Source organism: Lactobacillus panisapium (assembly GCF_019469265.1).
GTDB lineage: Bacteria > Bacillota > Bacilli > Lactobacillales > Lactobacillaceae > Lactobacillus > Lactobacillus panisapium.
Map to the genome: position 1 here is coordinate 1,219,171 of NZ_CP048268.1, position 57,671 is coordinate 1,276,841.

The following is a 57,671-nucleotide window of genomic DNA, read 5'->3' on the forward strand; positions in this document are numbered from 1 at the left end:
GATAGCTTCAACAATCACATCTTGTTTGATACCCTTTGTTTTTTCTAAAGTAGCAAACGCCTCTAGCATTTCTTTAGACATAAGTTTTAATCAGCCTTTCTAAAATTCAATTGCAAAACGTATATTTGCAATTAACTTACGGGGAATAGTTAATTGTTTCCGCCTTGTTTTTATCTTTACTTCTAATTCGATTTCATCAGTATTAAATGACTTTAACGTACCTTCGTATTCTTTTTCACCGAGAACTTTTTGGTAAAGGCCAACGTGAACGTAATTATTCAATGCTTTTTGCCAATCCTTCTCAGATTTTAAAGGTCGTTCGATACCAGGAGAAGATAATTCTAAAACGTAAGGATCAGGGAATGGATCAGGCTCGATTTCATCTAACTTGGCGGAAATTAATTCGCTAAGTCCAGCTATTTCGTCCATATCAATTCCATTTTCGCGGTCAACATATATTCTTAAATAATTTTGACCTTTTTCTTTTACGTATTCAATATCTACAAATTCATCATTGCGTTGTTCAATGATTGGTTTGATCTCTGCAAGTACAGAATCTTTAACTTTCGTCAAGTACTTTCCTCCGTAATAAAAAGAGTGAGCAAAACTTGCTCACTCCGAATCATTTATTCGAACTTCTTTAAGAAGTATACCATAATTATATTAATACTGCAAAATTTAAAAGAGTGAAAGTTGATTTTGGTCAGGCATCCCTTCCAAAACTTCATTTTCTTCTAAATAATCCATAATTGTTTGCGAAACTTTTCCTCTCTTAGATAAGTCTTCTTTGGAGAGAAATTCTTGCTCGGTCCGAGCAGCCACGATTTGCTTTGCGGCATTATTTCCTAGACCGGGAACAGCGTTAAACGGAGCCAAAATAGTGTGCTTATCAATAATCTTAAAATTAGTTGCTTCCGAATTATTGATATCAACCATTTTAATCTTAATTCCCCGCTCAAGACACTCATTTGCAATTTCTAAAACAGTTAATAAGCTTTTATCCTTTGCTGAGGCATCATTACCCTTTTCTTGAATATCCGCCATTGCTTTCTTGACAGTATTTTTACCATGACTCATTGCAACTAAGTCAAAGAGGTCAGCCCGCACAGAAAAGTAAGCAGTGTAGTAAATTTCAGGGTAATATACTTTAAACCAAGCAATCCGCAAAGCCATTAGAATATAAGCAGTCGCGTGGGCCTTCGGGAACATATATTTAATCTTCAAACAAGACTCAATATACCAGTCGGGGATTTTATCATTTTTCTTCAAAACTGCCATGTCATCATCACTAATACCACGACCGTGACGAACAGATTCCATCGTGGAAAATGCAACCTCTGGTTTTACCCCCCAGTGAATCAAGTCCATCATGATGTTATCCCGACACCCAATTACATCTTTCAACTTGCAAGTTCCATCATTGATAAGTTCTTCGGCATTGCCTAGCCAAACATCAGTACCATGAGAAAGTCCAGAAATCTGTAACAATTCAGAAAATGTGGTTGGCTTGGTTTCTTCCAGCATTCCACGAACAAATCTAGTTCCAAATTCTGGCACCCCTAGCGTTCCAGTTTTTGACTGAATTTGTTCAGGAGTTACTCCTAATATTTTTGGACTTGAGAAGAGTGACATGACACCTGGATCATCTGGTGGAATAGTCAGTGGATCAACTCCAGATAAATCTTGCAGCATTCTGATCATCGTCGGGTCATCGTGTCCTAAAATATCAAATTTTAAGATATTATCATGAATTGAATGGAAGTCAAAGTGCGTGGTTTTCCAAGCAGCGTCAACATCATCGGCTGGATATTGAACAGGCGTGAAATCGTAAATGTCCATGTCGTCAGGAACAACGACGATTCCCGCTGGGTGCTGGCCCGTCGTTCTTTTTACTCCACTGACGCCAGCGGCCAACCGATCTAGTTCGGCTTTTCTTAAATTAAGTTCTTTTTCTTCATCGTAATGCTTAGCATAGCCATAGGCCGTTTTATCAGCCACAGTAGCAATAGTACCAGCACGATATGAATTGCCTGGGCCAAACATAACCCGAATAAAATTATGGGCAACAGGCTGATAGTCACCGGAAAAATTCAAATCGATATCTGGGACCTTATCGCCGTGAAAGCCTAGGAAAGTTGCAAACGGAATATCTTGACCATCTTTAACGAGTTCGGCACCACATTTAGGACATTTTTTGTCGGGCAAGTCATAACCAGAACCATATTCACCATTTTCAAAAAACTCTGAATACTGGCACTCGGGACATCGATAATGCGGCGCCAAAGGATTAACTTCAGTAATACCAGACATTGTTGCAACTAGACTAGATCCAACCGATCCCCGTGAACCAACTAAATAGCCATCTTTATTTGACTTAGCTACTAGTCGTTGAGAAATCAAGTAAATAACGGCATAGCCGTTAGATATAATCGAATTTAATTCCATATCCAAACGATCTTGAACAATTTTTGGAAGTGGCTTGCCATAGAGTTCATACGCTTTATCGTAAGTTAGCCGTTTCATTTCCTCGTCGGAATTTTCAATATGAGGTGGATACAGTCCATCCTTAATCGGCGCAATTTCTTCAACGGATTCAGCAATCTTGTTTGGATTAGTAATTACAATCTCTTTTGCTGCTTCTTCACCTAAAAAGCTAAACGCATCAAGCATTTCTTGCGTTGTATAAAAATGCAAATCGGCTTGTTTCTTGTTTCGTTCAGGATTACTACGCTGAGCAGAAATTAAAATTGTCCGGTAAATAGCATCATGTTCTTCCAAATAATGAGCATCGCCAGTTGCAACAACTGGTTTATCTAGTTCATGCCCCAACTTATAGATATTGGTTAGGATTTCTTCCAATTCTGCTTGGTCGGCAATTAAATGATCCTCAATTAACTGCGAATAATTTGCTGGTGGCTGCACTTCAAGGTAATCATAAAATTTAGCTTTTTTCCGTGCTTCGTCATACCCTTTCTGCATCATTGCAACAAAGACTTCGCCTTCAGAGCAACCGGAACCATATAGTAACCCCTCATGATTTTTAACTAAATCTGATTTAGGTGTACGTGGAATGCGGTAAAAGTATTTGGTACTGGCTATTGATACCAAACGATACATATTTTTTAAACCTGCTTGGGTTTTAGCTAAAATGGTCATATGCTGCGGTCGCGCCCTCTGAAAGACTTGTCCGTGGGCAGCATAATCATTCATTTTACCAAGATCATCCTCACCATACTTTTTAGTAAAAGCTTCTAAAAGCTTAAACATTAAGTAACCCGTTGCCTCGGCATCTTGATTAGCACGGTGGTGATGTTCAAGAACAACATTATATTTCTTTGCAAGAGAATCTAACGTATGACGCGTTTGTTCTGGGTGAAGCAGCCTCGAAACTTCAAGTGTATCAACAACTGGTTGCGTAATTTCTGCTAAGTCCGCACGCCGTAAAGCGGCATTAACAAAGCCGACATCAAACTGAACATTATGACCACACAACGGACGATCGCCATAAAAATCTTGAAATTGCTTAATAACAACAGCTTCATCATCGGCAGCCGTGACCATTTCATCAGTAATCGAAGTTAAATTAATAGTTTGTTCACTTAATGGATGATGCGGATTAATAAATTTATCAAAACGCTCAAGGACTTCACCGTCCTTCATTTTGACAGCACCAATTTCAATAATAGTGTCATAAACAGAAGACAAACCAGTTGTTTCAACGTCAAAAATCACAAATTCCCGGTTTTCGTAAGTCATAGGAGCTGGATTTAGTACTAACAAAGCATGATCATCAATCATGTTGGCTTCCAGACCATAAACAATTTTGACACCATTTTTCTTACCAGCATTATATGCTTCAGGGAAGGCTTGGACATCTGCGTGATCAGTAATTGCAATTGCCTTTTGACCAAATTTCTTAGCTGCGGCAACAAAATCCGAAGCAGTATTAGTTGCATCAAGCTGACTCATATTAGTATGAAGATGCAATTCTACCCGCTTTTCTTCACCATCGTATTTTTCTTGCCGGCCGACATGTTCTACTGCTTCAAAGCTGGCAACATTGAAAACCACATCATGACTCCATTGATCTTCTGAAGCTGATCCCTGCATTTTTGCCCAAGTGCCAGGTTTTAACTCTGAGATGCTATTCATTTGTTCTTTGTCAGAAATAAATTTTTTGAAAGAAATTGAATCTGAATAGTCAGTAATTTCACCGGTAAAAATCACGGTACCCGTCTTTAATTCGCGACTTTCAATATTAAAAATGTTACCTTCAATTACAACATTACGCGTTCCGTCAATTACCTCTTTTATTTGAGTGATTGGTAAACTCTCGTCAAGTTGTCGGCTGCCATAGCGTGTTTTCCTAGTCGGATAATTATTTTGCTGCTTCGGTTTTTCTTTAGGCGGAGCGGCATTGTATGCCTCCTGCATAATTTGCTCATGTTGTTCTTGTAACTGCTGTAAGCTGGCCAAGTTACTCTGTGAATTTGCTTCATCTATTTCAGTCACAAATTTAAGATTAAAAAAGCCATAGTCGCGCATTTCTTCAGCAAGCTGGTCCAGCATTTTTTGCTCAATTAGACCATCAACAACTAAATTATCGACTGGAATAATCCAACGACCATCCTCTTTTTTGGGTTTATGGCTAGAAATAAATTCGCGTGCAACCGGTTGTAAAACTTGCGAATTTTGCACAACAAAATGCCAATAGTCCGTGAGATAGTCGTCTAATCCATCTTTCGTACGCACAAATAGACGGGTTTTAACAAAAGATGAAAAAGTAGCATTTATCGCCTTATTTAATGCGTCATATGTTTCAAATTTAAGGGGTGTAGTAAAAAGAACGTGAATATCCCACCTATGTTCTTTAGCGTAAACATCCACGTTCTCAATTTCGCCTTTTTGCAACAAATCATTATCTGAAAATTGATTTGGAAAATTAATTTGTTGTAAAAGTCGTAAGAAAAGTTCGTTTTTATTAGTCACGAAAATTATCCTAACTCTTTATTTACAAAATCGGCAAGTTCAGCAACCGAAATTTCGCTAGCCTTATCATCTGTTGGTCGCTTAACTTCCACAATACCTTCACTAGCCTTTTTACCGATAGTAATTCTAATTGGGGCTCCAACTAAATCTGCATCAGCAAATTTAACACCAGCCCGTTCGTTACGATCATCATATAATACATCATAATTAGAACTAAACATTTTCTCAAGTTTTTCAGCTAACTCGGTTTGTTCTTCATCCTTCATTTTCATTTGAACAATGTGCAAATCAAACGGAGCAATTTCCTTTGGCCAAGCAATGCCAAATTTAGTAAGATGTTGTTCAATAACAGCAGACAAAACTCTGGTTACACCAATGCCATAGGAACCCATGATTACGGGTTGTGTCTTACCATTTTGATCTAAGAAATCTGCACCCATTTTTTCGGTGTAGTACGTTCCCAACTTAAAGATGTGTCCTACTTCAATTGAAGTCGTAAATTTTAATGGTAAGTGATCAACTGGATCAGGTTCGCCCTCGTTCGCAACCCGAAGGTCAGCAAATTCATTTACTTTAAAGTCGCGGTCAAGGTTAGCATTCTTATACTGATAGCCCTCTTTGCCTGCACCAACAATGACGTTAATCAGACCTTCAACTGTCTTATCGGCAATCACTTTATCTGCCCAATCAGAAGCAACTGGGCCTACACTTCCCTTGCCAACTCCCGTGATTTCCTTTAATTCATCGTCAGAAGCAACACGGACAGAATCTGCATCAAGAGCATGAGTTAACTTGACTTCATTAATTTGTTTATCACCGCGAATAAGAACCAATACTTTTTCTTGTTCATTTACAATGTATAAAACGCTCTTAACAATTTTAGTCTTAGGAACAGCTAAAAACTCAGCTAAATCAGCAATTGTTTCTTGTCCAGGTGTAGCAACTTCTGTTAATTCAGCTTCATCTTCAGGCTCTGGTTTAAAAGTATCTTCGCTAACTGCCATTTCCAAATTAGCAGAATATGTTCCTGTTTCATTGGTCGCAATAGTATCTTCACCAATTGCAGCAGGTGCTTGAAATTCAGTTGAGTTTTTGCCACCCATTGTTCCTGAGTCTGCAATTACTGGAGTTACTTTTACACCGCAGCGCCGAAAAATTGCTTCAAACGCCTTTTTTTCATCATCAAATTGTTGATCAAGTTGTTCTCTAGTTGCTGCAAAGCTATATGCATCAAGCATAATAAATTCTCTGGTCCGTAGTAAACCAAATCTTGGGCGATTTTCATCCCGAAATTTAGTTTGAATTTGGTAAAGAGCAATTGGCATTTGCTTGTAGCTCTTAAGATTTTTGGCAACAATTTCTGTAAATGTTTCTTCATGAGTTGGGCCTAGCAGGCTCTGACGACCGTGACGGTCTTTTAACCTGAACATTTCTGGACCATATTTTTGCCATCTACCAGAATCCTCCCACAAAGTTGCAGGTAAAAGTTCAGGCATTGCCATTTCTGGCACATTAATTTTAGCCATTTCTTCTTCCATTATTCTTTCGGCCTTTTTTAAGACACGATAGCCTAATGGTAAATAAGCATAAACACCAGCTGTTACTTGACGGACATATCCGCCACGAAGCATCAGCTTATGACTTTCAGCAACAGCATCTGCTGGTGCTTCTTTTGACGTAGGCATAAATAATTTAGATTGACGCATTAACAATTCTCTCCCAAGAAATAAATTTCTAGATTTTATTTTATAAAGTAGCGGTAAATATCATTACCGGTAACTGCGATTATTAATAGTAATAAAAGGCCAAAACCAATTAATTCAACTATTGCTTCATGATCTTCCGATATCGGTTTGCCACGGAAAATCTCAATGAGATTAAGCAAAAGCTTTCCCCCATCAAGGCCAGGAATTGGCACTAAGTTCACAATTCCTAGATTTATTGAAATCATTGCCAAGAATGCTAATAAGTAGGTAAAGCCCATTTGTGATACCTGTGAAGTTTGTGAATAAATACCTACAGGTCCAGACAGCTTATTTAAGCTAAAGTGCCTAATCAAGCCGCCAAGTGCATTAAAAATCATTCCGGTTGTTGATACAGCTGTATCCCAACCACGCTTAGCCTTTGCAAGGACACGGTCATCACTTTTGGCTTTGATACCAATTTGATAAACTTTTTGGCCTTGTATTTTCACCGTTTTGGGTTTAACAGAGACCGTCTTAGTTTTACCATGACTTGTTAAAACAATACTTAAAGCTTTGCCTTTACTGGCATTTATTTGATTAGAAATTTCATTAAAAGTAGTTGTTTTATGACCATTAATTGAAACAAATTTTGATCCAGGTTCAACCGCTGCTTGTTCAGCTGGTGAATTGGCTTCAACAGCTCCAATCGTAGTTGTTGCCGGACCGGGAATAGTAAAGGTCCAAATTAGAAAGACAACGAATCCCAAGATAATATTCATTAGGGGACCCGCAACATTAGTTGCAAGCTTTTGCCAAACATTAGCTTCTTGAAATTGGGTGTCACGAGGAGCAATGATTAATTCCGTATTGGATTGATCAATAACAGTTGCATCGTGATTAACCTGATAAGAAACTAATTTATCCTCTTCCCCATTTTCATAGCCTTTAATAACGAGTTGATCCACTAAATCAACTTCTGTTATTTGAAGCGGCAAGCCCTCAATTGGAATGTCTGATCCAGAAGCATCAATCCGAACGACTTCATTTTGCTCATTAGTCTGCAAAATTACGGTCATTCCAGGTTTAAGCTCAGCTTCATCGTCTTTACTAGCTAAACGAACATAACCACCAAGTGGTAACCAACGAATAGTATAAGTTGTAGGATTACGACGAACTTGGAATAATTTTGGTCCCATACCAATAGAAAATTCGCGCACTAAAATACCGCATTTTTTTGCGACGATAAAGTGCCCGAATTCATGGACAAAAACCAAAAGACCAAATACAACTAAAAAGATTAGTATTCCCTTCATGGAATTCTCCTAATGCACGATTCCTAATAAAGCAGCAAAGACGGGTAAAACAAATAGCATACTATCAAACCGGTCTAAAATACCACCATGTCCCGGCAGAATTTTACCTGAATCTTTAACGCCATAATACCGCTTATAAGCAGATTCAACTAGGTCGCCCATTTGACCTACAATGGATAATACAAAGGCAAAGATAACCATTTGCCAGAATGGATAATTAACATTAACAAAGTAAACGTAAATTGCGGCACATATTACAGCACAAATAGTTCCGCCAATTGAACCCTCCCAGGTTTTATTAGGACTAATTACAGGCCACAACTTATGTTTACCAATTTGCCTTCCTATCATATAGGCACCAGTATCTGTTAGCCATACTACAACAAAGACATAGCATAAAAGTGCTAACCCATTGCTGCTATTTCTAATACTTGCCATATAGTGAAAACCGGTACCAATATATAGTGAACCTAACGTGTAAACTGAAACATCGTCAAAAGTTGTCTTGTTTTTTGACAAAACTGTCCAAGTTAGCATCATCATGATTAAGGCAAAATAAATTCCATATTTAGTCCAATGGAATGGCATTGACTTAATAAAGCTATCTGGAACCGCCCAAGTAATTGTTGCAAGCAGTGCCAACAAAAAGTTAACAGAAACCAGTATCTGTTTTTTCATTAAAAAGATTTCACTGATGCCGACTGCAGCAAAGGCCACGGTCAGCCAGTCCATCCACAATCCACCCGCAATAACGATTGGAATAAATAAAATTAAAGCAATAACTGCTGTGATTATCCGTTGTTTCATATCAAAATTACCTAACTATCCGATTCATCTAGTTTGCCAAAACGGCGATGACGGTTCTGAAAATCAATGACAATTTTTTCTAAATCTTCTTTAGTAAAATCAGGCCAATTCTTCTGACTAAATGCAAGTTCAGAATAAGCCAGCTGCCATAACATAAAGTTGGAAATACGCTGTTCACCAGAAGTTCGTATTAATAAGTCTGGATCACTAAATTCTCCAAAACTAGCAGTCATCAAACGTTGAGAAATCATTTCTTCATCAATTTGATCACTATTAATCGCTCCTGTTTCAATTAGCGTTCCAATCTCTTTGACAGCTGAAGTAATTTCACTTCTTGAACCGTAATTAAAAGCAAAGTTCAAAATTAGTCCAGTATTATCTGCCGTTTCAGCCATTGCACGCTGAACAACATCATAAGTTTTACGTGGCAATTTGTCCAAAAAGCCCATGATATTGACCTTAACGTTATGCTCCATCAAGGTAGGCATAAACTTGTCAAAAAAACGGACAGGCAGATTCATTAAGTATGCGACTTCTTCTTTGGGACGAGCCCAGTTTTCTGTCGAAAAAGCATAAAGTGATAAAACTTTAATTCCCAATTCATCTGCTGCTAAAGTAATCCGTTCAACGTTATTCATACCTTCATAATGACCTGCTACACGAGGCTTACCCTGCTTAGTAGCCCAGCGGCCATTGCCATCCATGATAATGGCAAGATGATTTAATTGATTCTTTTTTACTGCCATATGTTAGCCTTGAGTAATTTCTTTACGTTTTTGCTCAGCCAGTTCATCAATTTTCTTGGTTGCTTGATCAGTTACCTTTTGAACTTCTTTTTCTAAATTGCGTTGTTCATCTTCGGTAATTTCATCGTCTTTTTGTTGCTTTTTAAGGGTATTCATAGCATCACGGCGGACATTTCTAATCGCAATTTTACCCTCTTCAGCCATTTTATTGACTTCTTTAGCAATCTCTTGTCTTCTTTCACCAGTCAATTGAGGAATTACCAATCTGATAACTTTACCATCGTTTGCTGGAGTTAATCCTAAATTGGATGCTAGTAAAGCATGTTCAATATCATCCACACTGTTTTGATCATATGGCGTAATTAATAAAACACGTGGTTCAGGAATAGTGACACTAGACATCTGGGTTAAAGGTGTTGGTGCACCATAATAATCAACTTTAACTCCATCTAGCAATGCGGCATTAGCAACACCAGCACGGATAGTACCCAAGTTTTTCTCAAAAACAGTGATTGACTTGTCCATGTTTTGTTTTGCTTTTTTAATTGTTTCGTTATTCATTTATTTGCCTCCTTCAATTACTGTTCCAATATGCTCGCCCATAACAACTTTCTTAATGTTACCTTCAGTATTTACGTTAAATACAATTAGCGGAATATTGGTATCCATTGAAAGCGAGCTAGCGGTCCGATCCATAACTTTTAAATCTTTTGAAATAACGTCGAGTTGAGTCAGTTCGCTAAACTTCTTTGCCGTTGGGTCTAATTTTGGATCGGCAGAGTAAACCCCGTCAACACCATTTTTGGCCATCAAAATAACATCGGCATTAATTTCCGCTGCGCGTAAAGCTGCAGTAGTATCAGTAGAGAAGTAAGGATTACCAGTACCTCCGCCCATGATAACAACGCGTCCTTTTTCTAAATGACGAATTGCTTTTCTTCTTATATAAGGTTCAGCAATTTGTCTCATTTCGATTGAAGTTTGCAATCTAGTTGGGACACCGACATGTTCCAGACCATCCTGAAGAGCTAAACCATTCATGATAGTGGCTAACATGCCCATATAATCTGCTTGTGAGCGTTCCATGCCAAGTTTTTCACCAGTCTCACCACGCCACATATTACCGCCACCGCAGACTATTCCAATTTGAACTCCTAAATCGTGCACTGATTTGATTTCTTCAGCTAAATGACTAATAACTGTCGGATCTATCCCTGTTCCGTTGTTACCGGCCAATGCTTCTCCAGAAATTTTCAAAACGACACGTTGATATTTAACTTGAGTCATGACAACCTCCTCTATTAACTTAAATTATTCTAACATATTAAATACGCAAATGTGGGGCAACAAAACAAAAGAGAATAATTTTATTTTAAAAAAGTAAATTTCGCTAAATTTTTCTACATTACCACCTATATTTCTTTTTTACTTTTACTGTAGATAAAAAGTAACAGCACATTTCTGGTTCAATTCTAAATTTTTATGTAAAAAAATGCTTCGTTAAGATTATTAATTTATCCTAATAAAGCATTTTTCTATTTCTTTTTATTGTAAATATCTTTGTGCATGTTGAGCAGCATTTCTGCCGGAATAAAAGGCATAACCAGCACAAGTACCCGGCATGTTAGGGCCATAGGTGTCACCTGTTAATCCTGCTGCATCATTACCGGTTGCATAGATACCAGAAATTGGTTTACCGTATTTATCTTCAAGCTCATTATCAGGGGTCACCTTTAAACCGCCCATTGTACAAAAAGCACCAACACTCAATTTGAAACCATAAAACGGTCCTTTTTCTACCGACCTTAGATATTGGGGATCCTTACCAAAGAATTGATCCTCACCATTTTCAACAAACTGGTTGTATTGTCCAATCGTCTTTGTTAACTTTTCTTGAGGAAGATTCATTTCTTTTGCTAAATTTTCAATAGTGTCGGCTTTAAAAATAAATGGTTTGTTATCAATAAGAGCTTGATCAATTTCATCTTGTAAATGAGTCATTTTTTGCCCACGTTTAACATAGACGCCTAGGCCCATAAAATTCCCTTTTTCAATCATCTCGGTAATATTTTTTTGATCTAAAATACTATATACACTATTTTGACTATACAAAGCATTTCCAGCATAAGAGAAATTATAAATTACTGATTCATCAACAAAACGCTCGCCGTTTTCATTAACCCAAAGTAGTGGCTGCTGCCCAGCAGCAACGTTCATCTGACTGTTCATCATTTTAAAAGATGGTTCTTCAGGGTCTTTTAAATAGCCACCAAATAGCATTGCCATGCCCATTCCTGCTTTTTGTCCGCCTACTTGCCAACCTAAGCGTAAACCATCACCAGTACCTTTACCAGAAGAAACGGTAACTAATCTCGTCAAATCATAGTCAGTATCATGAGCCATCATTTCTGAATTGTTCAGATAACCACCAGCAGCTAGAATAACCACCTTAGCAGTAACTGTCTCAGTTTGACCATCAGCCTCGCTTTTAAGAGTTATTTTTTTCTTACCCCCGCGACAAATTTCCAAATCAATTGCAGAAACCGAAGTCAACAATTCGCCACCTAATTTTTTAAATTTAGGCTGTAACGCTTTATGCATCACTGCGTCCCCAAAGCCTTCATAAATATGCCAAGTAGCCTCTCCTGCTCCCATTGCTTGAACGTTTTCATACTTAACACCTTCATCATGGAGCCATTGGACATTTTCTGCACTAGCATCTAAATATTTGCGCCAAATTCTTGAATCAGCTTTATACTTTGAATATTCGACTTCTTCTTGCAAAACATCAATTGTTGAAACGTCAATTCCTTGCTTTTTCTGTAAATATGAATCAACTGCAAATAAACCCTCGCTATAATTAGCCGACCCACCTGTATGACGTCCTTTTTCGAGCATTAAAACTTGATTGCCATGTTCAACGGCGGTTAAGGCAGCAGCCTGACCTGCAGCACCCGAACCAACAACGACTACATCATAAGTTGATAACTTTGTTAAACTCATTAGACTTTTCCTCCAAAATAAATAATTTATGCTTTAATCCTAGCTTCTATCTGCGTAGAATGACAGGTAGAATATTTTGCGTCAGGCGAAGATGGAGGTTCGGGTAAAAATGAATTTTGATCAACTAAATACTTTTATATCAGTAGTTGAAACGGGCAGTTTCCAAAAGACTGCAAAGACTAAATATGTTAGCCAGAGATCTGTTTCTCAATCAATGCAAAAATTGGAAGAAGAATTAGGCTTTGAACTTTTTAAGCGTGGCAAAAACAAAATTATTGTTACTGATCAGGGACAAGCATTCTTCTTAAAAACTAAGGAAATGCTTCATAGCTACTTTGTTGAAATTAATTCTTTACGTCATCAAACTACATCAGTTCACCAAGAATTTAAAATTGGTTATTTTTCACCATTTGAAGGAGCATTAATGCGAAAGCAAGTTTATGCTTTCAGTAAGAAGTATCCGAACATAAAATTTAAAATTACTGAAGAAAGTATTGAGCACCTTATTTCTGATGTATCTCTAGGTATTCTAGATATGGCTTATATATTGGACTACGGTTCACAAGAATTTTTGACAAAAAATCTAACTAGCAAAACCGTATTTCAAAGCACCATGGTTATTGGCGTCAGCAAACTCAATCCCTTAAGTCAGAACAATACCTTTCCTATTAAAGCATTGAAAGATAAGCCGATGCTCTACTATAGTCCAGAAAAAACTAATTATCTAAAACATGCTTTCCTGGCAACTTTGCCAGAAGCATATCAAAACATTCCAGTTGCACGTGTTTCAACAATTGAGCAAATGCAAACTTTAGTTACAGCTAATCAAGCTAATGCATATTATCCCGATGGTCTAATTCAATTAGGTTCTAATACCGAATCAGAAATTAGCTACCTACCTTTGCAAGGAAATGAAAACAGTCAAAAATTTAAAATTCAGTCTATTTATCCTAAGCAAAGCAAAAAGTGTAACTTAATTAAACAATTTTTAGGTTAAAATCCTGTCATTGCATCTTGGGTTCAATTAAGCTCGATCTAATTAAACGTAATCTTGGCATGATTCTCTCAGAGCATAAACTATATTCAATAGTTACAAGACTTACATATTATCCATTATTGATCGTAGTGATTACCTACAGCATTCCTTATCTTCCAATTTAAACAGACTAAAGATATGCTTTGCACTAGTATCCAGATGAAAGCTGCTGTTTAAATGACTATCAAAAATTTAGGTTTAAACTAAAGCAAAACATGGTAAAAAGCAACAAATAGTTGACACCGTTTTATGCATAGCGGTTGAATTAATCATTATCTAGACTAAGAAAAGGACCAACTCCAATTAAATTTTGGGAGTTGGTCCTTTTCTAAAATCTAATAAATTGTTTTCATTTGCAACAGATAGCGATTTTTACGGATCGCATTTATCTTAAACAGTTTCGTGATCTGTTTGTAGCAGTAAATTATATAGCGAACCGTACAAATTAGAATCATTTCTAAACTTAGCAGCAACAATTTCCGGTTTAGTTAAAGTTTGACCGATAATCGAATTATCATCATTAACTAGTTGATCATAAGCCTGCTTAATTCCATCAATCAAGCATGATTGGGCACTAATTCCACCACCAATGGCAATTTTATTAACGTCAACCACAGTTTGCATGTTAAGAATTAAAGTAGCAATCTGCAAACAATACTGTTCAAAAATAGCAACTGCCTCGGGAACATGGTTTTTAATTGCTTCAAAAGCGTGAACACCATCGCTTACATCCTCATAACCTAATTGTTCATTTACCTGGCCAACAAAGCGAACGGCCGAACATAACTTGCCGATACTACCCTGCATATCCTTAGGATTAGAAATATCAGCAATCATGAAGCTCATTTCTCCGGCTTGATTATGCGTACCTTGAAGAAGGTGACCGTTGACTATAATACCGCTACCCACTCCGGTACCCAAGGTAATAGCAGCACAGTTTTTTTCGTCTTTTAAGTTTCCTAACCAATTTTCTGCTAAAATGCTTGCTTTACCATCATTAATTACGGCAACAGGAAAATCTTCTGCTTCATAAATTTGACCAAAATCTATTCCATCTAAAAAAGGAATAGCACCACCAAACCTAATTTTCGTTTTGTCAATTTTACCTGGTGCACAAAAAGCTAAGCCTTTAATTGAACCGGAATATTTTTGAACAATTTGATCAATTTGTGCCAGAAACTTGTCTTTGCCATCTGGCGTGCTCACTTTACCTTTTTCAATTATATGACCAGATACATCAATTTGTGCGTACTTGATTTCAGTACCGCCAATATCAATACTTAAATAATTTTTCATACTAACCCTTCAAGAAAAAATTTAGTCAAAAACCAAATAACTATCAAAACTTAAATTTAACATGGAATCATCTTGAAACAATGTCTGATGAAATTTCCTTTTAAAATTATAACTTAAAAAAATTTCTTTTTTGATAAAATTAGATTTTATTTGTTTCTTTGCAAGATTTTAAAAAATTTTTTGTCTTTGAGAATATCTGACTAAGCAAAAAAACTGACTTCAATAAGTTTGAAATCAGTTTTAAGAAAAGTTTTTAAACAATTTGATAATGTTTAGTACCAGCAGTCATCCTAATTAATCTTGCGAAACACTATCAATTATAATTAGCGTTTAGTTTTTTGCAGCGTTTATTCCGGCTAAACGGCCAAACGTTTGAGCATGACTTGATGCTAGTCCGGGAACACGATCATTATATGACCCCCTTTTTATTTGTGTTGCTTAAAAAGCCATGGTAATAACTCTGGGGTATTAAAAGCTCTCGCCCAACTTGCATGCGGATTAGGCTTAACAGTGTTCTTAGGATAAATAGTGACCTTCAGCTGCTTGCCCCCTGCTTTGTGAATGGCCTCTTCAGCTTTCTTAGTTCCGAGTACCCCAACAGTTGGATCATCTTCGGCATGAAAGGCCCAAATTGGTAATTGTGCCAAAGTCTTACCTTCTTCAGGGCTTGCAAGCATATACCGTCCTTTTCCTTGATCACCATAACCTTTTTTGCCATCATCATAAACATAACCGGAACAAGGCACTAGAGCTGCAAAAATATCTGCATGATGTACGCCCATATACCAGGTTGTCGAAGCACCATTTGATAAGCCAGTTAAATAAATGCGCTTCGTGTCAATGTTGTACTCAGATTCTGTTTGTTTAAGTAAAATGAACAGTGCTTTGCGAAAATCTTTTCTAAACCACCCATTTAGAGTTGGTGCCCAAGTAGCTTGCGGAACTAAAATAACAGCATCTTCTTTAGTTTTAGCATAATCATGCAAGGTCTTTGGCACATCATTGGCCAGTAGCGGCATGCCATTGTTAAAACCACGCTCGCCAGAACCATGTAAAAACAATACTAACGGCCGCTTTTTCCGATTGGTACCAGAAGCATAAATTGAATAGCTTAATTGAATTGTATCCGTTTGAATAATTTTTTGCTTAAAATCTGCTAAAAATGGATCTGGTTGGAACGCAACTTCAATTTCAGGTTGCATCCCGTTAACGTGAAGCATTATTTGTGGCAAAGCTACCTGATTAATAAACTTAGCCGGATCAAAACTTAAGGCTAACAATTCCTTGGTCAATTTAAAATAATAGATTATCTGATTTTGCTCTTTCTCAATCCTAGTTATTTGTAATTCTTTACCTTCTATTGTAAAAGAAATTCGGTTTTGTAAATCTTTGGTCATTTGACTTGGCGTAATCTTGGCGCTGGTTACGAAATAACCATTGTCAGTAACTTCTTCTTGATACACTACATTTAATTTCATGCTCATAACTCCTATTTTGTTGTTTTTCTTAACCTATTGTTTCTAATAATTGCCAAAATCACAAAAACAATTCCGACAAATACTAAATACCACATTGCAATTCTGATAATGTTCATTGGTCCCGACAAATGTAAAATGGATGCTGTAAGTGCCATCGTGTATGGTGAAATAAAAGCTCCACCATTGTTAAATACTTTTGCCAAAGATAAGAAGAAATCCTTGGAAGTTGCTGGCACATCTTCCATTACCGCACCATAAATATACGGAAAAATAATATTCGTGGCAGAAATTACCATCATTGATATCGTGAATACCAGCATATTAGGCGAATGAAGCACGCCCCAATAGCCAATAACCCCTAACAACATCGTAAATACTGGTGTGTAATGTCCTAGTAACTGGTAAATTTTGCCATAAAAAGCTGTAAAAACTGCGCCAGCCAGTCCTGCTAACGCTAACGCAGTTGAGAAAAACTCTTGGTGTACTAAATTTAGTTGCTGAATTACAAGCGGAGTATCGGTTTGTTGTGGCATAATTGCATTGAAATATACAAATGACATTAATATTGCTACTAACGCTAAGATCGGCACATTAGTAGTTTTCTTTTCGGATTTAGCTTTAACTAGTTCTTCTTTTTGCCGAGATTTAATTTGTGCTTCAGTCTCTTTGCTATAGCCTAAAGCAAATAACAAAATGATTGGGATAAACAGCAGGTAAACTAAATAAGCTGCTTGCCAATTAATTTCAAGTAGTAAACCAGCAACAAAAACCGCCAAGCTTTGACCAAATGTTTGAATTGCTGATTGATACCCAAGTAAGGTCCGTTGCTCATCCCCACTCCAAATATCTCCAATTAAACTGGCCGTTGAAGTTGAATATAAACCGTTACCTGCTCCTAATACAAAACGCGCAATTTGAATCAGGTGAAAGTTGGTGCTAAAAAATGGCGCAACGCCCCCAATTAAACCGCAAAACAAGCCAAGCAAAACGGTTTTTCTTTTACCCAAGTATTTAATAAATAACGTTGACAAAAGGACAAAGATTACCATACCAATTGAAGGAATAGTCACTAATGCTTTCACATTCGCTACGCTTTCATGGGTAAAGTGCTTTGTCATCATTGGTAAAGTGCCCGAAACCGCACTAGCTGCAGTTAACAAGGTTGAAATTGATAAAATACCTACTTTTAAAAGTGGACTTTTTTGCTTAATATTCTGAGTCATTTTCCTCTCCTTCCATGTAATCGCTTACTAAGATATTATAAAAGAAGAATATTGACTAAATATTGCAATTATTTTTATTAAATAGGTAAATTATTGACTTTTTAACCTTTTCCGATAAGTGGAAGGTGTTGCACTATAGACATCTTTAAATATTTTTTGCAGGCTTCGAACATTGGCAAAACCGCATTGGTCGGCAATAACGGTAACAGGCAAGTCAGTATTAACTAGTAAATCATAGGCATGTTGTAAACGAATCAGCTGCAAGTAATGAATCAAGCTTGTTTGTACTTCGGTTTTAAATAAGCGATCCAAATATGCCTTTGAAAGGCCAAAGTGATCAGCAACTTCGTCTAAAGTTAAGCTATCTCGATAATTGGCGGTTAAAAAATTAATGATATCTTTAACCTTGTCCTGCTTTCTGGCATCATTAAAGCAAATAATATTCTTTTTTGGTACAACAAAATTTCTGAGAAGAAGCGCCATTAAAAGATAAAAATGTCCTAATATTTCAATCTTATTTTCATGATTATGTTGATTAGTCCAAAGCTGATAAATCCTTGTTAGCTCAGTTTTTACCTTCAGCATTATTTCCTGATCAGTGATTTGAGAAATAAAATACAAATGATTAATTTCAGGCAGCAATTCATTCAAGAACTCAAATGGAACAAGAATGGTAATTGATCAACGAGCATTACCTGGACAAATATTTTCGACACCATGAACTTCACCAGAATTAATAATTATGAAATCGCCGTCACTCAAGTGCGTTTTGTGCCCCGAAGTTAGGTAATCGCCTTCACCATGAATAGTAAAATCAATTTCTAGGGCACGGTGCCAGTGTTTAGTAATTTGAAGTGCTGAAGAATTATGAATAATAATCTTAAACGGTAAGATTCCCTTAGTAACAATAATTTCATGACGAAACATCTTTATCTTCCTTTACTGTGGTAGATAATGATTAAGTAATAAAAAATGGCGTAGTAATTGATTAAATTGTTGCGGTACTTCTGCCATTATATCGTGACCACAATTTGGCACAATGGAAGCGGTAATTTGAGGATTTTGTTCTGCCATCCAGTTTGCGAACTGAAAAGGATAATATGGACTCTTTTCAGCCGCAAAGATAATCATCTTCTGGCTGCTACGTTTAATTATTTTCCGCCAGTCTAGCTGAACATGCTCTTGCAATAAGTCCAAATTTGCTTTTCGATCAAATGGGTAAGCAATTTTGGCTGGTAATAATTCCGTCATAACAGAACTATCGATGCCATGAAGCGTTTCATGCACCTGCGGAGCTAATAGGGTCAAGTCTTGGTAATTTTCCAAAGTAAAATTCATAAAGCCATAGTGCCAAGACTTCGTATTTAGCATATATGGGCTTTGATCAATAATAACTGCTATATCAATAATTTGCGGTTTAATTTTTAACAAGTTATAAATAATACTCCCGCCCATTGAATGGCCAATAAACGTGGCCCGAGTTATTTTTAGAAAACTTAATAGCTCAATTAGATCCTTAGTTAGTCTTTCAAGTGATTGTCCTTTGGCTGTACGCTGGCTTTTACCCATATTACGGTGATCATAAGTTAAAACGCTATAACCCATTTTTCTAAGGTAGGAAACTTGTTTTGTCCAAACTTCTTGATAGCCACCAAAACCGGTTATTAGAATCAGTGGCTTACCGGTGCCATAAAAATGAAAATTAAGTTCTACGTTATCGCTTGTTTTAAAAATACTCATTTATTTTCCTGTAAAAATTGCCAAGGATCGACAACTAGAAGTGGTCCCGCAGCGGTTTTTACCAAAGTTTTTTTACTACGATTAGCAGCATATTCCTCTAATGAAAAACCGTTTTGACCTTTGACTACTTGTACATCAGCGTGCACATGATACTGATTCAGCTTTTGCAAAAGTTCTTGGGCCTGACTTCTGTTTAACGTAGGAGTTTGATAAAGTAGCAAATCTAAGTCACTGACATGTTCCGTCGTGCTTTTAACCATTTTTACACCGGTTGCCATTTCATATCCTAACGAGCCTCCTATTCCCCACTGAAAATTGTTTAATAGCGGGACTATCTTTTGTAATGCCTGAAAAGGTGGAAGTTTTTGTCTATCTTCAGATAAACCTTCCCAACTTTTATGTTGAATAAAGTACTGGGGATGATATTGCTTTTTAATAGCTGCAACATTTAAGTAGCAAGCAAACCTTTGCTTTCTTTCGTAACCTCTTATTCCAACTGGGATCAGATTATCGTTGATTAAGCCCCGTCTAACCACCACTGTTTTTGTCTCAGACAAAGAATCCTTTGCCCAGCCAGGTAAAGGATTCTCGGTTAAAACTAGATCTTGCAAACTAGTGAATTGCAGTAAATCATTGGGCCATATTGCCGTTAATCGTTCCATTGGTCAAACACAGCTTTACGCATCTCATTAGTTGCCTTCCGGCCACTTGCAATGGCAACTGGATTTTCATACCTATAATGTAAATCGGTCGAGTGCTTCTTGGTACTTGTAATGGCCTCATTAATAATTTGCTCAACTTCTGAAACGGCCGCATCATTTGCGTCCCAAGAAGAAACATCAGGGACTAATTTATACAAAGCACCCAATTTGGCATAATTTTTAATGTCATAAGCCATTGCCGGAACGTGCTTCGTAGCCTCTTCTAGTTCTGGAATTGATCTTTGGGTAATTCGAGCAGCCGAAGCTTTTGACATTGCCTGAATGGTAATTGAATCATCAGCTAAGGCAATCATTCTGTTGGATTGCAAACCGTGGGCTAAAAAGCCGCCTGAAACTGCATCCCCTGGAATAAAGGCAATAACTGGATGACCGGCCTGCCGAGCCTTTGCATAGGCGGCTGCCGCAGAAGCTAAACTAATGTGAATACCTATCAATTCCTCCTTATACCCATAAGCTTGGCTTGGAACATCAACGATTAAGATAAGCGGACGTTTAACATCATTATTTTGATCTTCAGCAACAATTTGATTAACGATTTTTGCGACTAAAAATCCTTCTTGCAACCCCACCTCACCGTGACGTACACGAGGAAAGCGGTTATTTTCATTAGGAACAATCGCAATAAATTCTTTGCCATCTTTTTCCGCATGAAGAACTGTTGGATAATCTGATTTTGCATTCGGTAAACCAGTTAGTTTTTCAAACCACAAGCGGCCACGAGACTTGGCAGTTGCCTTATCCCCAGCTACCGCTTGGTTTATATCATGCTTATTAGCCTGATTTTTAGCATAAAGAGAACAATATTGCTTTGTAGTAAGGGGCTTAGCAAAATCAATTTGATCAAGTAAAGATAGATAAAAATCAGATTGCTCAGTCCGATGAGCATCCTTTTTTTCTTCGATTGCTCTATCAATAGCTTCTTTAATAGTCGTGATATCATCTTCGTCAACTTCATCTGCAATTCCTGTAGCTACTCTTTGACGAGTTCCAAGCGTATTCCAAATTAAGTCCTTATCACTAGAATCAAATTCACGTACACCAGCTTCTTGTTCGATAACTTCGGGACCATTTAAAGCAATTCTAGCTTTTGGTGTTGTAATTAAGTATGACATAATTGCACTAGTAATTGACATTCCGCCAAAGCTGCCGACCCTTCCCGGTACTAGTCCAATTACGGGAACATATTGTTTCAAGGCAATAATGGCATTTTGAATTTCAGAAATAGACAATAACCCGTAATTAGCTTCTTGCAGACGAACACCACCAGTATCAAGAATAATTATTGGGTATTCCTTTATACCTTGCTTGTTATCATCTAAGGTTTTTTCTAAAGCTGCAACTATTTTGGCGCCAGATACTTCACCAATTCCACCACCTTGAAACTTTCCTTCGATAGAAATAATTACGACCCTTTTACCGTTTAGTTTACCTTTGACAAGAACAACACCATCATCACTTTCTGGAACAATTTTTTGCGGCTCAAGATGTGGTGAAATCATATCATATTCTGGTCCAACTAATTCTCGACCAGTGCCTTTATCAATTAAAGCATTTGCTCGTTGACGACCATTTAATTCTACAAAACTATTCTTCATTATTTAATGCCTCCATTGCCTGTGTTAATCGTAAATTAACGACACCCGGTGTGGCTCCAAAATCATGAATAACAAACCTGCCTTGTAAAGGATACCTTGCAAAAAAGCGGTCAAGGACATTTTGCCAAACCTGTTTGAAACCGTCACTACCAGTCACAATTTCTAATGAAGTTTTGTCATCAGGATAAATTAATACTTCTAAATCTCCGGAGGCAACGACACCAACATGAACAAATTTAGTCACTGGCTGAGTGTTTTGATAGCTAAAATTAAGTTTTTCCATTTTATTAACCTCCTTATTATGACCATGACCTAAACTTGGCAGGTGGATTGTACAAGCCATGTGACCATTGCACTAAATCGTCCATTGTTTGAGCAGCCAGTAATGAACGTTTTGCATCCCGGCGGGCAACACCAATATCTTCTGGTAAAGCAACGATCCCTTGATCGCGCAGTTTTTGGACCTCTTTTGGCTTTGAGCGCAAGCCAACCGGTGTCACACCTGCTACTGCTTCAATTGCAGCTTTTCTTTGTTCCATACTGTCAGTTTTATACAGATATGCGATTCCTTCTTCAGTCACGATATGGGTCGTATCCTCGGTATAAATCATAATTGGAACGTTAGCTAATTTAGCTTCTTTACGTACCTTTTCAGCATCTAAGTGATCAACAAAAACGGGCTTTTTATTAGAACCAAATGTTTCAACCATCTGCACAACGAGCTTTTGCCCTTTTGCCAATGGGTTATCTTCGGGCTTCAAGCTTTGCCAAGCAGGAGTTGAATGACGCCGACCGGTTGGATTAGAGCCCATGTTAGGCGCACCACCGAAACCAGATAAACGACCATTGGTGACTGTTGAAGAATTACCCCATTGATCGATTTGTAAAGTAGAACCAACAAACATATCACAAGCATATTGTCCGGCAACTTGGCCTAGGGCACGATTCGACCGCATTGTTCCGTCATTACCTACAAAGAAAATATCTGGCCGCGCCATAATGTACTTTTCCATCCCTACTTCACCACCAAACGAGTGAATTGATTCCATCCAGCCGCTTTCGATTGCTGGTATTAAGGTTGGGGTTGGATTTAGTTCCCAGTTACGACAAATTTTACCTTTTAAGCCCAGTTGCTCACCATAAGTTGGTAAGAGAAGTTCAATTGCGGAAGTGTTAAAACCTACACCGTGGTTTAAAGTTTGAACATTGTGTTTTTCATATATTCCCCGAATTGCCATCATGCCCATTAAAATTTGCAGTTCGCTAATTGCTTGTGGGTCACGGGTAAATAGTGGCTCAAGCTGGTAAGGCTGATCAGCGGGAATAACCACATCAACCCAACCGGCGGGAATATCAACTCTTGGTACTTGATCAACGATTTCGTTAGCTTGAACGATTACAATGCCATCATGAAAAGCTGCTGCTTCGACAATAGTCGGTGTTTCTTCAGTATTAAAGCCCGTATATAAATTGCCTTCATGGTCTACTTTATCAGCGGCTACTAAAACAACATTAGGAATTAAATCGATAAATAGACGGCCAAAAAGTTCCAAGTATGTGTGAATGTCGCCAACTTCCATGGTGCCATCAGAAATCATTTGCGAAACGCGAGTGCTCTGAGGACCTGCGTATGAAAAATCCATTTTGGCAGCAATTCCTAAGTCAAAAATGTCTAAGTGCTCTGGCCTAGAAATACTTGACATAATCATATGTAAGTCATGAACTTTTTCCGCATCTACTTTTGTCAGTGCTTCTGACAAAAATGAAGCTTGCTTTTGATTATCGCCTTCCAAAACAACCTTGTCTCCAGGTTTAATTAGTGTCTCAAGGACCTTAACAACATCCTCTGTTTTAGCAAATTTCCCCTCGAGCAGTGTCGCCGCTTTTGCTAAGCGTGCATTTTTAGCATCCCGATGGGTGTGCCAATTTCTTTCAGTCATTATCTTTTCCTTTCCATTTATGTAATAAAAAATCTGCGTCATCAATCGTCATATTTGCCAAAGTTATATTAGCTAGTTGATTCGTTTTTGCCTTTAATAATTTAGTAAAAGCAGTTCCTGGAGCAAATTCCACGCTTACTTGTGGGTTGTATTCAAGAGCCACATTGATCATTGTTTCCCAAAAAACAGGATGAGTTAGGTTATTGGCCAAATCATAGCTAATTTCAGCTATGCTTTTAACCGGATGTCCATTATTATTTGCTAAATAAATACAGGTAGGAGAATGCAACTCTAACTGCCCAATCTGTTTGGTCAATTTATCCGCCACGCTTTGCATCAATGGTGAATGCGAAGGATTCGGAACTTGTAAAAGTTTAGCCTTGGCTGCACCGCTTTCTTTAGCTAATTGGAGTACGGCTTGAATAGCAGTTATTTTGCCAGACAAAGTGTTTTGCAATTCAGAATTTTGGTTTGATAAAAAGACCGGATCTTTTTCCGTGTTCACTTGTTGCACCAAGTTCCCAACTTCTTGACGAGATAGGCCTACAACGACACCCATGCCATAACCTATTGGAAATGATGATTGCATTAGACTTGCTCGCAAACTTACAAGTTTAAAAACATCCTCTCTATTAATAACGCCGGCAGCATAGGCGGCGGCAAAAACTCCAAGTGAATGCCCCGCTACGATATCTGGTAGCCAGCCTTTTTCTTTGAGCTGATCAATTTGCTGAACTTGCAACAACAAAATACTAAGCTGAATTTGTTGCGAATTTTGATAGCCCTTTTCACTGTCTACAAGCTTCACACCTGTCCAACTTTCAACCTTACTTTTTAATGTCGGGTCAATCTTTTGAAGCATCCCGGCCTTTTGACCCCCTTGACCGGGAAATAACCATAAGTATTTCAAGTTATCACCTCTTTGGATCTCACAAAAACAGTTTAACCCTAATCGATAACCATTTATAATAGATAATAGGAATAATAGTTAACTAAAAGGTTATCAATTGGTGTAAAAAATGAATTTAACCGGATTAAAATATTTTGTTAGTGTCGCAAGTATAGGTTCAGTGACTGAAGCAGCTAAGCTAGCATACGTAAGTGAATCAGCAATTAGTAAAACCATCAGGCAATTAGAAGAAGAAATAGGCGTTAAATTGTTTGACCGGCAAGGAAGAACAATTCAGCTTAACCAACAAGGAAAGATTTTTTATTCATATGTTTCCGATAGCTTAAATTTACTAAACCGTGGAATTAAGGCTGTCCAAACTAATAAAGACCAAGAAAATAGCCAAATTAATGTTCTTTTTACTGTTGGCTCACCGCTCATCCCACTTGTTGCCCTTAAAATGCAAAAATTACTGCCTAATGTCAGTCTAAATATTCATCAACGGACAACCTTCGCTAAGGATTTAAAGCAGTTTGATTTTATTATCTCTTCCAATAAAATTGACCATTTTACCGCAATTCCGTTATTAAAAGAAGAAATAGTAATTGGCTGGCAAAAGAATTTTATGCAAGGTAAACATAATTTAGATGTTAAAGATTTACCGAATTTTACTTTTGTCGGCGAAAGTGATGAAACTGAATTGCAACAAACAATTAATCAGTTTTTAGCTAAAAATGAATTAAAACTCAATTTTAAATATCAATCTGATGAACCAGCTACGGTGCGAGAAATGATTGCAGCAGGTCTAGGCATGGGCTTTATTTCCAAAGTTACTTGGGGAAGCTTTTTTACCAATTTTCATTTAATCGACAGTGCAAGAATTTTCCCCAATTCGCCGCAAAGAACAATTTATCTAAATACGCCCTACCAAAATTTAACTGATAACCAAAGATTATTTAGTAACGAAATCGCTGCAGTACTAACGGGTGCACAAAATAGATAGAATATAATTACTAAAAATGGGCTTGCGTTTTTACCAAAAAGCGCATATATTGAACTGGAACTTCTTAGGGATCTCACGAATCTTCTAAGAAAGGTCTTAATTAAAATGGATAAATATCCTTATCCCACCTATAAAATTGCTGACATTGGTGACTACTTAAAAGTATTTGCTTGTACAGCAGTGATGTCTCAACCAATCATGTCCTTAATCATGGGAAATGGTCAGCCTATAAGAACACAAGACATTTTTGGTATTCTGTATAATTTAGTCAAATATACTGCTCCAGCCTTTATTTTTGGCATTTTATATACCACCATTAGAACTAATGATTTAGCGGGAAACTTTTCTTACCGCAAGCATCTGCGTTCAAGTTGGTCGAACTTGTTTGTACCAACTATTTGGTGGACTTTGATTTATTTACTAGGAATGCCTTGGCTCCAACAGATTAATCAATTTCATAATTTTGGTTCTTTTTGTTGGCATTTTATTAATGGTAACGCTGCGCCACATTTGTGGTACAACACAATGATGTTGCAATTTATCATCTTAATGCCACTTTTCTGGGCAATCAGTCGCTTTGTCGGCAATAACGTGAAAAAAGGAATTGCTGTAGCATTAATCACGCTAGTTTTATATTTAGCTTGGCTCTTGTTTTACGACACAGAGGTATTTCACGGTGCGCATGAAAAAACGTGGTATCTGCTTGATCGCGTGTTTATTTCGTTTTTTATCTACGGAGTCTTTGGTGTCCTCTGCTGGCAATTGCGGAATCAAGTTAACAACTTTTTACAAAAATTTTGGTGGCTGATCTTAATTACTTTTGTTGCTTGTTTCATTTGGACCAACTTTGAATTATATCAGTTCGGTCATCCCGTTCTTTTTGCCAATGCACCGTATTATAAGCCATCAATGACATTTTATTGCTTAGCGGTTATTGCATTAATCGCTGCACTTTGCTTATATCAAGTACGAAAAAATTCAGAAACAGCTTTAACAGTTTTCCATTTTCTTGCTACTTATGCCTATCGTGCCTATTTATCAAATGTTTTTTGGAATCAACTGGTCTGGCGCGGACTAAATATGCAATTCCACGCAACATACCACCCATTCTTAACTTTCTTTGGCACATGGATATTAACATGGATTTTGTCATTCACGTCAGCTTATTGTCTGCATATTTGGTGGACGAAAATAAAACAAATAATCTAACTAGATAAAAAGGCTTGGTTCGGTAGTCAACTGAATCAAGCCTTTTATGTTTTACTAATATGCTAAAATTACGTAATAAATAATTGAGTTTGAAAACTTTACTTTTTGACAATAGAAGCTAATCCGGCCATGATGTTTTCATATTGCTGCTCATTTTCAACAAATTTGTCATTATTAACGATAATATCTGCAATTTCTTTAACCCTCAATGCCCCATGTTTTATCTTAAACTGGTCTTTTTTCTTGGTTCGTTCAACTATTTCATCAAAGGTATAGTTTTCCCCATTATCGATAGTTTGTTTCTTAAATTCGCGTTTCGCTCTAACCTCAAGAGGAGCTTCAATATAAATATTAAGCATCTTTTCTCCTAGTTCCTTTTTCAGGTATGCCCCAAGTTCTGAGCGATACAAACTTTCAATGAAGCGTAATGAGTTCCTGCCTCCTGCATTTTACCAATTAGACGATACAAGAATTCACGAAAAATCTGTTCAGGGTTGTTTGCATATAACTTTTTGAAATCATTTTCCGTTGGATGTCCGCTAAATTGATAGTTTCGTTCAAGCATCATCTCTTTTTCAATTGCAATGATTTTCATTCGTTTTATGCCAATACTATCGAAATAAAATCCAGCTGCTGATTTACCGCATTCACTTAAGCCACCTAATGAGAACATTCCCTTAACATATTCTTTTCTCTTAGTAAATTGCTTATCGGTTATTTTCATGATAATCTCCTTTCATGAACGAAATGGTTTGTTACCATTTAATTGACAGTGCAATTGTATATGTTACCAGAAATAAGCTTTTTTAGCAAGCGCTTTCAGTAATAAGATAGGAAGGATACCAGAATTTTTTAACTATTTTTAGTCCAGACTTCGAACTAAAAAGATATAGTTTCGATATTTTATTAATCTATTTTGGTAAGTTTTGTTTTACCTATTTTTCTAATAAAAAAGAATCTTATCATCACTGATAAGATTCTTTTTTACTTATATTATAATTTTAATTATTTCATTTGTTCTTGAACTTCAGCAGCAAAGTCTTCTTGCTTCTTTTCAATACCTTCGCCAACTTCATAGCGAGTGTATGCAACAACTTCACAGCCTTCTGACTTAGCATATTCAGCTACTGTCATGTCGCCATCCTTAACGTAAGGTTGGTCAACTAAACAAATTTCACTTAAGTACTTGTTGACACGACCTTCAACAATCTTAGGAATAATGTTGGCAGGTTTACCTTCATTCTCAGTTTCCTTAGTGAAAACAGCCTTTTGGCGATCAAAGTCAGCCTTTGGAACAGAATCCTTATCAAGGTATTCTGGGTTAATTGCAGCAACATGCATTGCAATGTTCTTTGCTGCTTCTTCGCTGTCACCCTTTAAGGTAACAACAGCAACAATTGCACCGCCATTATGCTTGTAAGCACCAAAAACTTCATCATCGTTCTTATTAATTAAATCAAATCTTCTTAAAGTGATCTTTTCACCAATAACAGCAGTTAAGTTAGTGATTTCTTCACCAATAGTTGAATCACCCATTGGTGCCTTTAAAGCTTCTTCAACGTTAGCTGGCTTTGCAGCAAGAATAGCCTTAGTTACATCATCAACCAACTTAATGAACTTATCATTTGATGAAACGAAATCAGTTTCTGAGTTGATTTCAACAAGAGCAGCAGTGTTACCTTCAAAAGCGTATTCTGCTAAACCTTCAGCAGCAATTCTACCACTCTTCTTAGCAGCTTTAGCAACACCATTTTCTCTTAAGATATCAATTGCCTTTTCAATGTCTCCGTTAGCTTCAACCAAAGCCTTCTTGGAGTCCATCATTCCGGCACCAGTACGATCACGTAACTCTTTAACTTGTTTAGCAGTAATATTTGCCATTGATGTATCCTTCCAAATAAAAGCTAATTATTAAATTAATCTTCTTCTGAACTTTCTTCAGTTTCAGCTGCTTGTTCTGCGTCATCAGCTGCAGCGTCTTTAGCCATTTCAGCTTCAACGTTTGCATCGCTGTCATCTTGGCCTTGTTTTCCTTCGATAACTGCATCAGCCATTGCACCTGAAATTAAGCGAATAGCACGGATTGCATCATCGTTTGAAGGAATAACAACATCAACTGGATCTGGATCAGTATTAGTGTCAACCATAGCAACAACAGGGATACCTAAAATGTTAGCTTCGTGAACAGCAATCTTTTCCTTCTTAGGGTCAACTACGAACATAACATCAGGAATTCTAGGCATATCTTCGATACCACCTAAGAATCTTTCAAGTTTGTCCATTTCTTTAGTCAAAAGTGAAGCTTCCTTCTTTGGTAATACATCAAAGGTACCATCTTCTGACATCTTCTTTAAATCTTTTAATCTTTGAACTCTACTTTGGATAGTCTTCCAGTTAGTCAAAGTACCACCTAACCAACGTTGGTTAACGTAGTATTGACCTGCACGAGTTGCTTCTTCAGCGATTGAATCTTGTGCTTGCTTCTTTGTACCAACAAACAAGATAACTCCACCGTCTTGAGCAACGGCTCTAACAAAAGCATAAGCGTCATCCAACATCTTGATAGTTTTTTGCAAATCAATAATGTAGATACCGTTTCTTTGAGTGAAGATATATGGAGCCATCTTAGGGTCCCATCTTCTAGTTTGGTGACCGAAGTGGACACCAGCTTCAAGTAATTGTTTCATTGAAACTACTGACATAATAAATTCCTCCTATGGTTTTAGTCCTCTCAAGCGGTCATTTCAACGCTTCACCAATGTTTGGCACCAAAACGTTGATCGCTCTTGATGTTTTCTAACTGTGTATTCACACAACACACAGATAAAATCATACTAAATTTAAGGCTAAGAATCAAGTCTAAAAATTAACAGCATGCTCATGTAAAAATTTTTCTTTCCATTGGCGTGTATGGTGTTTAAACCAATATTCTCTTTTTAAAGCTAAGCGTTTATCACTAAATTCTTCATGATAGATCATTTTGACCGGTCGCCTATTTTTAGTATATTTGGCACCCTTCCCCGTATTATGGGCCTCAAGCCTTTTAGTTAAATTGTTAGTAAAGCCGCCATAAAAACTTCCATCGCTGCACAATAAAACATAAAAGTAATATTTTGCTTGTTGATCGTGCTTGGCTTTTTCTTCTGGTGTTTCGCGAATGATTTTTTGAATCGCTGGTAAAAATGAGCCATCGTGATCGTGAACTTCAATAGCATCTTTTAAAACTAAGCCATCACTAGCAGTGTGCCTGACAGCTTCAATTATAATCAAGTTTGTATCTTCGCCGCGATGAGAAACATAAGGCTGAATGAACTTAATACTTAGGTCATGTTTTAAACAAAAATAGGCAATTTCATTTAACCGTTCGGGTCGATGAACCATGTACATCTTGCCCTTCATTTTTAATAAACCACTAGCAACTGCAATAATTTCTTCTAAAGTAATCATTATTTCATGGCGGGCAATTGCCTTTTTAGGATCAGGATTAACCTTGTGATCTTTGGCAACTTTAAAATAAGGTGGATTGATGACAATCACATCATAAGAATCTTTTCGCAAAAACTGGGCGGCATCCTTAACGTTTTTTTGAAAAACATGGATCCGATTTTCCATTTGATTCAATTGGACAGAACGCATAGCCTGTGAAGCCGCTTCTGGTTGAATTTCAACTGCATCATACTTTGCTCGGTTAAAATAAGCCATATAAATGCTCGCAGCACAATTGCCAGAACATAAGTCTGCAACTTTAGAGCTATCTTTAATCGCGTCTTTGGCCGTAGCCGCCAATAATAAGGTATCAAGTGAAAAACTAAAGGCATCTTTATCTTGAATAATTTTCAAATTATCGCTATACATATAGTCGATTCGTTCATTTTTGCTCAAATTTACCATAAATATTTTATCCCTTCGCAAAGCTTTGCTATAATATTTTACATCATTGGAGGAAAATATGTTTTATCACATTATACGGCCCATCGCCCGCTTCATTGTGTGGGTGTTAAACGGGCATTTACATGTTAATCATCAAGATCGTATTCCCGAGGGAAATTATATCTTGGCTGCACCTCACCGTACTTGGTGGGAGCCGATTTTATTTGCACTAGCTGCTAGCCCTAAGGAATTTATGTTTATGACTAAAATTGAATTATTCAAAAATCCAATTTTGCGCTTTATTTTAAAGCACGCACATGCATTTCCAGTTGATCGTAAAAATCCAGGTCCATCCGCTTTAAAAACCCCAATAAAGGGATTAAGAAAAGGCAATTACTCACTGATCATTTTCCCATCCGGTACCCGTCATTCCGCTGAACTTAAAAGTGGGACAATTGCCATTGCTAAATTATCTGGTAAACCAATTGTTCCGGTTGTTTATCAGGGGCCGTTAACTTTTACTGGGCTATTGAAAAGGGAACCGTTAGAAGTTTGTTTTGGGCACCCATTTCGGGTAGATCCAAAAATAAGGTTAACCCACGAAAATGAACATCTTTTAGATAATCAGCTAAAAGATGCTTGGAAAAAAATTGATCAGGAACAAAACCCTGCTTTTCACTATCATGCAAAGTAAAAAGATTGAATTCGAAAGAGTTCAGTCTTTTTTTGTAGTGTTAAAATAAATTACAACAGTAATTGAATGGAGGAATTCTAAAATTGTTAGAAAAGTCGTTTTATAAGAAGATGCTAAGCAAGTCATTTCCTTTTCCAATTAAGGTAAGTTATTGGGATGGCAAAAGTGAAATTTACGGCAATGGCACTCCCAATATTGAAATTGTTTTTAATGAAAAAATTCCAATTAGTGATATAACGCGCAATGCTTCCCTAGCTTTAGGAGAAGCATATATGGACAAAAAAATCGAAATAAATGGTAGTTTGCAGAAGCTGATTTTTGGTGCTTATGAAAGTGCTGATAGTTTTATGCGTTCCAGCAAGTTTCGTAAATTTATGCCTCACCAAAAACACACTGAAGAACAAAGTGAAAAAGACGTTCAAAGTCATTATGATATCGGAAACGATTTTTACCGTCTTTGGTTAGATCCAACCATGACATACTCATGTGCCTATTTTAAAAAGGACAATGAGGATGACTTAGAAAAAGCACAAATTGACAAAATTAAGCATATTCTTGAAAAGCTGAATCCTGAAAAGGGTAAAACATTGCTAGATATCGGTTGTGGTTGGGGAACCTTAATGCTCACCGCAGCTAAAGAATATGGTTTAAAAGTCACTGGTGTTACTCTCAGTGAAGAACAATACAAGCTAGTTCAAAAGAAGATTTATGATGAAAACCTGCAAGATGTAGCTGAAGTTAAGCTTGAAGATTACCGTGAACTTGGCAATGAGCAGTGGGATTATATTACATCTGTTGGGATGTTTGAGCATGTTGGCAAAGAAAACTTGGGTCAATATTTCGCTGATGTTGCCAAATACCTTAAAAAGGATGGCGTTGCGTTAATTCACGGCATAACTCGTCAGCAAGGTGGAGCAAGTAACGCATGGATTGACCGTTACATTTTCCCAGGTGGTTATATCCCCGGCTTAGAAGAAAACGTTCATCACATCGTTGCAAGTGGCTTGCAAATTGATGATATGGAAATGCTTAGACGCCATTATCAAAGAACTTTGGAAATTTGGGACAATAATTTTAATAAGCAACGTGATGTTATTGAAAAGAAAATGGGTGAACGCTTCACCCGAATGTGGGACTTGTACTTACAGGCCTGTGCAGCCTCTTTTGAATCAGGTAACATTGATGTTGTCCAATATTTACTAACAAAAGGTGCTTCAGGTAAAAACTTACCAATGACACGCGATTATATGCTAGGTCAATAAATAGCGCAAAAAAAAGAATGAGTTACCTCATTCTTTTTTTATTGCCAAAATTTACCTTTCAAAGATTTTTCCTGGATTAACAATGTCATTTGGATCAAATAACTTTTTAACCTCACGCAATAGCTCTGTATAATCATGACCATAGAACTCTTCGTAGTAATTTGCTCGTGCATAACCAATTCCGTGTTCACCAGACATATTGCCATCTAATGACTTAGCCGTCTTATAGAGTTCTGAAATGACTTTATCACTAGTTTTAGCATATTCTTCTGGTGTCATTTCATCAGAGCAGAGATAGATGTGCAAATTACCGTCGCCAGCATGACCAAAACTAGGTATTCTGATCTTTAACTCTTTTTCTAACTCTTCAATTCGGTCCAGCACATCAGGAATATGATTAATTGGCACGCAAACATCAATTTCATCCATTTTTGGCGTTGATTTCTGAATTGCCAACAATAGCTCTTCCCGACACTTCCAAATCTTTTTAGCTTCTTCAGAGTCTGCACTTAAAACAATTGCTTCTTCAGCTTTAAACTTTTTAACAGTTTCTAGTGCTTGATCCAATTCTGCACGCCATTCTCCCTCAGTGAATGAGTCTAGGCCCATAATGATAAAACCATCACCATTCTTGATTGGAAATTCATCATTAGCATATTTTTCCCATAACTTAATTACTTTTCTGCCCATAAATTCAACGGTTGTTGGTACAACTCCAGAAGCTAAAATTGCTGGTACTGATTTAATAGCATCATTTAAAGTTGGGAAAGGAATGATAGCATTGATTGTCTTATGTGGTTTAGGATATAGTCTCAATGTTACTTCCGTTACCACACCAAGCGTTCCTTCCGCTCCAATAATTAAGTCTTTTAAAGAGTAGCCGGAAGATGATTTTACCGCTTTAGAACCAAACTTATATAATTTGCCATTCGTTAAAACCACTTTTAACTCACGAATATGTTCTCTGGTTACGCCGTATTTAATTGCCTTTAACCCACCAGCATTAGTTGACACATTACCACCAATTGTTGCCCAATGCATTGCAGGTGCTGGCATATAAGTAAATGGCTTATCAGCCAAATATTCTTCGATATCCTTTAATCTTATTCCTGCTTGTACGGTCATTGTTAAGCCATCTGGATCATATTCCAAGATCTTATTCATTTTAACCATATCAAGAGAAATACCGCCGTCAACAGATAAATTGGCTCCCATCAAGCCGGTTGAATTACCCCGTGGTACCAGAGGAATGTGCTTTTCATTCGCATACTTAACTACTTGGATAACTTCTTCATTATTAACCGGTTGAATAACCAAGTCCGGCAGAGCGGTTACTGTCCGAAATTGATCGTGATCCCAGTGCTTTGTAGGTTGATTAATAAAACGTTCTGGATCGGAAATAAATTTACTTAAGTTTGTCCGATCAGTTTGATCTATTTTATGATATTCCATGATATTTTTCTTCCCATTCCTAAATCATAAACTTAATTAATATCTGACATAAATAATCTACTCTTTTATGTAAACGCTGTCAATACTATATTGGAAACAAAAACACGAGCTATTTGTGAACTCGTGCATAAAGTTAATTTTGGTTATTTTGAAGGGTATATAAGTTATAATAATAACCCTTTTGGGAAAGCAGTTCCTCGTGGTTACCACGTTCAATAATCTTACCATCATTTAGAACAATAATCTGGTCAGCATCGACGATAGTTGATAAACGGTGAGCAATCGCTAAAGTTGTTCTTCCCTTTCGTAAGCTCTTCAATCCCTGTTGAATCAAGGTTTCTGTTTCGGTATCAACATTTGCAGTAGCTTCATCTAAAACCAAGATTTTAGGATCAGTTACTAAAGTTCGTGCAAAAGAAATCAATTGTCGTTGCCCTTGACTAAATTCGCTGCCATTCTCGCCAACCTTAGCGTGATATTTGCCAGGCAATTTTTCAATAAAACTGTCAGCCTGGACAGTTTTTGCGGCAGCCTTAATTTCGTCATCAGTAATGTTTTGATTATACAGCCTAATATTAGAATTAATATCACCATAAAACATGAATGGTTCTTGTAAAACTAGACCTAATTTTTGCCGTAATTCCTTTTTCGGGTACTTCTTAATATCTACGCCGTCAATTAAAACTTCACCCTGGTAGAATTCATAAAAGCGCATCATAACATTAATGATTGAACTTTTACCGGAACCTGTATGACCTACGATTCCAAGAGTTTCTCCTGAATTAACGGTAAAGGAAATATCGTGTAAAATTTCATTTTTTCCATCGTAGGAAAAGCTTACGTGCTTAAATTCAATTTTCCCTTGTGTGATTGTTAATCCCGGTTGTTCTTGCTGCTTAGGTTCATAATCAGTATTATCTAAAATTCGAAAAATTCTCTTACCAGCAACTATTCCGTCTTGGAAAAAGGTCATCTGATCCATCATGTTTGCAATCGGATTAAAAAACTGTGAGATATATTGTGAAAAAGCGTACACAACACCCGCAGGCACAAAAGTCTGGCGTAGTGGAAAGCCAAAGTACATTAAAGTTAAAGCAAGTGCAAGAGAATAGAGCAAACTAGTTAAGGGCGAAAGTAAAAGCGAATTAAGATTGATCATGTTAAAACGGGTTTTCATTAGTGCCGTGTTTTCACTTTCAAAATGGCCAGTCATTCGTTTTTCTTGCTTGAATTGCTGAATCAGAGAAACACCTTCAATTGATTCATTTAAATTAGTGTTTATCCGGCTTAACCGCTCACGGTAACTACGATAGAGTTTGGAACTTCTTTTAGAATATTGCCAAATAATAAGTAATAAAATTGGCAAAAAAGCCAGTACGATTAGTCCAGCTAAAAAATTAGTTGTAAACATTGCTACTAGCGCTGAAATAATCGAAAAGAAAGAGATAACGACACTAGATAGGACCGTTAAAAAATTGCTCAAAGTCATTGTATCATTTGTTACTCTTGACACAATTGAGCCTGCTGGCGTTTGGTCAAAATAACGCATTCCCAACTGATGGAGTTTTTGGTACAAAGCCGACCGTAGGCCCTCCAATGACTTTTCGGATCCAAGAGCAAAAAAGTATTCGTAGGTAAATTGTAGAATACCCTTAATTACTGAGCCAAAAGCATATAAAAAACCGGCAAATAAAATCACTTGTGTCGTAACATTGGCTTTGACTAAATAATTATCCAAGAAATACTGCAGACCATACGGTAACAGCATATTAATGACGCTGACAAGAAATGCACCCACACCAGCAATAATCATTTCATTTTTAAAGTGCATCACAAAACGAAGTAGTCGCTTGAAGATGCCAATTTGTTCCTTGACAGGTATTTCTTTGGACCAGACTGATCCATAATTATTTTGTTCTTCCAAGCTATTCACCTACCTTTTCTTCTAATTCTTGCCGTTGCCACATATCAGCGTACCAGCCATTTTCTGCTAATAATTGATCATGTGTGCCTCGTTCAACAATTCGTCCGTCTTTTAATACCAAAATCAAATCTGCTCCCATTACGGAAGTTAATCGGTGAGTTGCAATTAAGGTTGTTTTCCCTTTTCTCTCCTGCCGAAGTGATTTCAAAATAGCCATTTCTGTTCTGGCATCGACTGCTGATAGCGCATCGTCCAAAACCAAAATTTTACTTTGCTTTAAAAGCGCCCTAGCAATAGACATTCTTTGTTTTTGACCACCAGATAAGGAAACGCCATTTTCGCCAATTAGCGTATTATATCCGCCAGGCATTTGTAGAATATCATTGTGCAAATCACTCTTTTTCGCAGCAGAAATGACCGCACTTTCATCGGAATTTGCATCAGAAAAAGCAATATTTTTTTGAATACTAGTAGAAAAGAGGTAATTGTTTTGCGGCACGTAAGAAATTTGTCTTAATAGAACATTCAGAGGAATTTCCCGAATATCATGACCGTTTAAAGTGATTTTGCCATCATATTGATCAAATTCGCGCAGCAAAAGTTGAATGATGGTCGTTTTACCAGCACCAACTTTACCGACCAAGCCAAGAGTCTGACCCGTTTTCAAAGTGAAATCAATATTGTGCAAAACCGGAATTTGTGGTTCATCCGGATAAGCAAAGGATTTTACTTCATATTTTAAGTCGCCATCAATATCTTGGGCATGAATGCTTTGATCAGCATTTTGATCAGTAATTGCAGGCTTTTCATCCAGTAACTTTTCAACACGGTCGTAACTGGCACTACCACGTTCTAGAATATTAAATAAATAGCCAATTGCAAACATTGGCCAAACCATGTTCCCAATATACGCAATGAAAGAAACTAATTGGCCAATTGTAAGAGCCCGGTTACTAACCAATAACCCACCATAGATAATTGTAATTGTGTAAGTTAAACCGATTAGTAAAGTACCTAGTGGATCAAACAACGAATCCCACTTGAAAACACGTTTATTGATTTTGATCGTATTAGCAATCATATCATTGAATGCTTGCGTATCTTCTTTACCCTGACCAAAAGTTTTTAGGACCTTAATTCCTGAAACAGATTCTTGTGTTTTATTATTGAGGCGGGAAAAAGCAGCCTGTGATTCATCAAAGGCATCATATAATTGATCGCCCAACTTCCAAGCTCCCCAAGCTAAGAATGGTAAGGGAATTAAAGCAACTATCGTCAACCGCCAGTCAACAAAGATGATCATTGCAATCATGGTTGAAACACTCATTAATAAAGAATCGACCAAAGTCAAAACACCTTCACCAGCAACTTCTTGAATAGCTGAAACATCATTGGTTGCGTGCGCCATTAAATCACCTGTTCGGTGGCGTTGATAAAAAGTGCGATCCATTTCCATAAAATGCCGAAATAATTTCGAGCGCAACTGCAGTTCTAGTTCTGCCGCTCCACCCCATATTTGCCTGCGCCACAAGTAACGAAAGCCATATAATAGTAGTGCCGCGAAAATGATTGTCAAAATTAACAAGCCATATTCTTGCCAAGAAATATGTCCTTTATCGAGCTGATCAGCCATTAGTCCTAATATTCGCGGTGGAACCAAATTAATTACAGACGTTAAAGCCAAGAAGGTCACACCAATTAGGTACCGTTTTTTCTCCTTTTTAAAAAACCATCCAAGCTTAAAAAATATACCCATTTTTCACCTTTCTTTCCAAATAAAAAGGCGGAGAAATAATCCTCCGTCTTTATTTTCAATTCAGTAAGATTGACTATTTTTGATGCTTCATCATGTTCATCACCTGGTTAACCTTCTTAGCGGAAGGCTTTTGCCCCATTTGTGACATCATGGCAACGATCATATCCTCACTGATTGGTGGATTATCTTTAAAGTATTTCTTCATGTATGCTCTTGCACCATAAAAACCGCCAACAAGGCCAATTAATAATGCAACAATAATTAAAACAATCGCTAATCCTAATTTCATAAAATAATCACCTCAATTTGTCCAATAGATATATCTTACCGAAAATTTAAGTAAATTTAAAGACGTAAATTAGTCTTTTCGTAAACCTTTCTTCCGCTGAGCTTTCTTTGCTTTTTCAGAAGTAATTTCCTTGCCATTCTTATCAATTATGACAAGGTTTTCAACATCTTGCTTAAAACCGGCACGAAAGTTCTTGATAAATTCTTGATGAAGTTTTTCACGTTCTTTTTCTTCTTCATCAGACAAACCTTCTTTTTCTTTCTTATGATATAGTTCGTTTATCCGATTAATCATCTTTTTTTCATTGTCTTCTGTCATTTTTTGCACCTCTTTCGCACTTCTTAATAAAAAGAGTCTACCCTATTTCAGCTAAGAAAAAAAGTTTAATTTCTTAGAACGCTTGTTTGTATTATGACTTAATTTCTGTTAGAATATGTTTATCAACAAATAGACTATCATGGGAGCTAAAGATGACTAACAAACAAAGTTCAAAACAATTACAAATTTTACGTTATATCTATGACACAGTTGAAAAGCGCGGATTTCCGCCAACTGTGCGAGAAATCTGCCAAGGAGTTCAACTTTCTTCGACTTCGACTGTTCACGGTCATTTGTCACGGTTGGAACGCAAAGGCCTTATTGTTAAGGATGCCACCAAGCCGCGAGCATTGGAAATAACAGACGAAGGTAAGAAAGCCATTGGCGTTAAGCCAACTGAAATACCTGTTGTCGGTGTTGTTACTGCCGGTCAGCCAATTTTGGCGGTTGAAGATATCGAAGATTACTTCCCTCTTCCACCAGATTTAGAAAATGATGCTGGTGACCTGTTCATGCTACGTGTTCACGGAGAAAGTATGATTAATGCTGGTATTTTAAACGGTGACAATGTTATTGTTCGTAAACAAAGCTCAGCAACAAATGGTGAAATTGTTGTTGCCATGACAGATGAAAACGAAGCAACTGTTAAACGTTTTTATAAGGAAAAAGATCATTATCGTCTTCAACCTGAAAATGATAACATGGCACCGATTATTCTTAATAGTGTTCATATTTTAGGTAAAGTTGTTGGTCTTTACCGCAATAATATTAATTAGCTTAAAAAGTTTTTAGTCTGTTAGATCGTTTAATTAATAACTGTTCATTTACTTAATGAGCAGTTTTTTTAGTGCTTTTTTCAATGCCACTAAAGCTTTTTTTCTGTGACGCAGTTCTCTGATTGCAGCATCATTTTCTGCTATTTTTTCTTCGATTAGCCTAAGATTTTGCTCATGCTGCTTTTTTGTGCCACATGATTGGTCATGCAATTCTTTGATTGCGCAAATTTCTTTTAGTGAAAAACCCAATTCTTGTAAGTTTTTTATTTCCTGAAATGATTCTACTTCATTATCAGTAAACCAATAATTTTTTCCCTTTCGTATTGGCGTTAATAAACTTAATTCAAGATAAAACCTAACTGTATCCTTAGTAGTATTCATTTTAGTGATAAATTCTTTTAAATACATGTATATTCTCCTTGACGTTGGGTCAACCCCCTATAGTTAACTAGCGTTAGGAGGAAAGAAAATTGAAAATTTCAACTAATTTATTGACTATTATTTACGGAACAATAATGATAATTGCGGCCGTAGCTAGCATCCCCAAAATTCCTGTTTGGTTAATCTGCTTAAACGTTATCGCAAGCGCTTTCTTAATACTGACCTGCTTAATTGGTTACCATAAATATGCGCCAATTTGTTTATTTGCACTCTTACTCATTGCGTTAATTAATGGCTATTGCCTAAACGGAAAAATCAATTGGCTTCACTGGTTTATCAGACTGACCATAACTATTGCTTTAAGTTGGTTAAACTGGTGTTTCTAAAATAATGGCATTATTTAATTTACAAAAGAGATCTTCTGTTTGCTATTTAATTCCACTTCAATATATTTGTTACCATTTTTAACGTTAAGTCAAGTATAATCGCTTTCATAAAAAGAATCTGATGACTTTCCACATCAGCTATGCTTTTTCACTTCACAAAGTTTTTGGTGATTTTTAGCAATAAATACCGATATTACAATATTTTTATTTTACATTGTGAATTATTTAGATGTTTCACTTTGGTTTCACAGCACAACTTTTCACAAAGTAAAAACTACAATTGATCGAGTATGCTTGTTGCTAGTTCCAGTCCTTTACCATGCGCATCTTTACCCCAGCCACGTTCTTGATGATCCTCAATATCATTAAGTGAATCGGCAGTAAACAGAATTTGCGCAAAATAAGCTTGCCGAAATTGTGCACAAGCAGCCATTGCGGCACATTCCATTTCAACGCATGCAGCACCAAGTTTCTTAAATTGCTTGACCTTTCTAGCAGTTTCCCTGAAAAAACCATCAGTAGTCCAAGTCGTTACCTCTTTGACTTTAAAACCATTTTGCACCATCAAATTTTCAGTTTTAGTTAAAAAAGCTGAACGCAAATCAACGAAGTTGCCTGGCTCCATGTAATGAAAAGATGTTCCTTCATCACGAATGGCTTTGGTCGGAACCAAAAAATAATTTTCTGGCAGATCAACAAGTGTCCCTGCTGAACCGATTGCTAAAATCTGCTTGACACCATAGCTGATGAGCCAGTCTAGCATTTGAACCGCAGCAGGAGCGCCAAGTATTGCCTGACACAAAGTGATTTTTTCTTTGGGCATCTCCACCTCATAAATTAAGGTCACTTTACCAAAGCAATCGAAGTGACCCAGAACTCGGTGCGGATGCTGAGCTAAGAAGTCATCAATTGCTTCTTGCGTTAAAAAGGCAAAGAGCAATTTTGCATGAAAGTGATAATGCGTTTCATTTCTTTCATGATCTGGTTCTAAAACCGCACGCGGAGTTGAGTCAAAATCTAATAAAAATGGTTTGCTCATCAAATTACCTCAAAATTAAGATATTGATTAAAATGCTATCATAAAAAGCACAAAAAAAGAACCATCTCTTAAATGCGAGATGGTTCTTTTTTAACAGTGAATTAACGACGTTTTTCCGCAATTCTTGCAGATTTACCGTGACGTTCACGTAAGTAGTAAAGTTTAGCACGACGAACACGACCGTGACGTAATACTTCAACTTTAGCTACACGAGGGTCGTTAACTGGGAAGGTACGTTCAACACCAACACCAGAAGCAATCTTACGAACAGTGTATGTAGCAGCAATGCCTGCACCCTTACGCTTGATTACGACACCCTCAAACATCTGAATACGTTCATGACTACCTTCAACAACACGTACGTGAACACGAACTGTGTCACCAGCACGGAAGTCAGGAATATCATCACGTAATTGTTCTTTAGTCAATTCTTGAATTAATGGATCCATAATTTTTCTCCTTCTGCGGCATTCATCAACGTCCTATGCGCCAGCGGAACACCCATAACTATTAATGCAAAAAAATTGCACCTCAATCATCTTAGCAAAATAAAGTTATTAAATCAAGCTTCATCATCTTCATGCTTAATTTCTGCGAGCAATTTCTTTTCTTCATCACTTAAGTGGTAATCTGCTAATAAATCCGGGCGATATAATGCAGTAGCACGCAAAGATTCTTTCTTTCGCCATTCAGCAATTTTTTGGTGATTGCCAGAAGTTAATACTGCAGGAACTTTCATCCCCTCAAAATCTTCTGGCCTGGTATATTGCGGATATTCAAGCAGACCATGTGCAAAACTTTCTTCAATTGGTGAGGCAGCATTCCCTAAAATTCCTGGAAGCAAACGAACAGTAGCATCGATCATGCTCATTGTTGGCAACTCACCACCAGTTAAAACATAATCCCCAATCGAAACAGTCTCGTCTGCTAAGTCATAAATCCGCTGATCAAAACCTTCATAGTGACCACAAATAAAGGTCAAATTCTCTTCTTGGGACCAATTTTGCGCCATCTTTTGGTTAAAAGTTTTACCCTGTGGAGCTGTTATAATGACTTTGCCCTTATTTGCCAGAGAATCCAATGCCTTTTTGATTGGCATAATTTGTAAAACCATGCCTGCACCACCACCGTATGGCGTGTCATCAACGTGATGATGGACATCGCTTGTGAAATCTCGAAAATCTACTAAGTTAAGATCCCATTTTCCATCTTCCAGTCCACGTCCTAACATTGAAGTTGTTAATGGGGTAAACATATCAGGAAAAAGAGTTAAAACATTAATCTTCATCGCGTAAGCCCTCCAATAACTCAACATAAACTTTTTTATTGGCAATATCGACTTGCTTAACGACCTCATCAATATATGGAATTAAATATTCATTGCCCGAGTCTTCGGTTATTTCCCAGACATCGTTTGCACCAGGAGTTTCAATACCCGTAATTTTGCCTAGGTCTTGGTTGGTTTCGTTATCCAAGACTTGGCAACCCAAAATATCGCGGTAATAGTAGGCGCCAGCAGGTAATTCGTGTTGGTTTTCCTGACTAATTACGATTGTTTCTCCCTTTAATTTTTCGGCATCATCAATCGTACTAACTTCTTCAAACTGCAATAGCCAGAATTGTTTAAATGGTCGACTGCTTTTAACGGTTAGGACAAAATTAGGATTGTCTTTTAAAGAAAGTTCACTCCCCGGTGAAAAACGTTCTTCAGGAAAATCAGTAATTACTGTTACCTTAACTTCCCCATTTAGACCATGTGTGTTCAGTATGCGTGCGACATCGTAATATTGCATTTCTTCTCCTAAATTCAACAAAGAAAAAAGTTTGAAGCAAACTGCTTCAAACTTTTAAAGTAAACAAATCAATTATTTGTTAAATTTTGATTCATGCAGCTTCTTCATTAAGCCGGCACCAGAAAGAAGTGACCGAACAGTGTCTGAAGGTTGTGCACCCTTCTTTAACCATTCAAAGATTTTATCTTCATCAAGCTTCAATTCTTTTGGTTCTGAAACTGGGTTGTAGTAACCAACTTCTTCGATAAAACGACCATCACGAGGCATTCTTGAGTCTGCTACAACTATTCTGTAGAAAGGCTTTCTCTTGGCACCCATGCGGCGCATACGAATTTTAACTGACATATTAAATTCCTCCTAAAAACTTACGAATAATAATATAGCACTTTTCAAAATAGGTGTAAAGTGTTTTTCCTTAACAGATATTTTTTTAAGAATGATAACGCTTGACTTTCATTCTCTTCTTCTTGTTCTTCTTAAACTTTTTACCCATGCGGCGCATTGCAATCTTGCCCATTGGTGAATCCATTCCAGGAAGATTGCCCATGCCCTTTAGATTACCCTTTGTAATCTTGCTCATCATATCACGGGCTTGTTTGAATTGCTTAATCATTCGGTTAACTTCAACGATTGGTCGTCCAGAACCTGCAGCAATTCGCCGGCGCCGACTTGGGTTAAGCAATTCGGGATTTTCCCGTTCTGCTTCTGTCATTGAAGAAATGATTGCTTTGACGTAAACAATCTGTTTCTTATCAAAATTCATGTTCTTCAATTGCGGGTTATTGGCCATGCCTGGAATCATTTTAATTAACTGATCAAGCGGACCCATCTTTTCAACTTGTTCAAGCTGGTCTACGAAGTCATTAAAATCGAAGGTATTCTCCTTCATTTTCTCTGCAACTTCTTCAGCCTTTTTGGCATCGTAATCTTGCTGCGCCTTTTCAATTAAGGTCAGCATGTCTCCCATGCCTAAAATTCTTGAAGCCATCCGGTCAGGGTGGAATTGTTCCAGATCACTTAACTTTTCACCTTGACCAGTATAAATAATTGGCTTACCAGTGACAGCTCGAATTGATAAAGCTGCACCACCACGGGTATCACCATCAAGTTTAGTTAAAATTACCCCAGTAATATCTAGTCGACTATCAAAACCTTTAGCCACATCCGTAGCGGCTTGACCTGTCATGGCATCGACGACAAGCAAAATGTTGTCTGGTTGAGCAACCTTTTTAACTTGCTCAAGCTCTTCCATTAATGGTTCATCAATTTCTAGTCGACCAGCAGTATCGATAATTACATAATCATTTTTATTGTCATCAGCCTGCTTTAAGCCGTTTTCAACTATTTTGGCAACATTTTTTTCATCGTGTTCACTATAAACAGGAACATTTAACTGCTCACCAATTTGTTCAAGTTGATCAATTGCGGCGGGACGATAAATATCACCGGCAATTAGCAATGGACGAGCTTTATCCTTATCAATTAACCGCTTAGCTAATTTACCCACCGTAGTCGTCTTACCGGTACCCTGAAGACCAACCATCATAATGATCGTCGGAATATGCTTGGACTTGTTAAGAGTGGCTGCACTCTCACCCATCATCTTGGTCAGTTCATCGTTAACAATCTTAATTACTTGCTGACCAGGATTCAGGCTTTCCTGAACTTCTTTGCCCAGAGCCTCTTTCTTAATCTTTTTAATGAAGTCTTTGACAACTTTAAAATTAACATCGGCCTCTAACAATGCCAATCTAATTTCTCGGCTAGCAGTATTGATATCTTCTTCGGAAATTTTACCTTTGCCAGTTAGGTTGCGTAACGCTTTTTGAATTCGTTCACTTAAATTTTCAAAAGCCATGAATCATTCTCCCCTCATTTTACTTAATAATTGTTCTATTTGACTAAGCGCACATGCTGGTTGATTTTCTTTAATCGTTACAGAAATTTTAGTTAGTTTTTGTTCAATGTCATTATAATCTCTTTGCATATGCAATTTTTCTTCATAATTCGTCAAAAGCTTGCGGCAGCGCCGAAGGTTATCATAAACTGCCTGTCTTGATACCTGATGATTAAGGGCGATTTCTCCCAAGGATAGATCATTATAATAGTAGTCTTCGAAATAGTCTTGCTGATTTTTGGTTAGCAATTTTCCGTAATAGGCATATAAATCACCTAATATTTCATTTTTTACGAGTTCATCCATTACTTTCACCTTGAACCAGTATAGCAAAAATACGGGTAATTGACGATCGAGAAAGCTAATATTGTCTGAAAATCTCCTACTGCGAAACTTGCTTTTTGATATTAATGCCTGTATTATTACGAATGTTTATTTCACATAGAAATATAGTAGAATAATTACAAAATTATTTGATAGGACTTAACTTTTTTAAAAACAACTATCATAATAGATAAGTAATATTAAAATCAATTTTAAAGCGATCCAAAGTAGTTTGATTATCAACTAGCAGCTTTGCTTGAACAACTAGCTGAACTTGGATCATTTTAAGTCCTCTGATTTCGGAAAAAATAATAAGGAGATTTTAACGTGAATTTATGGAAAAAAATGAATCGAAAAGAAAATCCTAGTATTTATCAAGAAAAAGACGGACATTTAGTTCGAACATTAAAAGTACGGGATTTCTTAGCACTTGGTGTTGGGACCATTGTCTCTACGTCGATTTTCACTTTACCAGGTGAAGTGGCAGCTTTACATACGGGCCCAGCTGTAGCAATTTCCTGTGTGATTGCCTCAATCGTCGCTGGACTTGTTGCCTTTGCCTACGCTGAAATGGCAGCAGCGATGCCATTTGCAGGTTCAGTTTATTCCTGGATCAATGTTATTTTTGGCGAATTTTGGGGTTGGTTCTCAGGTTGGGCTTTATTAGCGGAATACCTAATCGGTATGGCTTTTGTTGCTTCTGGATTATCAGCTAACTTTCGTGCCTTAATTTCTCCCCTAGGTTGGCGCCTGCCGAATGCTTTAGTCAATCCTCTTGGAGTTAACGGCGGAGTCTTAGATTTAGTTGCCCTAATCGCTATTTTTTTGTGTGCTATTTTAGTAAGCTTCGGCGTTTCAAAAGCCTCCAAAGTAGAAAACTTTTTAGTGATAATTAAAGTCTTGGCAATTATTTTGTTTGTTGTGGTTGGTTTAACTGCAATTAAAAAAGCCAATTTTCTACCTTTTGTGCCGCAATACCGGGCAACAAGCCATGGTCCTTTCGGTGGTTGGCAAGGTATCTACGCTGGTGTCTCAATGATTTATATTTCTTTTTTAGGCTTTGACACAATTGCTTCAAATTCAGCTGAAGCCGTTAATCCGCAAAAAACAATGCCACGAGGTATTATTGGTTCATTATTAATTGCTGTCGTTTTATTTGTTGCAGTTAGCCTCGTATTGGTTGGAATGGTACCATATCACCAATACCTTAATTCAGCCGAGCCCGTTGGTTACGCTTTGCGGCATACTGGACATGGCGTAATTGCTGTAATCGTTCAATCTGTCGCCGTTTTAGGGATGTTTACGGCATTAATTGGTTTATGCATGGCCAGCTCACGCTTAGTGTATTCTTTTGGCCGAGATGGGATGTTACCTAAAAAATTAGGAAAATTAAATAGTGATCATCGTCCTGCCAATTCACTCTGGACAGTTGCAATCGTAGCTATTATCATTTCTGCCTTTATTCCTTTTTCATTTTTAACACAACTAGTTTCCGCAGGTACTCTGATTGCTTTCATGTTTGTTTCAATTGGAATTTATCGTCTGCGTCCTAGAGAAGGTCATGATATTGTGGATCCTGCATTTAAGATGCCTCTTTATCCCGTCCTACCGTTCCTAGCCTTTTTAGGTTCTTTCGCAGTTTTCTGGGGATTAGATTTACAAGCCAAAAAGTATATGCTCTTCTGGTCAATCATCGGGATACTAATTTATTGCTTTTACGGTATCAGACATTCCAACATTAATAATAGAAAATAAAAAAGCCTCTCGCTAACTAAATGATCCGTACCGTGTCAAGTAGACGGTCGAAATATTAGCGGGAGGTTTTTTACTTACCACACATTTTTGACCTATTCTTCCAGCAAGAAGCTTTTAGGAATCTTCTGACCAAAATGCAGCAATTTCTGATACCAATAAAAAGAATCTTTAATAAAGCGACGATTGGTTCCTTTACCTTCATCGTCTAAATCAACATAGATTAAACCATATCGTTTAGACATTTGTGTCGTAGACGCTGATACCATATCTGTTGTCCCCCAAATTAAGTAGCCAATTAACTCAATTCCATCATTTGCCAAAGATATTAACATTTCTCTGATATGTTCCTTTAAAAAGGCAATGCGATAATCATCATGAACACGGCCGTCAGGAGTCAAGTGATCCGTAGCACCAAGACCATTTTCGACAATAAAAAGAGGTTTTTGATAACGATCATACAAATTTATCAATGTTAGTCGTAACCCAATCGGATCGATTTGCCAGCCCCATTCGTTTTCGGGCAAGTATTTATTGTAAACTCCAGTTGTCCGATTAGCTTTAGTCACCTGCAAGTTTGAAGTATCATAGGCCGCACAAACTGAGGAATAATAAGAAAAAGCAACAAAATCAGCTGTGTTCTGGCTCAATAACTTTAATTCATCCTGCGTCATTTTGATGTTGAGTCCCAAGTTTTTAATTTTATTGAACAAGGCGTTAGGATACTTTCCCCTAATTTGAACATCACTAAAAAGATAACTCTCACGCATAATTTCTGTTGCTGCTAACGCATTTCGCGGATCACTGTTATAAGGATAAACCATTGTACTGGTGATCATCCCACCGACTTGTAAATCAGAATAGTTTTGATGAATGTATTTCGTTATCTTAGCAGAGGCAACGAACTGGTAATGCATTGCCTGGTAGATTACTTCTTGAAAATTTTTGTTAGGAAAACGATCCTTGACTAATCCAGCTGAAGAATATGGGTGTCTGATAATGCTATCAATTTCATTTATTGGTATCCAATATTTTACTTGGTTATGATACCGATCGATAACAGTCTTAGCAAACCGATAAAAATAATCAATTAACTTTGGATCATACCAAGCATCATAGTTCATTACTAAATTAAGTGGCATCTCGTAATGGGATAACGTAATAATAGGCTGAATTCTGACTTCATGCATTTTGCGAAAAAGACGGTCATAAAATTCTAAACCTTGTTTATTAGGGTTAGTATCATCCCCATTAGGAAAAATTCTACTCCAAGCAATTGAAGTTCTAATTGCCTTAATTCCAGTTTGTGCTAGCAGTTCAAGATCTTTTTCATAGTAATGATAAAAATCTACACCATGTCTTTTGCCCCATTTTCTGGAGCTTTGATCTTTGATAGCGGTCAAAATTTTTTGAGTAGTCATATCGTTAACTTTTTGGTAATCAGTCACATCTATTTGTGGTTGATATTGCTCACAATCAGCAATCGACATGCCTTTCCCATCTTCATTCCATGCGCCTTCTACTTGGTTAGCCGAAGTAGCGGCTCCCCATAGAAACCCTTTTGGTAGGTAAAAATATTCCATAATTACTCCCTATGCTAAAACTAAAACAGGATCATCTATTGTAACTTTCTTTGCTTCATCTGAAGTAGTTTGTACAGGTAAAACTTGCAAAAAATCCTGGGTGTTAGTGATAATCATCATGATTGTTGGATCATAGCCAGCTTCCTTAATCTTATCTAGGTCAAACTCAATTAGTTCCTGACCTGCTGTAACTTTTTGTCCTTTTTCAACTAGCTGCCTAAATCCCTGACCCTTTAATTCAATCGTATCAATACCAATATGGAGTAAAATATCAGCGTTATTATCGAGGTGAAGGCCAATAGCATGCCCGGTTTTAAAAGTTGCTGTCACAATACCATTGCCAGGTGCATAAAGCCTTCCGCTGGCGGGAATAATCGCTATACCTTGTCCCATTACGCCACTAGCAAAAGTGGTATCATCAACCTTCGAAAGATCCTCAATTCGACCATATGCCGGTGCATTGAGAGCATGCTCTGATGACTTATTTACAGCATCATTTTGCTTTTCTTGCGACTTTGTTTTTTCATCTGCTGGATCATCAAAGCCAATGAGCCAAGTAGCAATGAAGGTAACAATCGTGGCAACAATCATAACAATAATAGCCTGAATAACAAAGTTTTCTGTCTTTGAAACCCACATAGGTAAACTCAAAATCGCAGGCGTCACATAAATATAGGCTTTAAGTTTGAGAAAGCTAGCCACTAAGCCAGCAACAGCACCACCAATCATTGCTCCGTACATTGGCTTCTTAAGTTTTAAATTAACCCCAAATAATGCCGGTTCGGTGATACCACCCAAAAAGGCTGTTGCACTTGAAGACAAAGCCAGTGATTTTAATTTTTGATCTTTACTTTTAAGTCCGACAGCTAAAGCTGCAGAAGCTTGAGAAATATTAGAGCAAAGAGCTACAACACGAATTATCGGATCAAATCCTTGTTCCGCAACGAGTTGAATACTAATCGGAGATAGTGCCTTATGAATCCCTACTGAAACTAACCAAGGATAAGCCGCAGCTAGGATAGGAATAGCAATGAATCCTGCGTGATGGAAAAGCCACATTGAAATAAACGCGATTCCCTGAGAAATCCAATTAGACAGCGGCCCAATAATTAAGAAAACTAACGGTGCAGTTATAAGCATTGTTAGCATTGGCTCCATAAAAACTTTAATCATTCCTGGAGTAATTTTCTTAACCCACTGATAAATATAGGACATAATCCAAACGGACAGAATTGCTGTGATTAAAGTTGATGAATACTGGATTAAGGGAACTTGTATTCCAAAAAACTTAAATGGTTTATTCGCAGTGACGATTTGTACCCAGTTAGGATTAACAGTTACCAGGCCAATAAAAGCACCTAACATACTATCCGTATTAAAAATTTTTGCTGCCGAAAAGCCAACATAAGCGGGAATAAAATAATAGCCAGTATCAAAGATTAGGTTTAGCAGCTGATAAGTTTGGCTTTTATCTGATAAAACATTTGTGATCGTTAGAATGAGCAATAAGACTTTCCCCATCCCGGCTCCTGCCAATAAAGGAATGGCAGGCGCAATAGATCCAGTAATCGCACCAATAATTTTATCAAATAGATGCCCTCCAGTTTGCTTGGTACCCTCAGCTGGCTTAAATTTAATCATTGATATTAGCTCATTATAAACTTCGTCAACATTGTTACCGATTACTAGCTGATATTGACCGCCCTTCTTGACCACTTGTAAAATGCCCGATATTGATTCGGCTTTTTGATCATCAGCTTTATTTTCATCTTTTAAAACAAAGCGCAGCCGAGTCGCACAATGAACGACTGACTGAATATTATCTTCTCCTCCGATTGCTTGCAAGATCTGCTGAATCATTGCCTGATATTTCATTTTTGATTCCTCGTTTCTGTAGTTATTTTATTAATATGAATGGCTAAATACATAACTTCTTCATTACTCAGGTTATATGAGTAATTTTGGTGAATAAATTTTTTAATTTCTAGTGCGCATTCGTAAGCTGCAACATCACTATTTTTGATAACTGCCAAAATTTCTTTACTTAAATCGCCAAAGCCATGGCTTTTTTGCCCATACATCATGTATTTCCAGAAAAATTTTAGGTGTAAAACAAAACGGTTATAGCTCAGAGATTGACAATCAAGGTCTAAGTCAAAATAGAAACGGACTAGTTTGGTAATTTCCTTAATGAAATTAACCGATTGACGAAAATCATTGATATCATTGCCTAACTCCCCACTAATAATATGGACCGCAATAAAACCTGCCTCATCCTCTGGAAATTTTAACTTAAATTGATCATTTAAGAGCTTCAAAGCCCAAAGCCCATAATGATATTCCTTGGGATAATAATTTTGAATTTCCCATAAAAAATTATTATTCAAATATAGCCCCTTCTTCCCCCTCTCAACACTGGTGGCCAAGTGATCCGTCAAAGTTAGATAAACACTATCGGCTAATTCAATGTTTTCTTCTTTTTTTAAGCGATCAACAATTTTCTGGGCTATTTGGAAAAAGATTGGCTCAGTTTCATGAATTGTTTGTAATAAAAGCTTTTTCTCTTGGTTATTAAAAGCCGTAAAAACTTTATAAATTTTTGTTCGATCAATTTCATCTCCTATCTTTTTGCCATAGGCAATTCCCTTACCCAAAACGATCATTTCCGCTCCTTCTTTATTATTAACGATGACACTGCCGTTATTGAGTATTTTCCTAATCCTCATTCCTACTCCTTTTAAAAACAAAAAGGCCCACCTATCCCATATTTGGGGATAAGCGAGCCTTGCACCGTCTTAGCGGTTAACAATTTCACTTTTTTCACTTGTCTTAATCATAATAACGCTTACAGCTATCTAAAGCAAGGTAATTTGCTAGATTTGCCGAGTAAAAAACTTGTATTTCACAATCTGTGTCATACAAGTTTCTTCTAAAGATTATAAATTAGCATCCATGTTAAAAGTTAATTTTGACATGTTAATAGAATCAATCATCATTTGTGCCCATAATTTTTCTGAACGCTTACGAGTATAAGCAACTGTTTCTTGGTTCGCCTTTGTTAAGTATTCAGTTAAGGCAGCACCGGACTTATCGCCAGCACCATCAATTATTTCGTGTACACGACGCCTGAAATATTGATTCAATTCATTTAAATAATCAGTATCCAACTGAACAAATTGTGGATAATGGCTTTCAACTAGTGCAGCAAGAGATTTGTAATACCACCATGCATCATTCATGTTATAGTCCATTGATGTATTGTTATAGGAAGGATCAGTATCACTCATATTTGCAAAGAATGGTACAAATGGCGTAAAAGTAGGTCCACCAATACATAGCCACATGATAGCTGCCTTATCAGCAGCAACATCATTTCTAATTTGTAAAATATGCGCATTTTGGGTCCGATTTAAACCAATTGGACGGAAACGGTGCTTTTCTTCTTCTGTTCCCTTACCAAAAGGATCAAACGGAGTATTTTGATAATGGCTTCCTAAGACAAATTCGATATCTTCACGGGTAATTTTCTTAGCAGCCTGGCGAATAAATGGCAAATCACCATCAGTTGGTTCTTGTTCAATTTCAGGATTAAAATACTTTTGCCCATACCATACACGATTAGTGTTGTAATAACGATCTTGTTGACTGTAAGTACCAAAAATATGACGGAAATTCCAACCTTCATGGTCAACATTTAGGTGGTGATCAGCAACAAATTCTCGTATACCGTCACTCCACATGAAGTTATCTGAATCAGTGAAGTCAACCTGCTCAATTGAAACCCGATTAGCCGCAACAGCGTATGCATCATCTGGGATACGCTGTGCAACCCAATGATGACCAGTTACAATTTCCATGTACCAAATTTCATCTTTGTCACCGAATAAAACAGAGTTGCCCGCAGGTGATCCGTATTTGGCAATTAATTTGCCTAAAAATTGGACACCGTCTTTGGCCGAATGAATGTATGGTAAAACAACCGACTGCATACAATCTTCATCTAAACCATCCTTCACCAAGGGATCATAGGCCAAAGCACGTTCATTACCATAGGTTGATTCCGTACAAGACATTGCAACATTATCTTGGTTAATACCACTTTCATCGTAATAACCCCGGTGCTTGTAATCAACATTAGGTACTGCAGGCACACGTTGTGCATCTTCTGGAAGATCCATTTCAAACTTATTAAGCCATGATTTTATCTTCCGCCCCTTTTCGCCTTTTGCCTCTGGGTGAATAATAAATTTTTGCGGGGTAATTGGTCGAAAAGTATCGTCATTTCGAGCAATCATCGTTGAACCGTCAACGGATGCTTTTTTCCCAACCAAAATAGTTGTACATGCGCTATATTCTTTCATTAATAAACTCCTTTTGTTTTTTCTTTATCTTAAACCAAATCATGGAAAAGACCAACTGCATAATCAGCCGCGTCAAAATCGGCTAAGTCGCTAGCTTTTTCGCCTAAGCCAACCAATTTTACCGGTAATTTCATTTCATTTCTAATTGCTAAAACAACACCACCCTTTGAAGAGCCGTCTAACTTGGTTAACACCAAGCCAGTCAATTTAGTCGTTTTATCAAAGTCCTTGGCCTGCAATAATGCATTTTGTCCAGTTGATCCATCTAAAACTAATAAAGTTTCGGTTGGTTCATCTGGCGCCTGCTTTTTGATTGTTCGCTCAATTTTTTCGAGTTCACTCATCAGATTCTTTTTGTTTTGAAGACGGCCGGCTGTATCAACCAACAAGTAATCTGCATGTTCCGCAATTGCTTTTGTTGTTGCATCAAAGACAACAGAGGCTGGATCGGCCTGCTCTTTTCCAGTAACTACTGGGACATCAACTCGTTTGCCCCATTCGACTAATTGTTCAACTGCTCCAGCCCTAAAGGTATCAGCTGCCGCTAACAAAACAGATTTTCCTTCATCTTTGAATCGTTTAGCCAATTTGCCGATCGTTGTTGTTTTACCAGCACCATTTACACCGACAAATAAATAAATATTTGTTTTACCGTCATCGTGAGAGCGCAATTTTTCATTAGCTGCATCCCCATTTTGATCGTAAAGTTCAACTAATTTTTCAACGATCACTTTTTTCAAATCATCACGTGACTTCGCTTTTTGCAATTTGGCTTCGTCTCTTAGTGCAGTCGTTAATTGTTCAGCCGTCTCGTAACCAACATCTGACTCTATTAACAGTTCTTCCAAATCGTCAAAGAAATCTTCATCAACTGTTCTAAATTGAGCAAAAAATTTATTTAAACGCGCTCCAAAGCCCTGGTTGGTCTTTTCTAGCCCTTTTTCATAAAGCTCAGTTTGGCTATCAGATTGATCAGTTTCTTCTTCAGCTTCATCTGCTTCAGACTTTGCCGTTACGTCACTTGAAGCGGTATCGTTGTCCTGAGACTGGTTTTCAGTTTCAACCGCAACCGGCTTTTGTCCATCCTCCTCTTCTGCCTTATTTGCAGCTGAACTTTTTGCTGAAATGTCGGACTGACTGTCAGCATCACTTTCATTTAGCTGACTATTTTCTTCTTCTTGCTCAGATTCAGACGGCTTTTCAGAATCGCTATCTGCCTGATCGTCATCTTGAGCCTCTTTGTCTTGGGATTCCTCTTCAGATTTTTTATTCTTTTCCTCTTCTTCATTGTCGCCAAACAATGATTTTTTTATTTTATCAAATAAACCCAATGTTAATTTACCTCATTTTTTAGTTCTTTTAATGAAACGGAAAGTACCTGCGATACACCAGACTCCTGCATCACAACGCCATATAATTGGTCAGCACGCTCCATCGTGCCCCGCCTGTGCGTGATTACAATAAATTGCGTATGCATATCGTAATCTTCTAAAAACTTAGCAAAACGCGTTACATTAGCATCATCAAGTGCGGCTTCGACTTCATCTAATACGCAAAATGGTACTGGTTTGTATTTCAGCATAGCAAATAATAATGTAATGGCAGTCAGTGCCCTTTCTCCTCCCGAAAGTAGGCTTAGTCGCTGCAATTTCTTGCCAGGCGGTTGCGCAATAATTTCGACACCCGTCGTTAACATATCATCTGGATTGGTTAAAACAAGTTTCGCATTCCCTCCGCCGAAGACTACAGGGAATAATTGCGTGAAACTCGCAGATACAGCGCTAAACGTGGCGTTAAACCTAGTAGAAACTTCTTGATCAAGTTCTGCCATTGATTCCCGCAAATTATCGCGCCCCTTGATTAAATCATTTTGCTGGTTGTTCAGAAAATCATATCTCTTCTTAACATCTTCATATTCTTCAATTGACTTAATATTTACCGGACCAATATCTTCAATTGACATTTTATGCAATTTGACACTTTTTTGCAGTCGCTGACGGGTTTCTTCATCATTTTCACAGTCGGCTTGGGCTAAAGCCGCCTCAAATGTCAACGAATAATCTTTACTTAGTTGATCCAAGCGCTGATCGATTTGACTAGTTAACTGTGCAATTTTGACGGAAAAGCTTTCTTGTTCTGCCGCGGCATCTTTACGTAAATCATAGTTCCGGCTAGCAACTTGGTCTAGCTGCGTAATTTTAGCATCAGCCTTACCTAATTGGGAACTTAATTGACTTAACTGCGTTTGCAACTGCTCTTTTTTTACCGCTCCATTTTTTTGCTCTTCGTCCATTTGCTGCTTTTTTTGCTGATCAAGTTGGCCACTCTCATTGAGCGTCGCTAACTTTTTAGTTAAAGCAGTAATTTGTTTTTCATGCTGATTTAAATCACGTTTTTTATCTGACTGTTGCTTGCTCAGATTTTCTAGTTTATTAGTATAAACTGCAATTTGTGGATCAAGTTCAGCTAATTTTTCCTGAACCTTTTGATTTAGAGCGGTAAAGTTTTCGATTCGCTCCTGGATATTTTTAATTGCCGCTTTTTGTTGCTCAATTTGCTTAACAAAGCTAGCCTTTTGCTGCTCGGCTTTTGCAATCTTTTCCTTAAGCTCGACAACTTGTTCATCGCGTTCTTTTTTACGAACTTCAAATAACTGATTAGCTGCCTTTAAGCGGTTGACTTCTTTTTCTTGGTTTTGATAGGAAAGAACTGCCTCACCAAGTTCACGGCTATAATCCTGCCGCTTTTTTTGAGCTTCGGTAATTTTTTGGTTTAACGCATCACTTTCAGCAGCTAAGGCGGTAAAAGCAGTTTGATCTTCTGTTAACTGATTTTTTAATTGAACCCGGCTTTTTTGTAATTGATTAAGTTCAGTTACGGTTTGCAGTGGCGAATTATTTTTCTGGTTTCGCGTTCCCCCAGTCATTGAGCCTCCAGGCGAAATGACGTCACCATCTAACGTAACAATTCGGTAGCGAGCAATTCTCTGACGGATTTTCATGGCATTGTCAATTGTATCGACAATAATCGTACTGCCTAATAAATAATTGATAGCAGGCGTAATATCATAATCTGTGGCATTTTCTACTAACTGATTAGCAATTCCCTGAACGCCATCATAAGATTCGATAATTTTAACTGTTGAAGGCGGGATGGAATTTTCTCGTAAGCCATCAAGTGGTAAGAACGTTGCTCGACCAGAATGGCTACTTTTCAGTTGATTGATGGCATCACGGGCACTTTTCTTCGTGGTAGTAACTAAATCTTGCACACCGCCTCCAAGTGCAGTTGCCATTGCAGCTTCAAATTTAGCTGAAAAGGAGATTAACTCACCAATCGCACCGATCACGCCAGGATAGTTCGTTAAATTATTAAGAACATTTTTAACCCCATAATAATATCCTTCGTGCCGCTTACGAATGTTTTCTAAAGCTTCATAACGAGCATTTATCTGACTATAGCGCTGACTATTGGTATTGACAACTTGCCGCAAATCAGCTAATTTTTCCTGTTTTTCCGCTTGCTGGCTGGTTAATGCATTAACCTGGTCTTTTTTTGCTTGATGCTTTTCCTTCAGTTGTTTGCCAGTTTCACGCAATCTATCTAATTCTAAAGTTGCTTTTTGCAATTGAGCAGCAACATCATCATTTTGATATTCGTCGTTTTCAGCCGTCCGTTTTAGTTCAGATTTCAAATAAACAATTTCATTATTATTAGAAGTCTGATCTTGCAAAAGTTGGATATAATCGCTTCTTAAATCATCTAATTTTTGTGATAACTTAGTCGGATTTTCATCTAATTGGTTAGTTAATTCTGTCCGTTGGTCTTGCAAAAGCTTTTGTTCAGCAGCTAAACTTTGCTTATTTTCGCTTAATTCAGAACATTCATTTTGTAAGGTTACCACTTGCTTTTTTAAATCAACTAATTCAGATTCATATTCTTTTTTAGTAGCTTCACTATACTGTTTACTTTGCTCAGCTACTTGTAAACTGGTATTTATTTCGGAAAGTTTCTTTGTCAAAGCCAGCAATTCCTCTTGAATTTGCTCACGCTGCCCGCTAATTTCTTTGTATTCATCCCTTTTAGCAGCCACTGCAGCTTGCGATTCTTTGACTTCGCGATCAAGCTTTGACAAAAGAACTTGATTTTGCTCAGCTTTAGTTTGAACGGACTTTTTTTGAATATCCAAATCCTCAATTTCAAAGGCTAAAAGTGTTTTCAGCTCTTGATCCAAGCCATCTTTTTGAAATTGGTATTCCTTTGCAAGGGAACTTTGCTCATGTAAAGGTTCAATTCGCTGTTCAAGTTCTTTTACTAAATCATTAATCCGAACCAAGTTATCAGTTGTTTGCTCAAGTTGAACTCTCGCTTCTTCTTTTTGCTTTTTAAAATGTAAAATTCCCGCAGCCTCTTCAAATAACCCCCGGCGGTCTTCAGGGTGTGAATTCAAGATTTGATCAACCCGACCTTGAGAAATGATGGCTAAACTATCTTGCGAAATCCCTGAATCTAAGAAAAGCGCTCGAATATCTTTTTGTCTTACATTACGTTTATTAATCAGATATTCATTATCGCCTGAACGTAAGATACGCCTAGAGATGATAACTTGATCTTCATCAAAATTAAGTTCACGTTTATAATTATCAAAGATCATCGACACTTCGGCATGGCTAGCAGGCTTACGAAATTCACTTCCAGCAAAAATCACATCTTTCATATTCGAACCCCGGAGTGATTTTGCACTAGATTCACCCATTACCCAGCGAATAGCTTCCGTAATATTACTTTTACCACTACCATTTGGTCCAACAATGCCGGTAATTCCTGTATCAAATTTAATTCTAGTTTTTTCTGCAAAAGATTTAAAACCATCAATAATAAGTTCTGTTAACGGCAAGTACTCATCCCCCTAATTGAGTTTATGCAAAGCTGCACGCGCTGCTTCTTGTTCCGCAGCTTTTTTATTATGTCCTTTGCCTTGTGATAATACTTTACCATTAACTACCAGTTGAACGGTAAATCGTGACGGCATTTGTTCTTCTTTTATCACTTCGTACTCAATTTTTACTGGACCATCTTGTTGTAAAAATTCTTGCAAATCAGTTTTATAATCGCGAGAGGCATCAAATTTACCCGCATC

At 37.3% G+C, this 57,671-nt stretch carries 54 protein-coding genes (2 of these 54 only partly in view); 8 read left to right on the forward strand and 46 right to left on the reverse strand.

Annotated features, from left to right (window positions below):
* The 10 genes from nusA to GYM71_RS05805 all read right to left on the reverse strand — a co-directional run.
* Window positions 1–81, reverse strand: the beginning of a protein-coding gene (nusA, locus tag GYM71_RS05760) for a transcription termination factor NusA (protein WP_220219770.1). It extends 1,185 nt beyond the left edge of the window; only the first 81 of its 1,266 coding nucleotides appear in the window; the start codon lies at window positions 79–81; its stop codon lies beyond the left edge, outside the window.
* Between the two features lie 18 nt (window positions 82–99).
* Window positions 100–573, reverse strand: coding sequence for a ribosome maturation factor RimP (gene rimP / locus GYM71_RS05765; RefSeq protein WP_220219771.1), 474 nt, complete (start codon window positions 571–573; stop codon window positions 100–102).
* 105 nt (window positions 574–678) lie between these two features.
* Window positions 679–4,989 (reverse strand): PolC-type DNA polymerase III, encoded by a 4,311-nt coding sequence (locus GYM71_RS05770; protein WP_220219772.1) that lies wholly within the window; start codon window positions 4,987–4,989, stop codon window positions 679–681.
* Window positions 4,990–4,994: 5 nt separating this feature from the next.
* Window positions 4,995–6,695 (reverse strand): proline--tRNA ligase, encoded by a 1,701-nt coding sequence (locus GYM71_RS05775; RefSeq protein WP_220219773.1) that lies wholly within the window; start codon window positions 6,693–6,695, stop codon window positions 4,995–4,997.
* Window positions 6,696–6,730: 35 nt separating this feature from the next.
* Window positions 6,731–7,987 (reverse strand): RIP metalloprotease RseP, encoded by a 1,257-nt coding sequence (gene rseP, locus GYM71_RS05780; RefSeq protein WP_220219774.1) that lies wholly within the window; start codon window positions 7,985–7,987, stop codon window positions 6,731–6,733.
* A gap of 9 nt (window positions 7,988–7,996) precedes the next feature.
* Window positions 7,997–8,794 carry a phosphatidate cytidylyltransferase gene (locus GYM71_RS05785; protein ID WP_103751757.1) on the reverse strand — a complete coding sequence of 266 codons (798 nt, stop codon included), beginning with the start codon at window positions 8,792–8,794 and terminating at the stop codon, window positions 7,997–7,999.
* An 11-nt stretch (window positions 8,795–8,805) separates the two neighbouring features.
* A complete protein-coding gene (locus GYM71_RS05790; protein ID WP_220219775.1) occupies window positions 8,806–9,540 on the reverse strand; it encodes an isoprenyl transferase in 735 nt (244 codons plus the stop codon).
* A gap of 3 nt (window positions 9,541–9,543) precedes the next feature.
* Window positions 9,544–10,101, reverse strand: coding sequence for a ribosome recycling factor (frr, locus tag GYM71_RS05795; protein WP_220219776.1), 558 nt, complete (start codon window positions 10,099–10,101; stop codon window positions 9,544–9,546).
* Complete coding sequence (gene pyrH / locus GYM71_RS05800) at window positions 10,102–10,827, reverse strand: UMP kinase (RefSeq protein WP_220219777.1); 726 nt, start codon at window positions 10,825–10,827, stop codon at window positions 10,102–10,104.
* A 258-nt stretch (window positions 10,828–11,085) separates the two neighbouring features.
* Window positions 11,086–12,543 (reverse strand): vinyl phenol reductase, encoded by a 1,458-nt coding sequence (locus tag GYM71_RS05805; protein WP_220219778.1) that lies wholly within the window; start codon window positions 12,541–12,543, stop codon window positions 11,086–11,088.
* Between the two features lie 109 nt (window positions 12,544–12,652).
* Here GYM71_RS05805 and GYM71_RS05810 point away from each other — a divergent pair, with 109 nt between their 5' ends.
* Window positions 12,653–13,540 carry a LysR family transcriptional regulator gene (locus GYM71_RS05810; RefSeq protein ID WP_220219779.1) on the forward strand — a complete coding sequence of 296 codons (888 nt, stop codon included), beginning with the start codon at window positions 12,653–12,655 and terminating at the stop codon, window positions 13,538–13,540.
* A gap of 429 nt (window positions 13,541–13,969) precedes the next feature.
* Here the strand turns inward: GYM71_RS05810 and GYM71_RS05815 are convergent, their stop codons facing one another.
* The 11 genes from GYM71_RS05815 to GYM71_RS05865 form a co-directional block, all read right to left on the reverse strand.
* Entirely contained in the window at window positions 13,970–14,875 is a 906-nt protein-coding gene (locus GYM71_RS05815) for an ROK family protein (RefSeq protein ID WP_220219780.1), read from the reverse strand.
* 425 nt (window positions 14,876–15,300) lie between these two features.
* On the reverse strand, window positions 15,301–16,353 hold the full coding sequence (locus GYM71_RS05820; protein ID WP_220219781.1) for a carboxylesterase family protein: 1,053 nt from the start codon (window positions 16,351–16,353) through the stop codon (window positions 15,301–15,303).
* An 11-nt stretch (window positions 16,354–16,364) separates the two neighbouring features.
* Window positions 16,365–17,576 (reverse strand): MFS transporter, encoded by a 1,212-nt coding sequence (locus GYM71_RS05825; protein WP_220219782.1) that lies wholly within the window; start codon window positions 17,574–17,576, stop codon window positions 16,365–16,367.
* 90 nt (window positions 17,577–17,666) lie between these two features.
* A complete protein-coding gene (locus GYM71_RS05830) occupies window positions 17,667–18,161 on the reverse strand; it encodes a helix-turn-helix domain-containing protein (protein ID WP_220219783.1) in 495 nt (164 codons plus the stop codon).
* Window positions 18,162–18,257: 96 nt separating this feature from the next.
* Window positions 18,258–18,503 (reverse strand): cupin domain-containing protein, encoded by a 246-nt coding sequence (locus GYM71_RS05835; protein ID WP_220219784.1) that lies wholly within the window; start codon window positions 18,501–18,503, stop codon window positions 18,258–18,260.
* Window positions 18,504–18,515: 12 nt separating this feature from the next.
* Window positions 18,516–19,316: an alpha/beta fold hydrolase gene (locus GYM71_RS05840; protein WP_220219785.1), complete on the reverse strand. Its 801-nt coding sequence runs from the start codon at window positions 19,314–19,316 to the stop codon at window positions 18,516–18,518.
* The gene (locus GYM71_RS05845) at window positions 19,313–19,978 is read right to left on the reverse strand and encodes a malonate decarboxylase holo-ACP synthase (protein WP_220219786.1); all 666 of its coding nucleotides are present in this window, start codon (window positions 19,976–19,978) and stop codon (window positions 19,313–19,315) included. The genes GYM71_RS05840 and GYM71_RS05845 overlap by 4 nt, the downstream gene beginning before the upstream one ends.
* On the reverse strand, window positions 19,966–21,633 hold the full coding sequence (gene mdcD / locus GYM71_RS05850) for a biotin-independent malonate decarboxylase subunit beta (RefSeq protein ID WP_220219787.1): 1,668 nt from the start codon (window positions 21,631–21,633) through the stop codon (window positions 19,966–19,968). Before mdcD ends, GYM71_RS05845 begins: the two co-directional genes overlap by 13 nt.
* Window positions 21,623–21,916: a malonate decarboxylase acyl carrier protein gene (gene mdcC, locus GYM71_RS05855; protein WP_220219788.1), complete on the reverse strand. Its 294-nt coding sequence runs from the start codon at window positions 21,914–21,916 to the stop codon at window positions 21,623–21,625. The genes mdcD and mdcC overlap by 11 nt, the downstream gene beginning before the upstream one ends.
* Before the next feature lie 16 nt (window positions 21,917–21,932).
* Window positions 21,933–23,573, reverse strand: a complete 1,641-nt coding sequence (mdcA, locus tag GYM71_RS05860; protein ID WP_220219789.1) for a malonate decarboxylase subunit alpha — start codon at window positions 23,571–23,573, stop codon at window positions 21,933–21,935.
* Window positions 23,566–24,435: an ACP S-malonyltransferase gene (locus tag GYM71_RS05865; protein WP_244986803.1), complete on the reverse strand. Its 870-nt coding sequence runs from the start codon at window positions 24,433–24,435 to the stop codon at window positions 23,566–23,568. Before GYM71_RS05865 ends, mdcA begins: the two co-directional genes overlap by 8 nt.
* A gap of 157 nt (window positions 24,436–24,592) precedes the next feature.
* On the opposite strand from GYM71_RS05865, the gene GYM71_RS05870 reads away from it, so the two are divergent.
* Entirely contained in the window at window positions 24,593–25,465 is an 873-nt protein-coding gene (locus GYM71_RS05870) for a LysR family transcriptional regulator (RefSeq protein ID WP_220219791.1), read from the forward strand.
* Between the two features lie 105 nt (window positions 25,466–25,570).
* Window positions 25,571–26,674: an acyltransferase family protein gene (locus GYM71_RS05875; protein ID WP_220219792.1), complete on the forward strand. Its 1,104-nt coding sequence runs from the start codon at window positions 25,571–25,573 to the stop codon at window positions 26,672–26,674.
* 98 nt (window positions 26,675–26,772) lie between these two features.
* Here GYM71_RS05875 and GYM71_RS05880 read toward each other — a convergent pair whose 3' ends face one another.
* The 5 genes from GYM71_RS05880 to GYM71_RS05900 form a co-directional block, all read right to left on the reverse strand.
* Entirely contained in the window at window positions 26,773–27,033 is a 261-nt protein-coding gene (locus GYM71_RS05880) for a nucleoside/nucleotide kinase family protein (RefSeq protein ID WP_220219793.1), read from the reverse strand.
* A 20-nt stretch (window positions 27,034–27,053) separates the two neighbouring features.
* The gene (locus tag GYM71_RS05885) at window positions 27,054–27,398 is read right to left on the reverse strand and encodes a hypothetical protein (RefSeq protein ID WP_220219794.1); all 345 of its coding nucleotides are present in this window, start codon (window positions 27,396–27,398) and stop codon (window positions 27,054–27,056) included.
* A gap of 281 nt (window positions 27,399–27,679) precedes the next feature.
* Entirely contained in the window at window positions 27,680–28,555 is an 876-nt protein-coding gene (gene tsf / locus GYM71_RS05890; protein WP_220219795.1) for a translation elongation factor Ts, read from the reverse strand.
* 35 nt (window positions 28,556–28,590) lie between these two features.
* A complete protein-coding gene (gene rpsB, locus GYM71_RS05895) occupies window positions 28,591–29,376 on the reverse strand; it encodes a 30S ribosomal protein S2 (protein WP_164715351.1) in 786 nt (261 codons plus the stop codon).
* Window positions 29,377–29,533: 157 nt separating this feature from the next.
* Window positions 29,534–30,565, reverse strand: coding sequence for a GIY-YIG nuclease family protein (locus tag GYM71_RS05900; protein WP_220219796.1), 1,032 nt, complete (start codon window positions 30,563–30,565; stop codon window positions 29,534–29,536).
* A 58-nt stretch (window positions 30,566–30,623) separates the two neighbouring features.
* Between GYM71_RS05900 and GYM71_RS05905 the strand changes: the two genes are divergently transcribed.
* Both GYM71_RS05905 and GYM71_RS05910 read left to right on the forward strand, forming a co-directional pair.
* The gene (locus GYM71_RS05905) at window positions 30,624–31,238 is read left to right on the forward strand and encodes a lysophospholipid acyltransferase family protein (RefSeq protein ID WP_220219797.1); all 615 of its coding nucleotides are present in this window, start codon (window positions 30,624–30,626) and stop codon (window positions 31,236–31,238) included.
* A gap of 83 nt (window positions 31,239–31,321) precedes the next feature.
* Entirely contained in the window at window positions 31,322–32,500 is a 1,179-nt protein-coding gene (locus GYM71_RS05910) for an SAM-dependent methyltransferase (RefSeq protein WP_220219798.1), read from the forward strand.
* A 51-nt stretch (window positions 32,501–32,551) separates the two neighbouring features.
* Here GYM71_RS05910 and GYM71_RS05915 read toward each other — a convergent pair whose 3' ends face one another.
* The 5 genes from GYM71_RS05915 to GYM71_RS05935 all read right to left on the reverse strand — a co-directional run bounded on the left by GYM71_RS05915 (window position 32,552) and on the right by GYM71_RS05935 (window position 38,239).
* A complete protein-coding gene (locus tag GYM71_RS05915) occupies window positions 32,552–33,952 on the reverse strand; it encodes an FAD-binding oxidoreductase (protein ID WP_220219799.1) in 1,401 nt (466 codons plus the stop codon).
* A 133-nt stretch (window positions 33,953–34,085) separates the two neighbouring features.
* Window positions 34,086–35,885, reverse strand: a complete 1,800-nt coding sequence (locus GYM71_RS05920; protein WP_220219800.1) for an ABC transporter ATP-binding protein — start codon at window positions 35,883–35,885, stop codon at window positions 34,086–34,088.
* Window positions 35,878–37,632, reverse strand: a complete 1,755-nt coding sequence (locus tag GYM71_RS05925) for an ABC transporter ATP-binding protein (RefSeq protein ID WP_220219801.1) — start codon at window positions 37,630–37,632, stop codon at window positions 35,878–35,880. Before GYM71_RS05925 ends, GYM71_RS05920 begins: the two co-directional genes overlap by 8 nt.
* 73 nt (window positions 37,633–37,705) lie before the next feature.
* Window positions 37,706–37,921, reverse strand: coding sequence for a YneF family protein (locus tag GYM71_RS05930; protein WP_220219802.1), 216 nt, complete (start codon window positions 37,919–37,921; stop codon window positions 37,706–37,708).
* A gap of 69 nt (window positions 37,922–37,990) precedes the next feature.
* A complete protein-coding gene (locus GYM71_RS05935) occupies window positions 37,991–38,239 on the reverse strand; it encodes a DUF896 domain-containing protein (protein ID WP_103751772.1) in 249 nt (82 codons plus the stop codon).
* 152 nt (window positions 38,240–38,391) lie between these two features.
* On the opposite strand from GYM71_RS05935, the gene lexA reads away from it, so the two are divergent.
* Window positions 38,392–39,015: a transcriptional repressor LexA gene (gene lexA / locus GYM71_RS05940; protein WP_103751773.1), complete on the forward strand. Its 624-nt coding sequence runs from the start codon at window positions 38,392–38,394 to the stop codon at window positions 39,013–39,015.
* 48 nt (window positions 39,016–39,063) lie between these two features.
* Here the strand turns inward: lexA and GYM71_RS05945 are convergent, their stop codons facing one another.
* Window positions 39,064–39,423, reverse strand: a complete 360-nt coding sequence (locus GYM71_RS05945) for a MerR family transcriptional regulator (RefSeq protein WP_220219803.1) — start codon at window positions 39,421–39,423, stop codon at window positions 39,064–39,066.
* 62 nt (window positions 39,424–39,485) lie between these two features.
* On the opposite strand from GYM71_RS05945, the gene GYM71_RS05950 reads away from it, so the two are divergent.
* Window positions 39,486–39,782, forward strand: coding sequence for a hypothetical protein (locus GYM71_RS05950; RefSeq protein WP_220219804.1), 297 nt, complete (start codon window positions 39,486–39,488; stop codon window positions 39,780–39,782).
* A gap of 274 nt (window positions 39,783–40,056) precedes the next feature.
* Here GYM71_RS05950 and GYM71_RS05955 read toward each other — a convergent pair whose 3' ends face one another.
* The 7 genes from GYM71_RS05955 to ylxM all read right to left on the reverse strand — a co-directional run bounded on the left by GYM71_RS05955 (window position 40,057) and on the right by ylxM (window position 44,817).
* Window positions 40,057–40,824 carry a nucleoside phosphorylase gene (locus tag GYM71_RS05955; protein WP_220219805.1) on the reverse strand — a complete coding sequence of 256 codons (768 nt, stop codon included), beginning with the start codon at window positions 40,822–40,824 and terminating at the stop codon, window positions 40,057–40,059.
* A gap of 98 nt (window positions 40,825–40,922) precedes the next feature.
* Complete coding sequence (rplS, locus tag GYM71_RS05960) at window positions 40,923–41,270, reverse strand: 50S ribosomal protein L19 (protein WP_103751777.1); 348 nt, start codon at window positions 41,268–41,270, stop codon at window positions 40,923–40,925.
* Window positions 41,271–41,383: 113 nt separating this feature from the next.
* Window positions 41,384–42,109 carry a tRNA (guanosine(37)-N1)-methyltransferase TrmD gene (trmD, locus tag GYM71_RS05965; protein WP_220219806.1) on the reverse strand — a complete coding sequence of 242 codons (726 nt, stop codon included), beginning with the start codon at window positions 42,107–42,109 and terminating at the stop codon, window positions 41,384–41,386.
* Complete coding sequence (gene rimM / locus GYM71_RS05970) at window positions 42,099–42,614, reverse strand: ribosome maturation factor RimM (RefSeq protein WP_103751779.1); 516 nt, start codon at window positions 42,612–42,614, stop codon at window positions 42,099–42,101. Before rimM ends, trmD begins: the two co-directional genes overlap by 11 nt.
* Window positions 42,615–42,686: 72 nt before the next feature.
* Window positions 42,687–42,959, reverse strand: coding sequence for a 30S ribosomal protein S16 (gene rpsP, locus GYM71_RS05975; RefSeq protein ID WP_103751780.1), 273 nt, complete (start codon window positions 42,957–42,959; stop codon window positions 42,687–42,689).
* A gap of 85 nt (window positions 42,960–43,044) precedes the next feature.
* Entirely contained in the window at window positions 43,045–44,472 is a 1,428-nt protein-coding gene (ffh, locus tag GYM71_RS05980) for a signal recognition particle protein (RefSeq protein WP_220219807.1), read from the reverse strand.
* Between the two features lie 3 nt (window positions 44,473–44,475).
* Window positions 44,476–44,817 carry a YlxM family DNA-binding protein gene (gene ylxM / locus GYM71_RS05985; protein WP_220219808.1) on the reverse strand — a complete coding sequence of 114 codons (342 nt, stop codon included), beginning with the start codon at window positions 44,815–44,817 and terminating at the stop codon, window positions 44,476–44,478.
* 345 nt (window positions 44,818–45,162) lie between these two features.
* Here ylxM and GYM71_RS05990 point away from each other — a divergent pair, with 345 nt between their 5' ends.
* Window positions 45,163–46,590 carry an APC family permease gene (locus tag GYM71_RS05990; protein ID WP_220219809.1) on the forward strand — a complete coding sequence of 476 codons (1,428 nt, stop codon included), beginning with the start codon at window positions 45,163–45,165 and terminating at the stop codon, window positions 46,588–46,590.
* Window positions 46,591–46,682: 92 nt separating this feature from the next.
* Here GYM71_RS05990 and GYM71_RS05995 read toward each other — a convergent pair whose 3' ends face one another.
* The 7 genes from GYM71_RS05995 to rnc form a co-directional block, all read right to left on the reverse strand.
* Window positions 46,683–48,170 (reverse strand): glycoside hydrolase family 1 protein, encoded by a 1,488-nt coding sequence (locus tag GYM71_RS05995; protein WP_220219810.1) that lies wholly within the window; start codon window positions 48,168–48,170, stop codon window positions 46,683–46,685.
* A gap of 9 nt (window positions 48,171–48,179) precedes the next feature.
* Window positions 48,180–50,045: a PTS beta-glucoside transporter subunit IIBCA gene (locus GYM71_RS06000; RefSeq protein ID WP_220219811.1), complete on the reverse strand. Its 1,866-nt coding sequence runs from the start codon at window positions 50,043–50,045 to the stop codon at window positions 48,180–48,182.
* Window positions 50,042–50,896 (reverse strand): PRD domain-containing protein, encoded by an 855-nt coding sequence (locus GYM71_RS06005; RefSeq protein WP_220219812.1) that lies wholly within the window; start codon window positions 50,894–50,896, stop codon window positions 50,042–50,044. The genes GYM71_RS06000 and GYM71_RS06005 overlap by 4 nt, the downstream gene beginning before the upstream one ends.
* A gap of 210 nt (window positions 50,897–51,106) precedes the next feature.
* Window positions 51,107–52,531, reverse strand: coding sequence for a C69 family dipeptidase (locus tag GYM71_RS06010; protein WP_220219813.1), 1,425 nt, complete (start codon window positions 52,529–52,531; stop codon window positions 51,107–51,109).
* A 29-nt stretch (window positions 52,532–52,560) separates the two neighbouring features.
* Window positions 52,561–53,862, reverse strand: coding sequence for a signal recognition particle-docking protein FtsY (ftsY, locus tag GYM71_RS06015; RefSeq protein ID WP_220219814.1), 1,302 nt, complete (start codon window positions 53,860–53,862; stop codon window positions 52,561–52,563).
* A gap of 2 nt (window positions 53,863–53,864) precedes the next feature.
* The gene (smc, locus tag GYM71_RS06020) at window positions 53,865–57,428 is read right to left on the reverse strand and encodes a chromosome segregation protein SMC (protein ID WP_220219815.1); all 3,564 of its coding nucleotides are present in this window, start codon (window positions 57,426–57,428) and stop codon (window positions 53,865–53,867) included.
* A gap of 12 nt (window positions 57,429–57,440) precedes the next feature.
* Window positions 57,441–57,671: the final stretch of a ribonuclease III gene (gene rnc / locus GYM71_RS06025; RefSeq protein ID WP_103751786.1), read on the reverse strand. 456 nt of this gene lie beyond the right edge of the window; the window shows 231 of its 687 coding nt (coding positions 457–687); the start codon falls outside the window, past its right edge; its stop codon occupies window positions 57,441–57,443.

Bases quoted from the DNA above. Each gene is read 5' to 3' on its own strand.
- tsf (WP_220219795.1), bottom strand. From the start codon at position 28,555: ATGGCAAATATTACTGCTAAACAAGTTAAAGAGTTACGTGATCGTACT.
- GYM71_RS05930 (WP_220219802.1), bottom strand. From the start codon at position 37,921: ATGAAATTAGGATTAGCGATTGTTTTAATTATTGTTGCATTATTAATT.
- rpsP (WP_103751780.1), bottom strand. From the start codon at position 42,959: ATGTCAGTTAAAATTCGTATGCGCCGCATGGGTGCCAAGAGAAAGCCT.
- pyrH (WP_220219777.1), bottom strand. From the start codon at position 10,827: ATGACTCAAGTTAAATATCAACGTGTCGTTTTGAAAATTTCTGGAGAA.
- GYM71_RS05820 (WP_220219781.1), bottom strand. From the start codon at position 16,353: ATGAAATTAAATGTAGTGTATCAAGAAGAAGTTACTGACAATGGTTAT.
- GYM71_RS05840 (WP_220219785.1), bottom strand. From the start codon at position 19,316: ATGAGTATTTTTAAAACAAGCGATAACGTAGAACTTAATTTTCATTTT.
- GYM71_RS05830 (WP_220219783.1), bottom strand. From the start codon at position 18,161: ATGCTGAAGGTAAAAACTGAGCTAACAAGGATTTATCAGCTTTGGACT.
- GYM71_RS05790 (WP_220219775.1), bottom strand. From the start codon at position 9,540: ATGGCAGTAAAAAAGAATCAATTAAATCATCTTGCCATTATCATGGAT.
- GYM71_RS05995 (WP_220219810.1), bottom strand. From the start codon at position 48,170: ATGGAATATTTTTACCTACCAAAAGGGTTTCTATGGGGAGCCGCTACT.
- rseP (WP_220219774.1), bottom strand. From the start codon at position 7,987: ATGAAGGGAATACTAATCTTTTTAGTTGTATTTGGTCTTTTGGTTTTT.
- GYM71_RS05900 (WP_220219796.1), bottom strand. From the start codon at position 30,565: ATGGTAAATTTGAGCAAAAATGAACGAATCGACTATATGTATAGCGAT.
- rplS (WP_103751777.1), bottom strand. From the start codon at position 41,270: ATGGATCCATTAATTCAAGAATTGACTAAAGAACAATTACGTGATGAT.
- GYM71_RS05880 (WP_220219793.1), bottom strand. From the start codon at position 27,033: ATGCTTAATATTTATATTGAAGCTCCTCTTGAGGTTAGAGCGAAACGC.
- GYM71_RS05905 (WP_220219797.1), top strand. From the start codon at position 30,624: ATGTTTTATCACATTATACGGCCCATCGCCCGCTTCATTGTGTGGGTG.
- GYM71_RS05785 (WP_103751757.1), bottom strand. From the start codon at position 8,794: ATGAAACAACGGATAATCACAGCAGTTATTGCTTTAATTTTATTTATT.
- GYM71_RS06005 (WP_220219812.1), bottom strand. From the start codon at position 50,896: ATGAGGATTAGGAAAATACTCAATAACGGCAGTGTCATCGTTAATAAT.
- GYM71_RS05875 (WP_220219792.1), top strand. From the start codon at position 25,571: ATGGATAAATATCCTTATCCCACCTATAAAATTGCTGACATTGGTGAC.
- frr (WP_220219776.1), bottom strand. From the start codon at position 10,101: ATGAATAACGAAACAATTAAAAAAGCAAAACAAAACATGGACAAGTCA.
- GYM71_RS05885 (WP_220219794.1), bottom strand. From the start codon at position 27,398: ATGAAAATAACCGATAAGCAATTTACTAAGAGAAAAGAATATGTTAAG.
- GYM71_RS05945 (WP_220219803.1), bottom strand. From the start codon at position 39,423: ATGTATTTAAAAGAATTTATCACTAAAATGAATACTACTAAGGATACA.
- GYM71_RS05805 (WP_220219778.1), bottom strand. From the start codon at position 12,543: ATGAGTTTAACAAAGTTATCAACTTATGATGTAGTCGTTGTTGGTTCG.
- mdcA (WP_220219789.1), bottom strand. From the start codon at position 23,573: ATGACTGAAAGAAATTGGCACACCCATCGGGATGCTAAAAATGCACGC.
- GYM71_RS05935 (WP_103751772.1), bottom strand. From the start codon at position 38,239: ATGACAGAAGACAATGAAAAAAAGATGATTAATCGGATAAACGAACTA.
- mdcD (WP_220219787.1), bottom strand. From the start codon at position 21,633: ATGAAGAATAGTTTTGTAGAATTAAATGGTCGTCAACGAGCAAATGCT.
- GYM71_RS05915 (WP_220219799.1), bottom strand. From the start codon at position 33,952: ATGGAATATCATAAAATAGATCAAACTGATCGGACAAACTTAAGTAAA.
- GYM71_RS05925 (WP_220219801.1), bottom strand. From the start codon at position 37,632: ATGGGTATATTTTTTAAGCTTGGATGGTTTTTTAAAAAGGAGAAAAAA.
- GYM71_RS05815 (WP_220219780.1), bottom strand. From the start codon at position 14,875: ATGAAAAATTATTTAAGTATTGATATTGGCGGTACTGAAATCAAGTAC.
- GYM71_RS06010 (WP_220219813.1), bottom strand. From the start codon at position 52,531: ATGAAAGAATATAGCGCATGTACAACTATTTTGGTTGGGAAAAAAGCA.
- GYM71_RS05865 (WP_244986803.1), bottom strand. From the start codon at position 24,435: ATGCTTCAAAAGATTGACCCGACATTAAAAAGTAAGGTTGAAAGTTGG.
- mdcC (WP_220219788.1), bottom strand. From the start codon at position 21,916: ATGGAAAAACTTAATTTTAGCTATCAAAACACTCAGCCAGTGACTAAA.
- trmD (WP_220219806.1), bottom strand. From the start codon at position 42,109: ATGAAGATTAATGTTTTAACTCTTTTTCCTGATATGTTTACCCCATTA.
- GYM71_RS05835 (WP_220219784.1), bottom strand. From the start codon at position 18,503: ATGTTTCGTCATGAAATTATTGTTACTAAGGGAATCTTACCGTTTAAG.
- GYM71_RS05845 (WP_220219786.1), bottom strand. From the start codon at position 19,978: ATGGAACGATTAACGGCAATATGGCCCAATGATTTACTGCAATTCACT.
- rpsB (WP_164715351.1), bottom strand. From the start codon at position 29,376: ATGTCAGTAGTTTCAATGAAACAATTACTTGAAGCTGGTGTCCACTTC.
- GYM71_RS05810 (WP_220219779.1), top strand. From the start codon at position 12,653: ATGAATTTTGATCAACTAAATACTTTTATATCAGTAGTTGAAACGGGC.
- ylxM (WP_220219808.1), bottom strand. From the start codon at position 44,817: ATGGATGAACTCGTAAAAAATGAAATATTAGGTGATTTATATGCCTAT.
- GYM71_RS05825 (WP_220219782.1), bottom strand. From the start codon at position 17,576: ATGACTCAGAATATTAAGCAAAAAAGTCCACTTTTAAAAGTAGGTATT.
- GYM71_RS05775 (WP_220219773.1), bottom strand. From the start codon at position 6,695: ATGCGTCAATCTAAATTATTTATGCCTACGTCAAAAGAAGCACCAGCA.
- lexA (WP_103751773.1), top strand. From the start codon at position 38,392: ATGACTAACAAACAAAGTTCAAAACAATTACAAATTTTACGTTATATC.
- rimM (WP_103751779.1), bottom strand. From the start codon at position 42,614: ATGCAATATTACGATGTCGCACGCATACTGAACACACATGGTCTAAAT.
- ffh (WP_220219807.1), bottom strand. From the start codon at position 44,472: ATGGCTTTTGAAAATTTAAGTGAACGAATTCAAAAAGCGTTACGCAAC.
- GYM71_RS06000 (WP_220219811.1), bottom strand. From the start codon at position 50,045: ATGAAATATCAGGCAATGATTCAGCAGATCTTGCAAGCAATCGGAGGA.
- GYM71_RS05870 (WP_220219791.1), top strand. From the start codon at position 24,593: ATGAATTTAACCGGATTAAAATATTTTGTTAGTGTCGCAAGTATAGGT.